Origin of the sequence: Alistipes sp. UBA6068 (assembly GCF_949428155.1) — a bacterium.
Classification (GTDB): Bacteria; Bacteroidota; Bacteroidia; order Bacteroidales; family Rikenellaceae; genus Alistipes; species Alistipes muris.
This window is the reverse complement of sequence record NZ_CASQFS010000005.1, coordinates 57672-114141: the sequence shown is the minus strand read 5'-3', so window position 1 is coordinate 114141 and position 56470 is coordinate 57672. Positions and strand designations below refer to the sequence as shown.

Here is a 56470-nt window from a genome sequence, read left to right as displayed (position 1 = left end):
CAAGGCCGGACGTCCGGCAGCCGTAGGCACGAGGGACGAAATCGTAGGCCGGATGACCCCCTCGATGGGCTTGACGGCGTACATGGAACCGACCATCATGGCCCCGGTGGAACCGGCGCTGGCGAAACCGTGGACGGCCCCTTTGGCGAGGTAACCGAACCCGACGGCAATCGACGAATCGGCCTTGGCCTGGAAAGCCTTGGCGGGGTGGTCGCCCATCTCGATGACCTCGGTCGTGGGAACGATGTCGAACCGCTCGGCGGGGCAACCCTCCGCGGCGAGCACGGCCCGGATCTGCTCCTCGCTGCCGAAGAGGACGATACGGCTCTCGGCACCGACGGCCTCCAACGCCATGACAGCGCCCTTGACCGCGGCCTCGGGAGCGAAATCACCGCCCATGGCGTCTACACCTATCTTTAACATAAGTTGTACGATTAGGTTTTACATAATGGTCTGCCGCCCCGCGACAACGGGAACCGGCTCCGCACGCGACGGACCGCAACGACAGAAACCGAAAAAGAGCCGCCACCCCCGAAAACGGGACGCGCTCTTTCCGGAAATCCGCCCTATTCGGCAGCCTTCTTCTCGATGGCGAGCTTGCCGCGGTAGAAACCGCACTCGGGGCAAACCCGGTGGTAAAGCGTGGCAGCGCCGCAATTGGAACAAGTAACGACCGTGGGAACCGCCGCCTTGTAATTGGTTCTTCTCTTGTCACGCCGCGTCGACGAGACTTTGTGTTTAGGATGTGCCATGGTACAAAAAAATTATTTAGTTCAACATATTCTCTACTTACTGCCGGAGTGCTCCTCGCTCTCCAACTGCTCCCGGAGCGCCGCGAGCTTCTCCCAATCACCGCCCTTAGGCGTCTCCTGCCCGCTGCGGGCCTCTATCCGGGCGAACTCCTCGCCGGAGACGATGCGGAAACGCCGGAGCATCTCGGGGTCGCAGCCGCCCTCGGGATGGACCCGCTGGTAAGGCAACGACAAAACGATACTTTCGTAAATGTATTGTGCCAGATCGACCTCGTCCTCGCCGGGAGCCAACCACAAAACCTCGCCGTCGTACTCCTGCGGCTCGTTGGAAAAACGGACCAACAAACGCCCCTCGAAATCGACGGGGATGCGGCAATCCTCCAAACAACGGTCGCAAGCGACGACCACGCCGCCGTGGATGGAAACGTCGAGGGAAAGCTGTGTCTCGGACTTGACGAGGGCCACGGAAACGCCGCACTCGCCGTCCTTGATGTCCACGCTGCCGAAAGCCCCGAAAAAAGCACCGCCGACCTTGAAAGAAAAGTCGTGGGACCCGTTTTTCAACCCTTTGTAAGCAATGGAATATCCTTTCGCTGCATCCATCTGAACACAAATAGTGCGCAAAGCTACGAAAAAATAAGACATCTGCAAAGAAAACGGCGCGATGTTTTCTATAATTAAAGGACGCGAACGGCGCAGAACCCACTTGCTTTTACTCGCGGCTTGCGCTATCTTTACAGAACATAGGCTACGTATCGGCCCGGCTAAGAGCCGGGTTTTATGAACCGAGACACCAACAAGAAACTTGCTTTTACTCGCGACTTGCGCTATCTTTACAGAACATAGGCTACGTCTCGGCAAAATGCAAACAAGTTTGCTTTTGCCCTCGGCTTGCGCTATCTTTGCAATATGGCAACGACGACGAAAAAAGGATTTACCGTCAAAGTGACGAGCGACTACGCGGGCTGGTGGCGCTACAATGTAGCGCTGATGGCCGGCTGCTTCGACGCGGAAGACCGACAGACGGAATTCGTGACGGCGGGCTCGCATGCAGCCGATGTAGGCGCGGAACTGAAAGAACCGCCTGCGGGAATCGCCCCGGGCCGCAAGATAACGCTTACGACGGCGCCGTGCGACCACCTGCTGCTCTACCTCTACATAATCCCGCACACGCTGCCGCCGACCAACGAAATCGACGAAACGCAACCGTTCGACGTAGAACTGACTATCACCTACGGGGGCCGGAGGGTGAGCAAAACCACCCGCCGAATCAACCAATGGTCGGGCGCGTCGGTCGAAATGCGGGTGGAGAAAGAAGACGCCCGATAGCCGAAGCGGTCACAGAGCCCAATCAAGAATTTTAATTAAACGATCGCTGCCCCCTCAGCAAACAAAAAATCCGGCACTCTTGCGAGCGCCGGACTTTTCCGTATGATCGGCAGACGACTACTTGTTGTTGTAAGCGGCCATCTTCTCGATGAGCATGAGGACCTTGTTGGAGTAACCCCACTCGTTGTCGTACCACGAAACGACCTTGACGAAAGTATCGGTCAGAGCGATACCGGCGGCCTTGTCGAAGATGGACGTACGAGCGTCGCCCAGGAAGTCGGACGAAACGACAGCCTCCTCGGTGTAACCCAGGATACCCTTCAACTCACCCTCCGAAGCAGCCTTCATAGCGGCGCAAATCTCGTCGTACTTGGCGGGCTTGGCGAGGTTGACGGTGAGGTCGACAACCGACACGTCGAGGGTCGGAACGCGCATCGACATACCGGTGAGCTTGCCGTTGAGCTCGGGAATCACCTTGCCCACGGCCTTGGCAGCGCCGGTCGACGAGGGGATGATGTTGCCCGAAGCGGCACGGCCGCCGCGCCAATCCTTCATCGAAGGACCGTCGACGGTCTTCTGCGTAGCGGTGGTCGAGTGAACAGTGGTCATCAGACCGTCGGTGATGCCGAACTTGTCGTGGAGCACCTTGGCGATGGGAGCCAGGCAGTTGGTGGTGCAGGAAGCGTTCGACACGATCTTCTGACCGGCGTAGGTGTCGGTGTTGACGCCGCAAACGAACATCGGCGTATCGTCCTTCGAGGGAGCCGACATAACGACGTACTTGGCACCGGCGGCGATGTGGGCCTCGGCCTTCTCCTTGGTAAGGAACAGACCCGTCGACTCAACGACGTACTCGGCGCCTACCTCGTTCCACTTGAGGTTGGCGGGGTCCTTCTCGGCGGTGACGCGGATAGCCTTGCCGTTGACGATGAGCTGGCTCTTCTCGACGTTGAAATCCACCGTACCGTCGAAACGGCCGTGCATGGTGTCGTACTTGAGCATGTAAGCCATGTAATCCACGGGCACGAGGTCGTTGATACCCACAACCTCGATGTTGCTGTTCGTGCAAGCGGCACGGAACACCAGACGGCCGATACGACCGAAGCCGTTGATACCGATTTTGATAGTTGCCATAAATCTACTTATTATTAGGTTGAAAATTTACCGTTATTTTTTTCACAGCGCAAAAGTATACACTTTATATATTATACGCAAGTAAAAAATTAAGTTTTTTTAATAAAACATCCCTCAACGCTTTCGGGAAGTTTCCGGAGAGGGCGCCGGAAATTCCATACGCGGAACAGCCGCCTGCCGCTAATAACCGGGGAGCACCCGCCCGACAGATTCTTCGCTACCGCTCAGAAAGACACAATCACTTTTCACCTTTCACCTCAACGTGCTGCCGCCTTGGCCCGCTTGGCCATGGCCGACGCGAAGACGAAAGCGTTCAACTCGGGGTTATCGGCATGGAGAATATCGTCCTTGGTACCCTCCCACCACTTATGCCCCTCGTGGATATATACAATCTTCTCGCCGATTTCCATGACGGAATTCATGTCGTGGGTATTGATGATGGTGGTGATGTTGTACTCGCAGGTAATCTCGTGAATGAGGTTGTCGATGACGATGGAAGTCTGCGGGTCGAGCCCCGAATTGGGCTCGTCGCAGAAGAGGTACTTGGGATTGAGCACGATGGCCCGGGCGATGGCGACGCGCTTGATCATACCGCCCGAAAGCTCGGCGGGATAGAGGTGGTTGGCGTTTTCGAGCCGCACGCGCTGGAGACAGAAATTGACCCGTTCGAGCTTCTCGGCCTCGGACTGCTCGGTGAAAAGGTCGAGGGGCAGCTTGACATTCTCCTCGACGGACGAAGAATCGAGCAGGGCCCCGCCCTGGAAAATCATGCCGATGTCCTTGCGGATGGCCTTGCGCTCGCGGAACCCGAGCCCAGTGAAATTGATGTCGTCGTACCACACGTCGCCCGAATCGATCTCGTGGAGCCCGACCAGACTTTTGAGCAGCACGGTTTTGCCCGAACCGCTCTTGCCGATGATAAGGTTGGTCTTGCCGGTATCGAACTCGACGGAGATGTCGTCGAGCACCGTGCGGCCGTCGAACGACTTGACGATATGTTGGGCGCGTATCATATCAGAAGAATCTGCGTGAGCATGAGGTTGAAAATCATGATGACCACCGAACCGACCACCACGGCACGCGTCGAAGCGGCGCCGACCTCCAACGAATTGCCCTTGGCATAGTAACCGAAAAAGGCGGAAATGGAGGTAATCAGGTAGGCGAAGACCGCCATTTTGATGAGCGAATAAGTGATCGAATAAGGCTTGAAATCCATCAGCAGTCCGTCGACGTAATCGGCCGGAAGCATGATGTCCGTCAGATAGGAGATGGCCCAACCGCCCGTGATGCCGATGAGAATCGACAGAACGGTAAGGAACGGAAAGAAGAAGACCGCGGCGACGATTTTGGGCAGGATGAGATACGAAGCGGAATTGACGCCCATGATTTCGAGCGCGTCGATCTGCTCGGTGATGCGCATGGTGCCGATTTCGGAAGCGATGCTCGACCCGACCTTACCGGCCAGAATCAACGCCACGACCGTGGAGGAGAACTCCAGAATCATGGTTTCGCGCGTAGCGTAACCGACCAGCGACCGCGGAATGAAGGGCGATTCGAGGTTGATGCACATCTGAAGCGTGATGACCGCACCGATGAAGACCGAGATGATGGCCGTCAGACCGATGGAATCGACGCCCAAGGCCTCCATTTCGTAGACAATGCGCCTCCGGTAGATGGAAATCTTCTCCGGGCGGGAAAAAACCTTGCCCATCAACATGAAATAACGGCCTATGGTGGCGAAAAGTCGGAACATGGCTATTCTTCTTTGGTCTCCTCGAAATCGACGTAATCGCCCACGTCGCTGGCGACCCGCTTTTCGGGTGCACCGGAGGTCTTGCGGACCTGCACGTCGCCTTCGCGGCCGCGGCGCTGCCGCCGGGCGAACGGGTCGCCGGCCGCATAGGCGGAACCGTCGGCGCGGAACCCGCGGCCGAACTGCTTCTCCATGTCGCGCTGGACGCGCCAGATACGCCAGCGAAGCAACAGCGCCAGCAACCCGACGAGCAACACGAATCCGAAGAAGACATACACAATGAAAGCCGCGACACCCCGCAGCAAAGCCGGAGCGACGAGCGCCAGCACGATGACGCACAACACGAACAACGGATTGCGCTGGACGAACGCGGCGAGGGCGTCGAGTATGGCAGCGATGAATCTCATGACACTTCTGCGATTACAGCCTTGCAAAGGTAAGAAAATTATGCGTAATTCAATTTATTGTCTTAAATTTGACGCCGGAACGAACAAAACCATGCCCGATATGCTGAACGCTCTGACCGCCATTTCGCCCGTCGACGGGCGCTACCGCAACAAAACGGAAAAACTGGCCGATTATTTTTCGGAACAGGCCCTGATCCGCTACCGCATCCGTGTGGAAGTGGAGTACTTCATTGCGCTGTGCGAGCTGCCCCTGCCGCAGCTGGCGGGCGTCGACCGCTCGCAGTTCGCAGCCCTGCGCTCGCTCTACCTCGATTTCACGGCGGCCGACGCCGAACGCGTCAAGGAAATCGAAGCGGTGACCAACCACGATGTCAAGGCCATCGAATACATCATCAAGGAGAAGATGGACACCCTCGGGCTGGCCGACTACAAAGAATTCGTCCACTTCGGGCTGACCTCGCAGGACATCAACAACACGTCGATTCCGCTGTCGCTCAAAGAAGCGCTCAACGCCGTATATTATCCGGCCGTCGAGGAGGTGCGCGACAAGCTCTCCGCCTTTGCCGACGAATGGCGCGCCGTGCCGATGCTGGCCCGCACGCACGGACAGCCCGCCTCGCCGACGACCTTAGGCAAGGAAATGATGGTCTATGTGGAGCGGCTCGAAAAACAGCTGGCCATGCTCCACGGCATAGCCGTTCCGGCCAAGTTCGGCGGAGCGACGGGCAACTTCAACGCCCACCGCGCGGCCTATCCGGCCGTCGACTGGGTGGCTTTCGCCAACCGCTTCGCAGGCGAAACACTGGGGCTCGAACGCTCGCAGTACACCACGCAAATCGAACACTATGACAACCTGGCGGCGATTTTCGACAACCTCAAGCGCATCGACACCATCCTCATAGACCTGGCGCGCGACATGTGGATGTACATTTCGGAGGAATACTTCAAGCAGCAAATCAAGGCGGGCGAAGTGGGTTCGAGCGCCATGCCGCACAAAGTGAATCCCATCGACTTCGAGAACGCCGAGGGCAACCTGGGCATCGCCAGCGCCATCTATGAACACCTGGCGGCCAAACTGCCCGTATCGCGGCTCCAACGCGACCTGACCGACTCGACCGTCCTGCGCAACATAGGGGTGCCGATGGCCCACTCGGTCATAGCGCTGCAATCGCTGCTGAAAGGACTGAACAAACTAATACTGAACCGCGAAGCGCTCGACCACGACCTGGAACAGAACTGGGCCGTGGTGGCCGAGGGCATCCAAACCATCCTGCGCCGGGAGGGCTATCCCAAACCCTACGAAGCACTCAAGGCGCTGACCCGCACCAACAGCCACATCACGGCCGAAGCCATTGCGGCGTTCATCGAAACGCTCGGCGTGGCCGAAAGCGTCAAGGCCGAACTGCGCGCCCTGTCGCCACAGACCTATACGGGAGTTTTTCAATGATTTACCGTCTTGCCACGACGACGTCGACCAACGACGAAGCCCGCGACGCGCGATACCGTCACGGCGACGTGGTATGGGCCGAACGGCAGACGGCGGGCCGGGGCCAGCGCGGCCACGTGTGGCACAGCCCCGAGGGCGAAAACCTGACGTTCTCGCTGCTCCTCGAACCGCAGTTCCTGCCCATAGGCGAACAATTCCTGCTCTCGGAAGCCGTGGCGCTGGCACTGACCGACATGTTCGCGCACTACGGCATCGCGACCCGCATCAAGTGGACGAACGACATCTACGCCGGAGACCGCAAGATAGTGGGGATGCTGCTCGAGCACAACTGCTCGGGCCCGACCCTGGCGCGGAGTATCGTGGGCATAGGAATCAACGTCAACCAGGCCGCATTCGACCCGGCGCTGCCCAACCCGGTGTCGATGGCGCAGCTGACCGGACGCACGTTCGACCGCGAAGAAGTCCTGCGAACGTTCCTCGAACGCTTCGCCCTCCGCTACGAACAACTCCGCCAAGGCGACCGGGAAACCCTGCAAACCGACTACCGCACCCGCATGTACCGGCTGGGCGAACGGCACACCTACCGCCTGCCAGGGCAGGGCGAGACCGAGGGCATCATCGAAGGAGTACGCCCCACCGGGGAACTGCTCGTCCGCCACACCGACGGAACGCTCGGCGAATACCTGTTCGGAGAGATCGAATTCGTGTTAAAAAAATAACAGAAACCCTTGCTGTTATCGAAATAACACCTATATTTGCATAACGAATCCTTAAAAACAGAAAGAAAGATGAACGTACCTGCCAACCTGAAATACTCCAGCGACCACGAATGGTGCCGCATGGAAGGCGACACGGCCGTAGTGGGCATCACGGACTTCGCGCAAAGCCAACTGGGCGACATCGTATTCGTAGACGTACCGACCGCGGGCGAGACCCTGGCGGCGGGCGACGTATTCGGCTCGATAGAAGCGGTGAAGACGGTGAGCGACGCATTCTTGCCTGTGGGCGGCGAAATCGTGGAATTCAACCCTGCGGTGGACGCCGACCCGTCGGTTGTGAACAAAGACCCCTACGGCGAGGGCTGGCTGGTGAAGGTGAAGGTTTCGGACCCGGCCGACTACGAAGCGCTGCTGACGCCGGAGAAATACGCCGAACTGATCGGATAGGACGAAACGAAAGCGGCCGACCGGAACGTCCGGCCTTTCAGCCGCGAATGCGCAAACTTAAATAAACAGATATGTCTAAAGTTACCGTTGTAGGTGCGGGCGCCGTGGGCGCGACCTGCGCGAATGTGATGGCCTGCCGCGAAGTGGCGAGCGAAGTAGTGCTGATCGACATCAAGGAAGGCCTGTCGGAAGGCAAGATGCTGGACATGTACCAGACCTCGACGCTGATGGACTTCGACACGAAACTGGTCGGCGCGACCAACGACTACAAAAAGACCGCCAACTCGGACGTGGTGGTCATCACCTCGGGCATCCCCCGCAAACCGGGCATGACGCGCGAAGAACTCATCGGCACGAACGCCAACATCATGAAAGGCGTCGTCGAACAAATCGTGAAATACTCGCCGCGGGCCATCGTCATCGTGGTGGCCAACCCGATGGACACGCTGACCTACCTGGCGCTGAAGAGCTCGGGACTGCCCAAGAACCGCATCATCGGCATGGGCGGCGCGCTCGACTCGTCGCGCTTCAAATGCTACCTGGCCAAAGCCACGGGAGCCAACATCAACAATGTCGACGGCATGGTCATCGGCGGCCATGGCGACACGACGATGATTCCGCTGCTGTCGAAAGCGACGGTCAACGGAGTGCCTGTGACGCAATTCGCCTCGAAGAAGAAACTGCAGGAAGCCGTGCAGGCCACGATGGTGGGCGGCGCGACGCTGACCAAACTGATCGGCACCTCGGCGTGGTACGCTCCGGGCGCAGCGGCCGCGATGATGGTCGAAGCGATTCTGAACGACCAGAAGAAGATGATTCCCTGCTCGTGCTACTTGGAGGGCGAATACGGCCAGGAAGACATCTGCATCGGCGTACCGGCCATCATCGGCCGCAAGGGCATCGAGAAAATCGTGAAAATAGACTTCACGAAAGAAGAAGCCGCGAAATTCGCCGAATCGGCCGCCGCGGTCCGCAAGACCAACGAGGTACTGCGCGAAATCAAGGCGCTGTAACGGCACGCCGACGCTCCATACGATTCGCCCCGGGGAAGTTCCCCGGGGCGAATGCTTTTTTTAATCGTTGACGCTCGGAATGCCCAAAAGAGAGCCTCAGAAATTCAACTTGACGCCGACGAACCAGCTGCGGGGCAGAGACGGCCCGTAGACATAACCGGAATCGCGGTCGGCCCCCTGGTCGAAATCCTTCTGATAGGCGTTGAACAGGTTCTGCACGCCGCCGTAGAACTGCATGGTGAGCTCCTTGTAAATCCGCAGGTCGTAACTCAGCCGGGCGTTCATGTCGAAGAACCGGGGCGTGATGACCGCCACGTCGTGCTCGGTGCCCGACCCGGCCATGTGCTGAACGAGCATCTCTCCGGTGCAGTTGCCCGTGAGGTCGACGGCGAGCGTCCGCCACGGCTTGAACGACGCGGTGAAATAACCGTAGAGGTCGGGCGTGCGGAACATCCGCCGCACGGGAGCCACCGTCTCGTCCTCGCTCCAGAATTCGGGCTCGGCATAACGGCTCTGCTGCCACGTCATCCCGGCCTGCAACTCGAACCAACGTGTGAAGATGGCGCGCCCCTCGATGTTGATGCCCGCCACCGTGGCGCCCGAACCGTTGTAACGCTCACGGATGACGCTGCCGTCCTCGGTCGGAACCGGAAGATCGCGCAGGGCGAAGACATCGTTGAGGACGGTATAGAACCCCTCGACCAACAGATTGGTCTGCACGCTGCCGAACTGGCGGTAGAGGTCGGCCGAGAGGCTGACGCTGTGCGAACGCTCCTCGCGGAGGTTGTCGGCCAGGCGGATGCGCACCCGCTCGCCGCCCACGACGGCGATGTGCATGTCCTCGTCGAACGCCTGCGGAGCGCGGTAACCGCCTGCGTAGCTTGCCCGCAGGTTGACCGATTCGGTGGGATTGAAGCGCACGTTGACGCGCGGGCTGAAGATGGGGTTGTCGACCAGATTGTGCTTGTCGAGCCGCCCGCCGAGGAGCAGCGACCACTTTTTGGTCTTCCACTCGTTCTGGAAATAAGCCCCGACGATATGCACCGTCTGGTCGGTGGCCATGTCGTAGCCGAGCGAACGGTCGGAAAGGTCGTCGAAGCTGTATTCGGCACCGACGGTCAGCTCGGCGGGCATGAACCACAGCCGCCCGAACGCATGGATATACTGCGCCCCGGCCGCCACGGTGATGTCGTGCGTCTTGCCGTAGGCGTCGGGGTCCTGCTTCGAGCCGTAATAGCTGCGGCGCGCTGTATTCTGGAACGACGCGTAGGCGTTCACGCGGTCGCTGCGGTCGGGGGTCGAGAAGTCGAACGAGAGACTGCCGCCGTCGATGGAATGGTCTGTCTGCTCGGCGACCCAAGCTTCGTGGGGCGGGAGGTCGAGCAGGTCGCCGCCGCGCCGGTACTCGCTCAGATGATGATACTGGGCCGTAATGCGCGAATAAGCCCCGGTGCGGAAGAAAGAACGCATGCCGACCGACTGCGACCGGATGACGGGCAGCTCGGTGAAGCCGTCGCCGTCGTGGTCGTAGCCCGAACGGTGGCGGTTCTGCCCGAAGACGCAAAGCCCGGCGCGACGGTTGTCGGTAACGTAGGAGGCATTGAGCATGGTATTGTTATCGTAGGTGCCGCCGCAGCCGATGGAGGTGAGGGTGTGGGCAAGCGACGCCGAACTGCGCGAGGGCTCGCGCGTGATGACGTTGATGGTACCGCCGATGGCCGACGAACCGTAGAGCGCCGACCCGCCGCCGCGCAGCACCTCGACCCGCTCGATCATGTTGGCGGGAATCTGCTCGAGCCCGTAGACCCCCGTCAAGGCGGAAAACACGGGGTGCGAGTCGATGAGAATCTGCGAATAGTGGCCGTCGAGCCCGTTGATGCGCACCTGCGTGAAGCCGCAGTTCTGGCAATCGTCCTCGACCCGCACGCCGGGCTGGAACGAAAGGCCCCCGGCGAGCGACGCGGCGTTGATTTTGTCGAACAGCTCGGCGCTGAGCACGCCGACCAGCGCCGGAGCCTCGCGCCGCAAAGTGGCGGTCCGGCTGGCCGAGACAACGACCTCGTCCATCGAAATGCCGCTCTGCTCGATGTCGAAATTGACCTCCAGCGTCTCGCCCGAACGCAGCACGACCTGCTTCTGCAAGGGCGCGTAACCCAGCTCCCGCACTTCGAGCGTGCAGGGGCCCTCGGGCAGATTCTTCAGATAATAATGGCCCGACGCGTCGGTAGTGGTACCGTAGGTCGTACCCTGCACGGCGACCGTAGCGTAAGGAACATGTTCGCGGGTCTGCCTGTCGACAACGTGACCCACCAGATTGGCATCGGTATGTTCGGGCGAAGCTCCGGCATCGGACGCCCGGCACGCAAGCACCGTCCCGACGCACAGCAGCGCCAAGAAAAGATTTTTCATGGAAAATAAGTTGGGTGAAACAAAAGTCCGCCTGCACGCGGCCTGATAACAAGGAACACGAAAGGCGCTGTTCTCGCCTTTCGAGCTGACGCGGAACGTCAGCGCACGGCGGGCGGAGCACGGAGCAGCGACGCTCCGAAAGGCAGACAGCAACGGCAGCGCGTCACCCCAGGCCTCAGAACGGCCAGCAGCGCGAAACCGGCCGTGAAGAAATAGGCCGTCTGCTCCACGGCGGGGAAGAAGCAGAAATCGTCGACCGTACAGAGGTCGGCCACACGCGCCGCAGCCCCGTTGTCGGGCACCAGGTCGCCGGCGAATGCGGGGAAATGGGCGTGGTCCTCGGTATAGATATGCACCTTCTGACCTGCATGGGCCGCCACCATAACCGACAGCAGCAGGCAGGCATAGCATTTTTTCAGCAAGGTACGCATCGTCATTCGGAGTGCCAAGGTAACCGCGCCGGGAACAATACCGGACGGGCCGGAGTTTGCCGGGGCGAAACTTATCGGGGGCAAAGGTAATAATAAAAAAAGGCCGCGCAACGGCGGCCCTGCAAAATACCTGTAAAAAGGGAGGGAACTTCCCGGCTCAGTCGAGCTCCAGCCTTTCGACCCAACCTCGGAGCGCCGCGGCGGATTCGCGGCCGCCGAACCGCCGTCCCGGCTTCCACACGGCCGCGGTCGTCAGCGAGAAAGAAGAGAACATGACGATAAAGAACATATTGAAATTCATGGCACACTATTGCAGATTTTCGCGGAAAAACGACTCCATCCTGTCGAACGGGATGACGGCCGAATTGTCGTAAAGGTCGGTATGGCTGGCACCGGGAACAATCATCAGCTCCTTGTTGCTGCCCGTCAGCCTTTTGAACGCATCTTCGCTGAAGTAGCGCGAATGGGCCTTTTCGCCGTGAATCAGCAGCACGGCGCTGCGGATTTCGTCGCTGTAAGCCAGAATCGGCATGTTGACGAACGACAAGGCCGAAGTCTTGTTCCAACCGTCGTTGGAATTGAGCGAACGCTCATGATAACCGCGCGGGGTCTTGTAATAGGCGTGGTAATCCCGGACGAACTGCGGCGCATCCTCGGGCAAAGGGTCGGCGACCCCTCCGGCCCGGGCGCAGGAACCGCTGCGGGCGTCGGCCGTGCGCTGGGCGCTGAGCTCCCTGCGAAGCCGGTAACGAGCCTCGGAATCCATCGTGTCGAAATACCCGTTGGCGGTGACCCGGCTCATATCGTACATCGTTGAAGCAACGGTCGCCCGGATGCGGGTGTCGATGGCGGCGGCATTGAGGGCGAAACCGCCCCAGCCGCAGATGCCGACAATGCCTATCCGCCCGGGATCGGCATCCTCGCGCGTCGAAAGGTAATCGACGGCGGCCGAGAAATCCTCCGTATTGATGTCGGGCGAAGCGACGTAACGAGGCTGCCCGCCGCTCTCTCCGGTGAACGACGGGTCGAACGCCAGGGTCAGGAACCCGCGCTCGGCCAAGGTCTGGGCATAGAGCCCCGAACATTGCTCCTTGACGGCGCCGAAAGGCCCGCAGACGGCGATGGCGGGCAGCCTGCCGGAAGCATCTTTCGGCACATACAAATCGGCGGCGAGCGCGATGCCGTAACGGTTGGTGAAAACGACCTTGCTGTGGCTCACGCGGCCGCTCTGCGGGAAGGTCTTGTCCCACGTTTCGGTCAATTGCAGTTTTTCCATGAGGGTGTCGGTTTTGGTTTCGGACTGCGGGCGGGCCGCTGCGGCAACGACGGCGGCAAGGGCGGCAGTCCACAAAAAATTACGCATGATTCGGCTATTGAAATCCGATGCAAAAATAGGCGCTTCCGACGGACGGGCGGATACCTGTTTTACGGGAAGAAATACCCCGATTCCGGAACTTGGGAACAACACCGGAACAGCGCAAAAAAGCAGGACCGTGCGGGCGGTCCTGCCAGGAAAAATCCGGGCGGCACGCGGCCGCAACGGTCAGATATTGATGTCGAGAATCTCGAACCGGATGGTTCCGGCGGGGACCTCGACCTCGACGCAATCGCCCTTCTTGTGGCCGAGCAGCGCCTTGGCGATGGGGGTGCCGATGGCGAGCTTGCCCTCGCGCAGGTTGGCCTCGTGCTCGGCGACGATGGTATAGACCATCTGCTTCTGGGTGTTGTGGTTCAGCAGGGTGACCTTGCTGAGAATCTGCACCTTGCTTTTGTCGATCTTGGTCTCGTCGATGATACGCGCGTTGGAGAGCGTGTCCTCCATCTTGGCGATCCGCATCTCCAGCAGACCCTGCGCCTCGCGCGCCGCATCGTACTCCGCATTCTCCGAAAGGTCGCCTTTGTCGCGCGCCTCGGCGATGGCCGCCGAAATGGCCGGACGCTCGACGGAACGCATATGGTCGAGTTCCTCCTTCAGCTTTCTGTAACCCTCCGCCGTCAGATAAATAATCTCTTTTGCCATGATATATATAACTTAAAATTAATCGCTTACACCAACAACCGACCCCCAGGGACCGACTGCGAAAAACGCAAAAAACAAGAATCCTGACCCGGAAGGCCAGAACCCCTTTTGCTCAATAAGACAAAGGTAACGAGTAAAATCCGAATTTCCAAATATTTTTCGGATACGCATGGCACGAACTATGCCCGGGCGGCGGAATATGTCTGTCCTGCTGGCGATCCATCTGCTGTGGAGCTGCTGCGCGCTGCCGTTGGTGACGCGCCAGCACCGCATACCCTCGTCGGCAGCCGCGTGGGCGGCCATCATCCTGCTGCTCCCGGTGGCGGGGACGCTGCTCTATCTGCTGGCCGGGTACCAGCGCCGCACACCTGTGCCCCGACGCTCCGACCCGCCCGCCGACCCGGTAGGCAAACTGGTGTTCCACGGCTGCGGCACCCGCCCCACGCTCTGCAACCGGGTCGAACCGCTCCACAACGGCAACAACGCCTTCTCGGCGCTGATAGCCTCGCTGCAACACGCCACCCGCACCATCCACATGGAATACTACATCTTCCGCGACGACCGCATAGGCCGCACGATAGCCGAAATCCTCATCCGCAAATCGCGCGCCGGAGTGGAAGTGCGGGTCATCTACGATGCGGTGGGCTCATGGCGGCTGAGCCGCAGGATGCTGCGCCGGATGCACGAAGCGGGCATCCGCACGGCCGCTTACGCCCCGCTGCGGTTCCCGTGGTTCCGGCCGGGCACCACGCGACGCAACCATCGCAAAATAGTAGTCACGGACGGCAAGGTAGCCTACATAGGCGGCATCAACATAGCCAAATATTACTTGGACGGCGATGACAGCGGCAAATGGCGCGACGAACACTTGCGGGTCGAGGGCGACATCGTAGCCGACCTGCAACGGCTCTTCCTTGCGGACTGGGCCGCGGCGCGGGGCGAACGGCTCGACCCGGCGGACTACATCGCCCCGCACACCGTCCGGGAACGCACCTCCCTCCAACTGGCGTGGTCCGAAGAAGGCCCCTCGCGCCACACGATAGCCGAAGCGTTCGCCCTGCTGATTGCCCGGGCCCGCCGCCGGGTGCGCATCTGCTCGCCCTACTTCCTGCCGCCGACGCTGCTGCTCGACGCCCTGCGGATGGCGGCCCGCAGCGGCGTGAGGGTCGAAATCATGATTCCGACGAGCAGCGATTCGCACCTGACCGACCTGATTTCGGACACCTACGTCGACGACCTGCTCGACGCCGGAGCGGAAGTGTGCCGCTACGAAAACGGATTTCTCCACGCCAAGGTACTGATAGTCGACGACGAGACGGTCTCGGTAGGCACGGCCAACATGGACTACCGCAGTCTGACGGCCAACATGGAAGTGACGGTGCTGATTCGCGACCGCGAAGTGGCCCGGAACATGGCCGCGACCTTCGACGCCGACCGCCGGAACTGCACGAGAATCGACGGCCGCACATGGCGCCTCTCCCCGCTGCGCCGGACTGCGGGCAACCTGCTGCGGCTGCTCTCGCCCCTGCTCTGACCGCCCCGCACTTCCGCCCGTCCGCACGGCAATAATATTTTTTGCTTTTCGTTAGGATAACGATACGGTCGGCCCCGTGCCGCCCGGAAAAATCCGCCCTGCCGGAACGAACGGGAAGACGGCCGGAACAAGCCCCTCCCGAGGGAGGGGTTTGGGGTGGGGTCAGACCTGAATACGCCGCGGAAGCGGCGGGAAAGACCCCGAAAAGCGAGAAACGGCCCGAACAACAGACGCCGATTATTTTTTGCTTTTCGTTAATTTATACGTAACTTTGCGCGATAAAGCGCCGTAAAAGATTCATGCGATGAAGCAAACCCTCCTACATGCCCTCTGCGCCGCGGCCATCGCGGTCTCGCTCAGCGGATGCGGCGGCATGAACGCCGTACTGAAAAGCGGCCAGCCCGACCGGATCTACGCCATGGCGCTGGAATACTACGGCAAAGAGAAATGGCAGCGGGCCTCGACCCTTTTCGAGGGTGCGCAGCACTACTACATCGGCACGCCGCGCGAAGATTCGATTTCGTTCTTCAACGCCCGCTGCAAGTACAAGAACCGCGACTACGAAGCCGCGGCACAGCTGCTGGACGACTTCCGCCGCAAATTCGGCCGCAGCGGCTTCATCGAAGATGCCGAGGGGATGTACGCCATGTGCTTCTACTACCTTTCGCCGGGTCCCACGCGCGACCAGACGATGACCGGGCAGACGCTGATGGCCATCAACGAATTCGTGTCGCGCTATCCGGAGAGCGAACAGGTCGACAACTTTCTGAACATCCACAAGGAACTCACAGGACGGCTCGAAGAAAAAGCCTATCTGAACGCCTACACCTATTATAAGATAGGCCGCTACAAATCGGCCATCACGGCGCTGAAAAACGCGCTGAAGGAGTATCCCGACTCGAAACACCGCGAGGAAATCATGTTTCTGATCGTCGACGCGAGCTACCGTTTCGCCAGCAACTCCATAGCCTCGAAACAGACCGACCGCTACCTGGCCATGATCGACAGTTTCCTGTCGTTCAAGGAAGCCTACCCCGAATCGGACCGCATGAAGGAGGCGGAGCGCATGGCCAAGCACGCCCGCGACTACCTGGACAGCAACAACAAAGACAACAACATATAAGATGGAAATCAAGAAGAACATTCCCAACAACACCGTCACGCGCAAACTGGTCGACCTGGACAAGGAGACGGGCAACATCTACGAAACAGTCAACATCATCGCCCGCCGCGCCAACCAGATTTCGACCGAGCTGAAGACCGAGCTCAACCGCAAGCTGGCCGATTTCTCGTCGCCGACGGACACGATGGAGGAGACCTTCGAGAACCGCGAGCAGATCGAAATCTCGCGCTACTACGAACGGCTGCCCAAACCGGTCATCATCGCCACGGAAGAGTTCCTCGACGACGAACTTTTCTACAAGGAGAACAAACCCGAAGCGGAGGCGTAACCCCCGACCGACCATGCAGTCCGGGCAAGTAGCGTACCGAGCGCTGGAGGGACGGCGCATCCTGCTGGGCGTCACGGGGAGCATCGCGGCCTACAAGGCTGCCGCGCTCTGCCGGCTGCTCAAAACGGCAGGCGCCGAGGTGCGTGTGGTGATGACCCCGCTGGCCAAGCAGTTCATCACGCCGCTGACGATGGCCACGCTGTCGAAGAACCCGATTCTGGTGGAGTTCTTCGACCCCGAAAACGGCGCATGGAACTCGCATGTCTCGCTCGGCGAATGGGCCGACTGCTACGTGATAGCCCCAGCCACGGCCAACACGCTGGCCAAGATGCGCACGGGCGTGGCGGACAACCTGCTGCTGACGACCTACCTTTCGGCCCGCTGTCCGGTGGCGGTCGCCCCGGCCATGGACCTCGACATGTATGCCCACCCGGCCACGCAGGAGAACCTGCGCGAACTGGCCGCACGGGGAGTAAAAATCGTGGAGCCGGGCGAGGGCGAGCTGGCGAGCGGACTGACGGGCAAGGGCCGCATGGCCGAACCGGAAGAAATCGCCGCCTCGCTCAACGCACTTTTCGCCGCACGGACCGACAGCCCGCTGCGGGGCAAACGGTTCGTCGTGACGGCAGGCGCGACCATCGAAGCCATCGACCCGGTGCGCTTCATCTCGAACCACTCGACCGGGAAGATGGGCTACGCCATCGCCGGAGAACTGGCCCGCCGCGGCGCCGAAGTGGTGCTGGTGAGCGGCCGGACCTCGCTGCCGACCCCTGCGGGAGCAGAACGGCGCGACGTGCTGTCGGCCGACGAGATGTTCCGCGCGACGGTCGAAGCGTTCGCCGATGCCGACGGAGCCGTCATGTGCGCCGCGGTGGCGGACTACACGCCTGCCGAAGTCGCGACGACGAAAATCAAGAAAAACGACGGCGAACTGACCCTCGCCCTGCGCCGCACACGCGACATCGCAGCCCACTTGGGTACGCAGAAAGGCCGCCGCGTATTGGTAGGCTTTGCGCTCGAAACCGACCACGAAGCGGACAACGCCGAAGCCAAGCTGACCAAGAAAAATTTCGATTTCGTGGTGCTCAACTCGCTGCGCGACCCCGGTGCGGGATTCGGCGGCGACACCAACAAAGTGACCTTCATCGACCGCCGCGGCCGCGAAGAACTGCCGCTGCTGAGCAAGACGGAAGTCGCCGCACGCATCGCCGGACGAATCGAATCGCTGCTGTCCAAGAACTGACCGGATTTTCCGGCCCCTTGCGGAAACGACCCCGATTTTCAATCAAGATAACAGCCGCCCGCTTTTCACCTTTCACTTTTCACCTTTCACTTTCCGAAAATGCTACGCCGTCTCACGGTCGAAAACTACGCGCTGATCGACACGCTCGTTCTGGAGCCCGACGCCCGGCTGAACATCATCACGGGCGAGACGGGCGCCGGAAAATCCATCCTGCTGGGGGCGTTGGGACTGCTGCTGGGCGCCCGCAGCGACCTTTCGGCCGTCAAGGATACGACGCGCAATTGCGTGGTAGAGGGCACTTTCGACCTCGACGGGCTCGGGCTGGAACCCTTTTTCGAGGAAAACGACCTCGACTACGCGCCGCAGACCATCCTCACGCGCATACTGACCCCGGCGGGCAAAAGCCGTTCGTTCGTCAACGACCTGCCCGTGCAGCTGACGCAGCTGCGCGAACTGGGCACACGGCTCATCGACATCCATTCGCAGCACCAGAATCTGATTCTTTCGTCCGAGGATTTCCGGATTTCGGCCCTCGACACCGTGGCCGGAAACGGCGGACTGCTCGAACAATACCGCGCCGAATACGCGAAGATGACGGAGCTGAAACGGCAGCTCGCCGCCCTGCGCGAAGCCGCCGAAGAAGGGCGCCGCAACGAAGAATGGCTGCGCTTTCAGACCGAAGAACTGACGGCCGCCGACCTCCGCGCAGGCGAACAGGCAGAAACGGAGGAAGAGCTGGCTGTGCTGGAGAACGCCGACCGCATCGGCGAAGCGCTGGCGGGACTGCGCAACGCCTTAGACACCGACGAAACGGGGGTGCTCTCGCAGCTCAAGACGGCAGAGACCGAGCTGGCGCACATCGGCGAACACTATCCCGCGGCGGGCGAATACGCGGCACGCATCCGCTCGGTCATCGAAGAACTCAAGGACATCGGCAGCTCGGCGGCGGCCGACAGCGAACGCATCGACGCCGACCCGGCCCGGCTGGCCAAACTCTCGGCCCGGCTGGACACCCTGCTGGCCCTGCAACAGAAACACCGCGCGGCCGACGAATCGGAACTGATTGCTTTGCGCGACCGCTGCACGGCGCAGCTGGCGGCCCTCGACCACGGCAGCGAAGCCCTCGAAGCGGCGGAAACGACGCTTCAGCAAGCCCAAGCCAAGGTCGGCACGCTGGCCGAACGGCTCCGCAAGGGACGCGCCAAGGCCGCTCCGGCTTTCGCCGAATCGGTCTGCGCGACGCTGGCCCGGCTGGGGATGCCCGAAACGCAGTTCGAGGCGCGTCTGACCCCGACCGAACCCGGCCGCACGGGTGCCGACGCGGTGGAATTCCTCTTTACGGCCAACCGCAACGCGGCGCCGCGGCCCATCGAAAAAATCGCTTCGGGCGGCGAACTCTCGCGCGTCATGCTGGCCATCAAAGCCCTGCTGGCCAGCCGGGTGCAGCTGCCGACCATCATCTTCGACGAAATCGACACGGGCGTCTCGGGCCGCATAGCCGACGCGATGGGCGACATCATCGCGCAGCTCTCGGCGACGATGCAGGTCATCGACATCACCCACCTGCCGCAGGTGGCCTCGAAAGGCGCGGCCCACTTCGTGGTCTCGAAGCACGACGGCCGCACCGCCATCGCCCGGCTGACGGACGACGAACGCGTTGCCGAAATCGCCAAGATGCTGTCGGGCAACACCGTGACCGACGCCGCGCTGGCGCAGGCCCGGATTCTGCTGGGAAAATAACCTTACTTCATATGGACCCTGTCCTCCAACTCGCGGCTGCGAACCGGCAGCGCGCGCAAGCCATCGTCGGCGAACTGCAAATAGAAGAAATCTGGCGCTCCGTAGGCGCCGAACCGCGGCTCGTAGGGTCGCTGCGCATGGGACTGCTGGTGCGCCACCGCGACATCGACTACCACATCTATTCGCCCCAACTGCGCCTTTCGGAGAGCTTCGCCGCCATGGCCCGGCTGGCCGAAAACCCGCGCATCCGCCGCATCGAATTCGCCAACCTGCTCGACGCGCCGGACCGATGCCTGGAATGGCACGCGTGGTACGAAGACGACGAACGGCAGCTGTGGCAAATCGACATGATCCACATGCAGGCAGGCTCGCCGTGGGACGGCTGGTTCGAGCGCATGGCCGACCGGATAACGGCCGCGCTGACCGACGAGACCCGCACAGCCATCCTGCGGCTGAAATACGACACGCCCGACGAACGGAAGATTCCGGGCATCGCCTACTACATGGCCGTCCTGCGCGACGGCGTGCGGACATGGCCGCAGCTGGAAGAATGGCTGGCGGCACACCCGCTCGACGGCATCGTCGAATGGATGCCGGAAGAATCCCGGGAATCGCAGGCCGAATGACCCGATGCGGCCATACCGGCGTCAAGAACCCGCCGCAGCCGATTCCGATCGAAAACGCAGGAAAAAATCCTGCGTTTTTTCGTCTTTTTCCCTTTTTTCGCGTCTTATTTACAAACGCGCGTTAAAAACCGAAAAAAACAATGAAACAATCTTCCACCGAACGCCTCAGGGAACTGGAGGAGCTGGTCGACAGCTGCCGCGAACCGCTGTTCCGCTTTGCTTTCTTCCGCTTGGGGTCGCGCATGGATGCCGAAGATGTCGTGCAGGATGCCTTTCTGAAATGGGCATCCGGACCCGAACGTCCCGTCGGCCACCCGCGTGCCTACCTCTTCCGAATGGTGAGCAACGACTGCTACGACCGAATCCGGCGCCGGACAACCCTGGTGCCGATCGACAATCGCCTGCCCGACCTGACCCCCGAAGAAACGGAGGCTCACGAAGAAGCCCGACGAATCGAAACGCTTCTCGACCGGCTCCCGCCCGAACAGGCCGAAGCAATCCGTCTGCACACCTATGCGTCGCTCCGCTTCACGGAGATCGCCGAGGTGCTCCGATGCCCGGTCTCGACCGTCAAGTCCCGCTTCGGCGGCGGCATCACAAAACTAAGAAAAACGTTGAATCTGTAAAATCCGCAACCATGAACTGTCCCGAATTCCGCAACCGTATAATCGACCTGCTCGACGGCCGCAACTTTACGCACGAAGAACAGCACCACTTGGAACATTGCCCGGACTGCGCTGCCGAATTCCGTGCCGCCGCCGAAGCCCTCGATGCAGTCACGCCCCGCAGCAATCCCCGCGCTTCCGACAACTTGCGCGACCGCATTCTGACGGCCGCCGCATCGGCCGGACATCCCCGCCGGAACCGCATCTACCGCCTGTTCGGCACCATGGCAGCCGCAGCCGCAATCTTTGCCGGCGTGCTCCTGCTCACCGTCCGCACGCCGGCTTATGCTGCCCGCAAACACTTCGGATGTGCCGCAGCCGTGATGAACGACGTGAAAACGCTCCGCATCGCCCTCCGCATCCGAACAACACCCCGCGAGAATTTCACCTACACCGACCCCGCGCTGCCGCCGATACCCTGCACCGTAACGGTCGAATACGGCGACACGCTGCGCTGGCGCATCGAGAAACCGGGCCGCACGGCCCTCTGCGACGGCGAAACGGCACGCATGTGGCTCCGGGATGCCGGGGAAGGGTGGTGCAGCCAAGCCGACGGCTACCATCCCGAAGGCGAACTCGGACTGCTGCTCGACCTGCAACGGCTGCTGCTGGCCGAACAGGCGCAGGCATTCCGCACGAAAGGAGCGCAATATGAAATCACAGAGGATGCCGCCACCGTCCGGCTTACCGTCGCAATGCCGGCCCGGGGCGATTTCAGCCAAAGCGACTATCTGCTCAACAGCTCCATCGCCGAATCGAACACCCTGCGCGAATACCGTTTCGACAAGCAGAGCGGCCGGCTGCTCGACCTGCGCATCACGGCCATTCTGCCGGACGGCAGCCGCTCCGTCCTGCTGGAAAGCACCGGCATAGTCTACGACGAACCCGTCGACCGGGCCATATGGGAAGTACCCGAAGGCATCGAGTGGATCGACCTTGCAGAGCCGGTCTCCGGCGCACAGCTGGTCGACATATCGGCCGAAGAGGCGGCGGCCCGCGTTCTTCGGGCAATAGGCTCGTGGGACGAAACGCTACTCGACGAAGCGCTCCATTACTATGGTACCGACATCCGCAAGGAACTCGAAGCGCACTACAGAGGACTTGCAGTCATCGCCATCGGCCAAGCGGTACGCTCGGGCCAGTATGCCGGCGTCTTCGTACCCTGCAAAGTCCTCCTGGCCAACGGCAAAACCGAAAAACTGATGCTGGCCCTGCGCAACGACAACCCCGAAAAGTGCTGGCTTGTCGACGGCGGTCTCTGATCCGAACCTGCCGGAAAAACAAAACCCCGGTTTGCCAAAGGCAAACCGGGGTTTTACCGTAAAACGGGAATCCGTTACATCATGCCGCCCATACCGCCTGCGGGCATCGGGGGCATGGCGGGCTGCTCGGACTTCTTCTCGGCCAGCACGCACTCGGTGGTGAGGAACATCGACGCGATGGACGCGGCGTTCTCCAAAGCCACGCGCGACACCTTGGTGGGGTCGATGATACCGGCCTTGAGCATGTCCTCGTACTTGTCGTCGCGGGCGTTGTAGCCGAACGCATCCTTGCCCTCGCGGACCTTGTTGACCACGACCGAACCCTCGCCGCCAGCGTTGGCAACGATTTGGCGCAGGGGCTCCTCGATGGCACGCTTGACGATCTGAATACCCGTCGTCTGGTCGTCGTTGGCACCCTTCATACCCTCCAGAGCGGCCGTAGCGCGGATGTAAGCCACGCCGCCGCCCGGAACGATACCTTCTTCGACGGCAGCACGCGTAGCGGCCAGCGCATCGTCGACGCGGTCTTTCTTCTCCTTCATCTCGACCTCGGTAGCGGCACCGACGTAGAGCACAGCCACACCGCCGGCCAACTTGGCCAGACGCTCCTGCAACTTCTCCTTGTCGTAGTCGGAAGTGGACTTCTCGATGGAAGCGCGAATCTGAGCCACACGGGCAGCGATTTCCTCCTTCTTGCCAGCTCCGTCGACAACGGTGGTGTTCTCCTTGTTGAGCGTCACCTTATCGGCCGTGCCGAGCATTTCGAGCGTCGCATCCTCGATTTTCATCCCCTTGTCGGTCGAAATGACGGTGGCACCCGTCAGCACGGCGAGGTCCTCCAACATCTCCTTGCGGCGGTCGCCGAAACCGGGAGCCTTGCACGCGGCGATCTTCAACGTACCACGCAACTTATTGACAACCAAAGCAGAGAGAGCTTCGCCGTCGACGTCCTCAGCGACGATCAACAGCGAACGTCCGCTCTGAGCCACGGGCTCCAACACGCCCATGAGCTCCTTCATGGTCGAAATCTTCTTGTCGGTGATGAGGATATAGGGCTTTTCGAGCTGGGCCTCCATCTTCTCGGGGTCGGTGATGAAGTAAGCCGAAACATACCCGCGGTCGAACTGCATGCCCTCGACCACCTCGACGTGGGTCTCGGTACCCTTGGCCTCCTCGACGGTGATGACACCCTCCTTGTTGACCTTGGACATGGCCTCGGCGATGAGCTTGCCGATGTTCTCGTCGTTGTTGGCCGAAATGGTAGCGACCTGCTCGATTTTGGCGAAGTCGGAACCCACCTCCTGGCTCTGCTTACGCAGCGACTCGACGACAGCGGCCACGGCCTTGTCGATACCGCGTTTGAGGTCCATGGGGTTGGCACCCGCGGTGACGTTCTTCAGCCCGACGCCGATGATGGCCTGGGCGAGAACGGTAGCGGTGGTGGTACCGTCGCCGGCATCGTCGTTGGTCTTCGAGGCGACCTCCTTGACCATCTGGGCGCCCATGTTGGCGAACGGGTCCTCCAACTCGACCTCCTTGGCGACGCTGACACCGTCCTTGGTGACCTGCGGAGCCCCGAACTTCTTGTCGATGATGACGTTGCGGCCCTTGGGACCGAGCGTGACCTTCACGGCGTTCGACAAAGCGTCGACACCCTCCTTGAGGAGCTCGCGCGCCTCGACGTTATATTTGATTTCCTTTGCCATAGCTCTTTAAGATTAGATGATTGCCAAAATATCGTTCTGCTTCATGATGAGGTAATCGGTGCCGTCGATCTGAATTTCCTGCCCGGCATACTTGCCGTAGAGGACCTGATCGCCCGCCTTGACCTCCATTTTGACCTCCGAAGTACCGGGGCCGACGGCGATGACCTTGCCTGCAAGGGGTTTTTCCTTGGCCGTGTCGGGAATGATGAGGCCCCCGGCCGTTTTCTCCTCCGCGGGATTCGGCAGAATCAGCACGCGGTCCGATAAAGGTTTTACGTTCATAATCTTTGCTGTTTATTTGGTTTTTAGATGTCTTGTACGTGCACAGGCAACTCCCTATCCATCAAGAGGTGTGCCAACCCATTTTTGGCAGGCGCGACGTGACAAAGCTACAGCCCGGACTGCCATTTTGTCACCCACGGGCGGCGACCGACGATTTTTCGGCGCTTTTATTTGGCGAAAGCGAAAAAACGTATTACATTTGCATCCCGATACGGCATCGCGCCGTAGAGATGGTGGATGTAGCTCAGTCGGTTAGAGCGTCGGATTGTGGTTCCGAAGGTCGAGGGTTCGAGCCCCTTCTTCCACCCTATTTTCAAGAACAAGGCGTCCAACAAAATTGGACGCCTTTGTTTTGTCGGGATGCGGTCAAGCCAAGTCCGGACTTCCTTGTCGCATCCCGACAAAAACGCTTCCTGCGGAAGCCGTTCTTTTTTCCGAAGCACCTCTCACGGATAGGGGTTGCGGGGCGAAAAGATGTCCATTTCAATGGCCGCCCCGCGACTGCTGCGCAGTTCGAGCCCCTTCTTCCACCCTATTTTTCAAGAACAAGGCGTCCAACAAAATTGGACGCCTTTGTTTTGTCGGGAAAATCGCGGATCAACCGATGACCTGCCTGCGAATCATGGCCGGACCAACCCCATCCGCTGCCGGGCGAAAGACATGACCCACGCCGGAGGCTGGTTCCGGCCGAGCAATCCGCGCATGTAATCCATATAAGGCTCGGCGTGGCGGAAGTATTGCAGCAGCCCCTCGCACAACGAATTCTTGCGGCAGCCGTCCGCTCCGGTCTCGAACCGATGCTTGGGACACTCGCCGCGACATGCGAAATAATAGTTGCAGCGCAGGCACTCGGCGGGCAGCGCGTTGCGCTTGGCCAGCCCGAAGTCGTGACGCTTCCGGGACCGATAGATTTCGGAAAGCGGCGTGTCGCGGATATTGCCCAACCGATATTCGGGGTAGACGAAGTGGTCGCAGGAATAGACGTCGCCGTTGTGTTCGACCACCAGCGCGTCGCCGCAGGTCTCGCCCATCGAACAGACGCCCGGCGGAACGCCGCACCACTGCGCCAGCGTGGCCTCGAACAGCTGCACGTAACATTGCCCCACGTCGCTCACCACCCACCGGTCGAAAACGTCGCACAGAAAATCGCCGTAGCCTTTCGCCGTGACGGACCATTCGGCCAGCCGCGCCCCCTCGTGCTCCGGCGAAACAATTGCCGGACGGCGCATCCCGGGACGGTCGACGACATGCTCCACAGCAGGCAGGAACTGCATGTAACGGCTGCCGACCGTATCGCGAAAAAAACGGTATATTTCGGCGCCGCGCCCCTCGCACATCCGGTTCACGACGCTCAACGTGTTATATTCCACCCCGAAGTCGCGCAGCAGCCCGACGGCCCGCATCACCTGCCCGAACGTCGGCGCACCGCCCTTGGTCGTGCGGAACGCATCGTGAATCTCTTCGGGTCCGTCGAGCGAAACGCCCACCAGAAAAGCGTTGGCCGCAAAAAATTCGGCCCATGTCTCGTCGATCAGCACCCCGTTGGTCTGCAACGTGTTTTCGATATGCTTGCCGTCGGCATACCGCCGCTGCAAAGCGACCGCCTTGCGATAGAAATCGAGCCCCAGCAACAGCGGCTCCCCGCCATGCCAGCAAAACTGCACGGTCGGCACTTCGTTGGCCTGGATGTACTGGCGGACATAGAGTTCCAGCAGTTCGTCGCTCATGACGGCCTGGCGGCCGCCGTACTGCGCCGCCTTGTCGAGATAATAACAATAGCGGCAATCGAGGTTGCAGGCCGAACCCGCAGGCTTGAGCATCGTGGTGAACGCAACGGGCCCCGCCTGCTTCTCCGCATCGCGAAAGGTGAAAATATCCTTCATCGTCGTAAAAATACGACATCGGTTCGGGATTTCAAAACGCCGCCCCGGCAAAACCGACTGCGGCCAAGGTTGCGGCAAAAAAAATCCGCACTTATACTCTGTCCGTCTCCTGCGGCTCTTGGAGCCGCGCGGGCCGCAGCCTCCCCCGGCGGAGGCCCGCAAGCGTGCCCCGCAGGCTGCGTCCGAAAACCCTGCCTGCCCAGCGGCCATGTTACAGACAAAAAAATTCCGGCAGCCTATTGCAGACTGCCGGAACCGGTTATTGAAGTGCGAAACTTACTTGCGGTATACCTTGGTATAGCCGTAAATCGCTTCGTCGCCCAGCTCCTCTTCGATGCGGAGCAGCTGGTTGTACTTGGCCATACGGTCCGAACGCGACATCGAACCGGTCTTGATCTGACCCGAGTTGGTAGCCACGGCGATGTCGGCGATGGTCGAATCCTCGGTCTCGCCCGAGCGGTGCGACGTTACCGACGTGTAGCCTGCGCGGTGTGCCATTTCGATGGCGTCGAGCGTCTCGGTCAGCGAACCGATCTGGTTCACCTTGATGAGAATCGAGTTGCCGCAGCCCATTTCGATGCCCTTCTTCAGAAAGTCGACGTTCGTCACGAACAAGTCGTCGCCGACCAGCTGGCACTTGTCGCCGATGGTGGCGGTCAGCAGCTGCCAGCCCTCCCAGTCGTTCTCCGACATACCGTCCTCGATCGAGTCGATGGGGTACTTCTCGACCAGGCCCTTGAGGTACTCGACCTGCTCCTTCGACGAACGCTTGGCACCCTTTTCACCCTCGAAGATGGTGTAGTCGTAGATGCCGTCCTTGTAGAACTCCGACGAAGCGCAGTCCATGCCGATCATCACGTCCTTGCCGGGAACATAGCCGGCTTTCTCGATGGCCTTGATGATGGAATCGAGAGCGTCCTCCGTGCCGTTCAGCGCGGGAGCGAAACCGCCCTCGTCGCCCACGGCCGTCGACAGACCGCGCTCGTGCAGCACCTTCTTGAGGTTGTGGAACACCTCGGCGCCCATGCGCAGACCCTCCTTGAGCGACGGAGCGCCCACGGGACGAATCATGAACTCCTGGAACGCGATGGGAGCGTCGGAGTGCGAACCGCCGTTGATGATGTTCATCATCGGCACGGGCAGCGTCTTGGCGTTGGCTCCGCCGATATAGCGGTAGAGGGGCATCCCGAAGTAGTCGGCGGCAGCGCGTGCCACGGCCAGCGATACGCCCAGAATGGCGTTGGCGCCCAGGTTCGATTTGGTTTTCGTGCCGTCGAGGGCAATCATCGTCTTGTCGATGCCCACCTGGTCGGCTACGTTCATGCCGATGATGGCCGGAGCGATTTTCTCGTTCACGTTCTTCACAGCGTTCAGCACGCCCTTGCCCAGGTAGCGGCCCTTGTCGCCGTCGCGCAGCTCCAGCGCCTCGTTTTCGCCCGTCGACGCACCGCTCGGCACGGCGGCACGACCGAAAGCACCCGATACGGTGCGCACTTCGACCTCGACGGTCGGATTTCCTCGCGAATCGAGGATCTCTCTTGCATGAATCTCTACAATCTGCATAGTCTTATGAATTTGATTGGTTACTGAATCTTTCGCACAAATCTGCCGCTCCGGGCCTCAGTCCCCGGCTTCCGGCCGCGGAGACCCGCCATGGGTGCGTGCCGTCCGCAACGTTCCGCCCGAAAAACCGGCAGTGCCGCAAAGGTATAAAATTATTGTGAATCGGCGCTGTCCGTTGTTATTTTTTTCACGCTTCGCCTGCCGCAGCCCGGCAAAAGCGCCCTACCGCATCAGCAGCGAAGAATCGCCGTAGCTCAGGAAACGGAAATCGTGCGCGAGAGCGTAGTCGTAGATGCGCCGCCAGTCGTCGCCGACATAAGCCGCGACCAGCAGCAGCAACGTGGACGAGGGCTGGTGGAAATTGGTGACGATGCGGCTGACGATGCGGAACTCGTAACCCAGCGGCGTAATCATGATTTGCGTGGCGGCTTTCAGCCGGTCGAGCCCCTGCTCATCCATATAGGCCAGCAGTTCCGCCAACGCATCGCGGCCCGAAAATTCGTGGGGAACGTCGTACAGCTCCCATTGTCCGATGACCCGCCCGGCGTCGGGAGTCCCGGCCGTGCGGATTCGCCACGCAAGAGCCGTCAGCGATTCGAGCGTACGCACCGAAGTGGTTCCCACGGCCGTGATGTGGCCCCATTTTTCGAGCAGCCGCGCCACCGTCGAACGCCTCACCTCGAAATGCTCGGTGTGCATCGGGTGCCGCGCGGCGTCCTCCTCCTTGACGGGCAGGAACGTTCCCGCACCCACATGGAGCGTCACCTCCTCGAACCCGAAACCGCGCTGCTCCATTTCGCCGATCAGTTCGGGCGTGAAGTGCAGCCCGGCCGTCGGCGCCGCGACCGAACCCTCGAACTTCGAGTAGACGGTCTGATAGCGCGTATTGTCGATTTCCTCGCTCTCGCGGTTCAGGTAGGGCGGAATCGGAATCCGGCCCAGGCATTCGAGCAGCTGGCCGAACGTCAGCGGCGCCGACCACTCGAAGCGCACGAGCCGCTCGCGCCCCTCCTCTCCGACCAGCCAGGCCCGCAGATGCTCGGGACGCCCCTCGTGCTCGAAGTTGATTTCGACATAGCCCTCTTTCCATTTCTTGACGTTGCCCACGATGCACGACCACTCGCAGCTGCCCGTCACGGCGAACGCCCGTTCGTAGTCGGCCGGGGCGTGGGGTTCGAGACAGAACACCTCGATGCGGGCGCCCGAGGGCTTGTGCATGATGACCCGGGCCCGGATGACCTTCGTGTTGTTGAACACCAGCAGCTCCCCGGCAGGCAGCGCGTCGCCTATCTGCGCGAAACGCCGTTCGCCGATTTCGCCGCCCTGCCACACCAGCAGCTTGGAATCGCTGCGCCGCGCCAGCGGAAATTTGGCGATCCGCTCCTCGGGCAGGTCGTAGCAGTAGTCGCCGATAGCTATGTGTCGTTCCATCTTCGTCTTGTTTGGGTGCGCAAAGTTAAGAAAAAACAGCGATTCTCCGCTCCGGGCCCGCCCCGATACGATACCGCCGGGCCCGGTTCCGAACGGCCTTTCGCTTTCGGGTTTTCAACTTTCGCCTTATTTTCGTATCTTCGCGACGCATTATTAAAAGGTATCAACCCGATGAAAACCGACTTTCTGGTGATCGGCTCCGGCGCCGCGGGTCTCACGTTCGCGCTCAAGGCCGCCGCCCACGGCCATGTCACCATCGTGACGAAAGGCGAGATGAAGGAGTGCAACACCAACTATGCCCAGGGCGGCATCTGTTCGGTGACCTACGCCCCCGACACGTTCGAGAAACACATCGAGGACACGCTGGTCTGCGGCGCGGGCAAGTGCCGGCAGGAGGCGGTCGAGCTGGTGGTGCGCCATGCGCCCGATTCCATCCGCGACCTCATCGGCTGGGGCACGCGCTTCGACAAGACGCCCGACGGCCGCTTCGAGCTCAACCGCGAGGGGGGCCACACCGAGCACCGCATCCTCCACCATGAAGACCTCACGGGCGCCGAAATCGAACGGGCCCTTATCCAGTCGGTCCGCAGCCACCCCGACATCACCGTGCTGGAACACCATTTCGCCGTCGACCTGCTGACGCAGCACCACCTGGGCGAATTCGTCACGCGCCACACCCGCGGGCTCGCCTGCTTCGGGGCCTACGTCCTCAACGAGCGGACCAACGAAATCGAGACCATGCTGGCCAAAGTCACCGTCGTCGCGACGGGCGGCTGCGGCAACATCTACTCCACGACCTCCAATCCCGTCGTAGCCACGGGCGACGGCATCGCCATGTGCCACCGCGCCAAGGCGCTGACCGAGAACATGGAGTTCATCCAGTTCCACCCCACGACGCTCTACAACCCGGGCGAGAAGCCCAATTTCCTCATTACGGAGGCGATGCGCGGCTTCGGCGCCATCCTGCGCCTGCAGTCGGGCGAGGAGTTCATGGACAAGTACCACCCCATGAAGTCGCTGGCCCCCCGCGACGTGGTGGCCCGCGCCATCTACCGCGAAATGACCCGCCGGGGCGAAGATTTCGTCTATCTGGACGTCACCCACAAGGCCCCCGAAGCGGTCCGCAGCCACTTCCCCAACATCTACGAGAAGTGCCGTTCGATAGGCATCGACATCACGCGCGACCTGATTCCGGTGACCCCGGCGGCCCACTACTGCTGCGGCGGCGTCAAGGTCGACACCGACGGGCAGACCTCCGTCAAACGGCTCTACGCCTTGGGCGAAACCTCCTGCACGGGGCTCCACGGCGCCAACCGGCTGGCCTCCAATTCGCTCATCGAAGCGGTGGTCTACGCCGACCGGGCTGCGGCCCACGCTGCGGCAGAGCTCGGCAAGACGGATTTCCAGGAAGGCATTCCCGACTGGGATTTCGAGGGTACGCAGCACACCGAGGAGATGCTGATGATCATCCAGTCCAAGCGCGAGATGCAGACCATCATGTCCAACTACGTGGGCATCGTCCGCTCGAACCTCTCGCTCAAGCGCGCCATGCGCCGCCTGTCGACCCTCTACGAGGAGACCGAGGAACTCTACGGCAAGACCAAGCCCAACCGCGAGCTGTGCGAACTGCGCAACATGATTGCCGTGGCCTACCTCGTCATCAAGCAGGGCCGCGAAATCAAGGAATCGGTGGGCTGCCACTATAATATAGACTATCCCAAAGAGAATTAAAAATGAAAAATTAAGAATTAAAAATCATTTTTCCGGAAGTTGGCCTTGCAGCAGAACAGGACACCGCTCGGTTCCCGACCTCCGCAATTTTTAATTTTTCATTCTTAATTTTTAATTACCGACTATGGCTTTACACGACGAAATAGCGCGCCGCCGCACCTTTGCGGTCATCGCGCACCCCGACGCGGGCAAGACGACCCTGACCGAAAAACTGCTCCTGTTCGGCGGCGCCATCCATGTGGCCGGAGCCGTCAAGAGCAACAAAATCAAGAAAGGCGCCACCTCCGACTTCATGGAAATCGAGCGCCAGCGCGGTATTTCGGTCGCCACGGCCGTCATGGGATTCGAGTACGCCGGCTGCAAGATCAACATCCTCGACACCCCCGGCCACGAGGATTTCGCCGAGGACACCTACCGCACCCTCACGGCCGTCGATTCGGTCATCATCGTCATCGACGGCGCCAAGGGCGTCGAGGCCCAGACGCGCAAGCTGATGGAGGTATGCCGCATGCGCAAAACCCCCGTCATCGTCTTCATCAACAAGCTCGACCGCCCCTCCAAGGAACCGTTCGACCTGCTGGACGAGGTGGAAAAGGAGCTGCACATCCGCGTGCGGCCGCTGGCATTCCCCATCTCCAACGGCCCGACGTTCAAGGGGGTCTACAACCTCTACGAAAAGAGCCTTTCGCTCTTCACCTCCGACGAGAAGCAGACGGCCGACGCTTCGACGGTCGAAATCCGCGACCTGCAAGCTCCCGCGCTGGCAGAGCACATCGGCGCCAAGTTCGCCGAGCAACTGCGGCAGGACGTCGAACTGGTCGAGGGCGTCTACGACGAATTCGACCGCGATGCCTACCTGCGGGGCGAGCTGGCGCCCGTCTTCTTCGGCTCGGCGGTCAACAACTTCGGCGTGCGCGAGCTGCTCGAATGCTTCGTGCGCATCGCCCCCGCACCGCGTCCGGCACCTACCGAAACACGCACCGTAGAGCCGCAGGAAGGCAAAATGACGGGCTTCGTCTTCAAGATACACGCCAACATGGACCCCAACCACCGCGACCGCATCGCCTTTCTGAAAATCTGTTCGGGGACTTTCGAGCGCAACAAAAACTACCTCCACGTGCGCAGTGGCAAGCAGATGAAATTCTCGTCGCCCACGGCGTTCATGGCCGAAAAGAAATCAGTCATCGACACCGCCTACCCCGGCGACATCGTGGGTCTGCACGACACGGGCAACTTCAAGATAGGCGACACCTTCACCGAGGGCGAGCCTCTCAAGTTCACGGGCATCCCGTCGTTCGCGCCCGAGCAGTTCCGCTACATCGAGAACGCCGACCCGATGAAGTTCAAGCAGCTGGCCAAGGGCATCGACCAGCTCATGGACGAGGGTGTGGCACAGCTTTTCACCAGCTCCCTCAACGGCCGCAAAATCATCGGCACGGTGGGCGCGCTCCAGTTCGAGGTCATCCAATACCGCCTGGAGCACGAATACAACGCTTCGTGCCGCTGGGAGCCGATTTCGATTTACAAGGCCTGCTGGATCGAGAGCGACAACGCCTCGCAGCTCGCCGACTTCAAGAAGCGCAAGCACACCAACATGGCCGTCGACAAGCACGGCCGCGATGTCTTCCTCGCCGACACAAGCTATGCGCTCGCGCTGGCACAGGAAAATTTCAAGGACATCCGGTTCTCGTTCGCGTCGGAATTTTAGGAAAGTAAAAAGTGAAAGGTGAAAGGTGAAAAGCAGGCTGCTAAAACGTTTTAATCGGCAGTACACTTTTCACCTTTAACCTTTCAACTTTCACATCGGATTACTGCCAGAGTTTTTCGGGATACTCTCCGGCGTCGACCAGCGCCCGGATTTTGTCGACCACGCCCTGCCGGTCCTCGGCATAGGTCACGCCGAACCACCGGGCCGTGGTGTCGAGCACTTCGACCGCCGCCTTACCGCTCACGATCAATTCGTTGACCACGAACGGAATATAGAATTCAGCCTTGGGCCGGTCGATATTTTCGGCCAAAAAAGTCTTGAACAGCTCCTCCGAATAACGGAAATAGTCGGGCGTGAAGCCCCACATGTTCATCGACACCGGCGTCGTCTCGAGCGTCGTCTCGGGCCGCCCGTCATCGCCCGTAAAGGTAATCTCGCCATCCACGCGCGCAATGTCGGTCCGTTCGGTCACGCCGGTCAGATAGCCCTCGGCATCGGTCCGGCAGACGCCCCGCGACACGGTGCCGCTCTCCGACAGGGTGTTGCCCACGCGGTAGCCCACCATGCAATAGCGATTCTCGCCCTCGGCCTGCGAAAGCCATTCGGCCAGCACGCGGAAACCGTCGCGGCCGTAGAAATCGTCGGCATTGATGACGGCGAACGGCTCACGGATGGCGTCCTTGCCCATCAGCACGGCGTGGTTGGTTCCCCACGGTTTGGTCCGCTCCGCCGGGCAGGCGAAGCCCTCGGGCAGCGCGTCGACCGACTGGAAAACCACCTCCACAGGAACGTGGTTCGCGTATTTCGCAAGCACCTTTTCGCGGAAATCCTGCTCGAAATCCCTGCGGATGACGAAGACCACCTTGCCGAAGCCGCTGCGCACGGCGTCGAAAATCGAGTAATCCATGATCGTTTCGCCGTGGGGTCCCACCCCGTCCAGCTGTTTCAGACCGCCGTAGCGCGACCCCATGCCGGCCGCCAGCACAAAAAGCGTAGGTTTCATCGTTTGTTTTTCGTTTTTCGGAATGTAAATATAGCCCTTTTTTCGTAAAAACCCGCACCGGAGGTTTGAAATATGCCGCCGTTTGACTACTTTTGCACGCATAAAATCACCCCTACATGTCTCGTAAAATCGCGGCGGCAATCGGTTCGGTCCTCCTGCTCTCGGGAGGCTGGCTCTCGCTTTCGGGGCTCACGCTGCCTGTGGCGCTCGTGCCGCTGCTGTGGATAAGTTCGACCTACGACGCATCGCGCCGCTCGTGGTGGCGCATGCTGGGGTGGGCGGCGCTCGCTTTCGCGCTGTGGAACATCGCCACCATCTGGTGGATATGGAACGCCACGCCCGTGGGGCCCGTTGCAGCCACGCTCGCGTCCACGACGCTGAACCTCGTGGCTTTCATGCTCTACCACAGCGTCTCCAAAAAAGGTCCCAAGGCGCTGGCCTACACGGTGCTGGTCGCCGCATGGCTCGCCACCGAATACTGGTACACCGTGGGCGAATTCTCGTGGCCGTGGCTCATCCTCGGCAACGGTTTCTCGCACGACGTATGGGCTGTGCAGTGGTACGAATATACGGGTGTCTTCGGCGGTTCGCTGTGGGTGCTGCTCTGCAACATTCTCTTTTTCGAGGCTTGGCAGGCGCGGCGCAGCGTACGGCGCTGGGTGGCGGCAGGTTGCATGCTGCTTCTGCCCATGCTTCTCTCGCTCGGCATCTGGCTGAGCTGGGAGCAGCCCGACGAGAGCACGGCCCGCGTGACCATCGTTCAGCCCAACGTCGACTGCTACGACAAGTTCCACACCGACGCCGCGCGGCAGGAACGCAACCTCATCGACCTGCTGGCCCGCGTTCCGGCCGATGCGCAGTTCATCCTCCTGCCCGAAACGGCCCTGCCGGGCTACTACCGCGAACCCGCCGTCGCAGGCCGATTTCCCGACGAACTTCTCGACACGCTCCGCCGCCACGCTCCCGGCGCCCTGCTCGTCACCGGAGCCAATACCCTGCGCCGCTACCCCGCGGGAGCACGGACCCGCACGGCCCGCCGCTATGCCGACGGCACCTACTACGACATTTTCAACTCCGCCCTCGGGCTCGACACCGCAGGCCGCCGCCAAATCCACCACAAGGGCCGGCTGGTCATCGGCGTGGAGAAAACCCCCATGCCGTGGCTTTTCGAGTGGCTGGAATTCCTGGTCATCGACCTCGGCGGCACGCTCGGGCAAATCGGCGTGGGCCCGCACGGCACAGCGTTCACGCACAACGGCATCTCCGTCGGCCCGGCCATCTGCTACGAGGGGCTCTACGGCGACTTCTACGGCGGTTTCGTCCGCCGCGGCGCGCAGTTCATGGCCATCGTCTCCAACGACGGCTGGTGGGGCGACACGCCGGGCTACCGCCATCTGTTCACCATTTCGCGCCTGCGGGCCATCGAACACCGCCGCGCCGTCGCCCGCTCGGCCAACACGGGACGCTCGGGCTTCATTTCGGCCCGCGGCGACACGGGCGCGACCCTCGGCTGGGAAGAACGCGGCATCCTCACGGCCGACGTGCCGCTCAACTCCCGACAGACCTTCTACACCCGCTACGGCGACTACCTGGGCCGCATCGCCGAATACGTCCTGCTGCTCTCGCTGCTCTACTACCTCGCCTACCGGGTCCGCAAACGCAATCACCTCGTACAATAGCACAACTTCGGTATGAACTACACCCAGACCCTCGAATTCCTCTTTCAGGCCCTGCCCGCCTACGAAACCAAAGGCGCCACGGCCTACAAACCGGGATTGGAGCGTATCGCCGCATTCTGCCGCCACATGGGCAACCCGCAGCGCAACTTCTTCACCGTCCACGTGGCCGGCACCAACGGCAAAGGCAGCGTCTCGCACATCATCGCCTCGGTGCTCCAGCAGGCGGGCTACCGCACGGGGCTCTTCACGTCGCCCCATCTGGCGGATTTCCGCGAGCGCATCCGGGTCGACGGCGAGATGATTCCCAAGCAGAAGGTGGTGAACTTCGTCGACAAGCACCACGACAAGATGGTCGAACTGGGGCTTTCGTTCTTCGAGATGACCACGGCCATGGCGTTCGACTTCTTCGCGCAGAGCGACGTCGAAGTGGCCGTCATCGAGACCGGACTGGGCGGACGGCTCGACGCCACGAACATCATCGTGCCCATCGTCAGCGTCATTACCAACGTGGGGCTGGAACATACCGACCTGCTGGGCGACACCTTGCCGAAGATTGCCGCCGAAAAGGCAGGAATCATCAAGAAAAGCATTCCGGTGGTCGTCGGCGAAAGCGATGTCCGCTACAACCCCGCCATCGAGCAGGCGGCCACGGCCAACAAGTCGAAGGTCGTCTATGCCGAAGAAGTCTTCGCCTGCGAAGAACAGCACCCCAAGGAGAACGGTCAGCAGTTCCGGCTGCGCCGCACGCGCGACAACCGCCCTTACGAGATAGAACTCGACCTGGCGGGCGACTATCAGCGCCGCAATATCATCACGGCGGCGGCGACCATCGACTTCCTGCACGAAGAAACCCCGCTCACCATTTCGCGCCGCGCCTTTGTGGAGGGGACCCGCCATGCGGCGGCCAACACTTCGCTGCTCGGCCGCTGGCAGCGCATCGCCGACGCGCCGCTGACCGTCTGCGACACGGGCCACAACGCCCACGGCATCGCCTACGTAGCCGAACAGCTCAAGGCCACGCCGCACGAAAAACTCTATTGTGTGGTAGGATTCGTCCGCGACAAGGATTTGGCGCACATCCTGCCGCTGCTGCCCCGCGATGCGCACTACATTTTCACGGCCGCCCAAAGCCACCGCGCCCTGCCGGCCGCCGAACTCGCCGCCAAGGCCGCCATCTACGGATTGCAGGGCGAAACGGCGGACACCGTACCCGAAGCGCTGGCCCGCGCCCGCGAACTCGCCGCGCCCGAAGACATGATTTTCATCGGCGGAAGCACCTATGTCGTGGCGGAAGCGATGGAGTAATTAAAAATGAAAAATTAAGAATTAAAAATCATTTTTCCGGGAACGGACAGCCATGAGGGGGGGGGCATTCAGCAAAGGCCGCAAAGGCCGCAAACTCCGAGCGCTTCGACCCGGCCGGAAGTCCGTACAGAATATGAATCCGGTCCGCATCTGTTCGGCTCCGACAATTTTTAATTTTTCATTCTTAATTTTTAATTACCGAAACGGGAGCCTTTCGAGGCTCCCGTTTCGCTTTTACGCTTCTCCCATCTTGGGTCCGGCGTCGGACGGCTGCTGGGGCGAGGGGATTTCGATTTTGCCGACGCTGCTTTCGTAGCGCACGATATTCTCCTGCAACGACCGCAGCAGGCGCTTGGCATGCTCGGGCGTCAGAATGATGCGGCTCTTGACCCGGGCCTTCTGCACGCCCGGCAGCACGGTCGCGAAGTCGACGATGAACTCCGACGTAGAGTGGGATATGATTGCCAGATTGGAATAGTGGCCCTGGGCCACCTGCTCGTCCAGCTCCACATCGAGCCCGAACTGTTTCATCTCTGCCATAGCGTTCCAAGATTGTTGACGGGTACAAAAATACCCTTTTCCGAGGCCCGTTATGCAGGAACCGGGCCGAAGTTTTCGATATTTTATCAACATATCCGACCTTTCGGAGAGCCTGCGGCCCCTTTTTTGAACGTTGCTTGTGCGAATATCGCAGCTTTTTCGTATCTTCGCATGTTAAACCCGGACTATGTCACTCGAAATTCCCGAACTCCTCTTCCGCGGCATCTGCGTGGGCATCGCGGCGTCGATTACCGTCGGCCCCGTGGCGGTGCTCTGCATCCAGCGCACGCTCTCCAAGAACCGGCGTTCGGGCATCGTCTCGGGCATCGGGGTCGCCTGCGCCGACACCTTCATGGCCATGGCGGCGTTCTTCTTCTACTCGATGCTTCAGAGCCAGATCGAGCAGTACAACACCGTCCTGCGCATCGTCGGCGGGCTGCTGGTCATCGGGGTCGGCATCTACATCTTCTCGCAGAACCCCGTGCCGCAAATCCGGCGCAACCGCGCGGGCAGGAGCTCCCTGTGGCAAGATTTCGTTTCGATTTTCGGGCTGACGATCGCCAATTTCATCATGGTCATCCCCTATATCCTCGCGTTCTTCGCCGTCTTCAACATTTCCAGCGGCGACGTGCAGGGGCAGGGGTTCAGCGGATTCCTGCGGGCCGTGCTGGTCATCGCCGGATTCTTCGGCGGAGCCGCCGCGTGGTGGACCTTCCTGGCGTTCTTCATCAACCTTTTCCGGCGACGGTTCCGGCCGCGCCACATGCTGACTATCAACCACGTAGCAGGAGCCGTCATCGGCATCCTGGGCTTGTACACCATATTATCCACCTTTTTTGACATCTTCCCCAATGTCGGCCACTGATAAGAAAATCATCATCGCCGTCGACGGTTTTTCGTCGTGCGGCAAAAGCACCTTCGCCAAGGCCATCGCGGCCCGCTTAGGCTACATCTTCATCGACACAGGCGCTATGTACCGCGCCGTGACGCTCTACGCTCTGGAGCACGGCGCCATCCGCTCGGGCATCGTCGACGAAGAAGCCGTCTGCCGCCTCCTGGACCAGATCGCCATCACGTTCCGGTTCAATCCCGCGCGCGGCGCCAGCGACATCTATGTCAACGGCGACTTGGTCGAGGGCAAGATACGCACCATCGAGGTGAGCAACTGCGTCAGCCAGGTGAGCGCCATCCCCGCCGTGCGCAAAAAGCTGGTCGCCATGCAGCAGGAAATGGGCCGGCGCCGCGGGGTGGTGATGGACGGCCGCGACATCGGCACGGTGGTATTCCCCGACGCCGAACTGAAGCTCTTCATGACGGCCGACCCGGCCGTGCGGGCCCGGCGCCGCTACGACGAACTGACGGCCAAAGGCCAGCAGGTGACCCTCGAAGAAATCGAGCGCAACGTCCGCGAACGCGACAAGGCCGACATGAGCCGCGCCATATCGCCGCTCCGGCAGGCCGACGACGCCATCGTGCTGGACAACAGCCGCATGACCGTCGACGAACAGATGGAGTGGTTCGTCCGGCTGTTCGACGAAACAACGAAGGGTTGACACCATTCATCGGCCATGCAGATCGAAATCGACGACAAATCGGGGTTCTGCTTCGGCGTGGTCCGGGCTATCGACGAGGCCGAAGCGGCGCTCGCCCAAGGGGGTGCGGTCTTTTCGCTGGGCGACATCGTCCACAACCGCATCGAGGTGCAGCGGCTCGAACAGCTGGGGCTGCACACGCTCACGCGCGACGGAATGGCCCAGGCGGCAGGCGGGCGGATGCTGATTCGCGCCCACGGCGAACCGCCGACGACCTACGCCGAAGCCCGGCGGCTGGGCATCGGCATCATCGACGCCACGTGTCCCGTCGTGGCGCGTCTGCAAGCCCGGGTCGTGCAGGCGCACGCCGAAATGCAGCCCGTCGGCGGGCAGGTGGTCATCCTCGGCAAACGGGGCCACGCCGAAGTGGTGGGGCTCACGGGGCAGGTCGGCGAACCGACCATCGTCGTGGAGAGCGAAGAAGACCTGGCGCAAATCGACTTCGCCCGGCCGATTCACTTTCTGTCGCAGACCACCCAAAGTATCGCGCTCTTCGAGCGGCTGGGCACCGAAATGCGCCGCCGGGCCGCAGACCCTGCCGCCGTGCGCATCGACGACACGATTTGCCGGCAGGTATCGGGCCGCGAACAACATCTGACCCGGTTCGCCGGGCGGTTCGACGTGGTGATTTTCGTATGCGGCCGCAAGTCGTCCAACGGCAAGGTGCTGTTCGAGGTGTGCCGCCGGGCCAATCCCCTCACCTACAACATCGAGGAAGCCGCCGAATTGCAGGCCGGATGGTTCGAGGACGCCGCATCGGTCGGCATCTGCGGCGCCACGTCGACCCCCAAATGGCTGATGCAGCAGGTCGCAGAAGCAATCCGGAACGAAGAGCTGCCGCCGTCCGCTTTCGGGAAAACCTGCATGAAATAGACAACCTTACACTTTTTACCTGATATGAACTATTTTCTTCGCTCGCTGAAATACTTCGCCGCCTTGTGCATCCTGTGCTTCGCTCTGATGGCCTTGATGCTCGTGACGGGCACTTCGGCCCTTTCGGCCCGGGAGACGTTCTACGTCATGTTCCACACGACCCGCTACCTGACCCTGCTGGGCGCCATCGTCGTGCTGGCGGCGTTCTACCCGCGTTTCGGCTTCGTGGTCCGCAGGGTCGAGGGCGACACGGCGCGCCACCGCCAGCAAATCGTCAACGCGTTCAAGTCGGCAGGGTTTTCGCTGGTGAGCGAGGCCGACGGTACGATGACTTTCCGCGCCGACGGGTTCTTCCATCGGCTGATGCTGCTTTTCGAGGACCGGATCGAAGTTTCGCAGGAGGGAACGCACATCCGGCTCGACGGCATCCGCCGCGGAGTGGCACGGGTCGAATACCGGCTGGATTCCTACATACGAATGACCGGATACCATGAATAGAAAATACCGTTATCTGCTCACGGCCGCCGCAGCGCTCGCCGCCGCAGGTCTGCTGACCTACGGCAGCCGCAACGACTTCGGACTGGGCCGCAACATGGAAATCGCCGTCAACATGATGCGCGAGCTGTCGGTGGGCTATGTCGACCCCGTCGACCCCGACAAGCTCATGCTCGGCGCGGCGCAGGGGATGGTCCGCGACCTGGACCCCTACACCGAGTTCATCCCCGCGGACGAAATGCCGGACTTCGAGCTGATGACCACCGGCAAGTACGGCGGCGTCGGTTCGCTCATCCGCAAAAAGGGCGAGTGGGTCATCATCGCCCAGCCCTACAAGGATTCGCCGGCCGACCGCGCCGGGCTGCGGATCGGCGACCGGATTCTGGCCATCGACGGCAAGGAGGCCAAAGGATTCACCACCGAGCAGGTCTCGGCGGCGCTCAAGGGCGACCCCGGCACCAAGGTCAAGGTGACGGTCGAGCACCTCGACGGTTCGCACCGCACCGTCACCCTCACGCGCGAACGCATCGCCATCCCCAGCATACCCTACGCCGGACGGGTCGCCGACAGCATCGGCTACCTGCGCCACAGCGATTTCACCGAGGGTTCCTACGAGGAGATGCGCGCCGCCATCGAGCGGCTGCGGCAGGAGGGGCCCCTGAAAGGGTTGATTCTCGACTACCGGTCCAACGGCGGCGGCATCTTGCAGGAGGCGGTCAAGATTCTTTCGATGTTCGTGCCCAAGGGCACGGAGGTCGTGAGCACCAAAGGACGCACCGACCAGTCGAAGCAGACCTACCGCACCGCTTCCGAGCCCGCGTTCCCCGACCTGCCCTTGGTCGTGCTGATCAACGGCAGCACCGCTTCGGCCGCCGAAATCGTCGCCGGAGCGTTGCAGGACCTCGACCGCGCCGTGCTTATCGGACAGCGCAGCTTCGGCAAGGGGCTGGTCCAGAGCACCCGTCCCTTGGGTTATAACGCCATGCTCAAGCTCACCACCGCCAAATATTACATTCCCTCGGGCCGCTGCATCCAGGCCATCGACTACTCGCACTCGCAGGACGGAGCCGTCAGCGCCGTGCCCGATTCGCTCATCGGCGAATTCGCCACCCGCGGGGGCCGCAAGGTCTACGACGGCGGCGGCATCATGCCCGACCTCCCCACCGAGCCCGAATACATCAGCCGTTTCGCTGCCACGCTCTATGCGCTGGGATTCATCGACGACTTCGGCGACGAATACATGCGCCGCCACCCCGAGAAGCCCGCCGACCTCACGGCGTTCGCCATCAGCGATGCCGACTACGCCGACTTCCGCGCATTCATGGAGGACAAGCACGTGCCTTACGAATCCGATTCGCGCCGCACGCTCCGGCAGCTCCGCGAGGCGGCCAGGGCCGACCGTTTCGACGAAATCGAGCGGCAGATAGCGACCATCGAGGAGAACCTGCACGACGACACGCAGGCCAACATCGAGACCTACCGCAAGGAGATCGAGCGGTCCATCAACAACGACATCGTCCTGCGCCACGGCTACGCCCAAGGGGTCGTCGCCCGTTCGCTTCCCGATGACAAGGAAGTGCAGCAGGCCGCCGCTCTGCTGCAAGACCCGCAGGAGTACCGGCGCATCCTCACCGAGCAGGATACGCGCCGCAAATAACCCCCGGAAGCCATGAATTTCCGTCGCATGCTCTCGTTCCGCAACCGCGTGGTGGTCATCGTCGTCGGGGTGCTCTTAGGCGCGCTGTCGCTCCTCTACACCAACAACATGGCCACGCGCCTGCGCGAAAAGGAGCAGCACGACGTGGCCTTGTGGGCCCACGCCATGGAGCGGGTGAACCGCGATGCGATGGGCGGTGCCATGGCCGACCCGCTCGTGGCCGACATCATGTCGACCAACAACAACATCCCGTTCATCATCACCAACGAGAATCTGGAGGTCATCACCTCGCACCTGATTCCCGACCGCATCATCGACCACCCCGACCTGCTGCGCCGCCGCATCGACGACTTCACCGAGGAGAATCCGCCGCGGCCCGTGCGGTTCTGGTGGCCCGACGAACACTACCACATCATTTTCTACGGCAAGTCCCGACTGCTCAAGTCGCTCTATTGGTTCCCCTACGTGCAAATTCTCGTCGTCACGGTCTTCATCCTGCTGGGCTTCATCGCTTTCCGGTCGACCAAGCACGACGAGCAGAACCGCGTGTGGATCGGGCTGGCCAAGGAGACCGCCCACCAGCTGGGCACCCCCACCTCGTCGCTCTTAGGCTGGATCGAGTACCTCCGCTCGCAGCCCGTCGACCAGTCGGCCGTCGACGAGATGAACAAGGACCTCACCCACCTGATGAAGATCGTCGACCGCTTCTCGAAAATCGGCTCCGAAACGCCCCTCACCCCGGCCAACATCAACGAAACGGTCGGCGAATCGGTCATGTACTTCCGCAAGCGCATCCCCCGCAACGTCACGCTCGGCTACAACGGCCTGGCCATCGCTCCCGTGCAGGCCAACATCAACACGGCGCTTTTCGAGTGGGTGGTCGAGAACCTGATGAAGAATTCGCTCGACGCCTTGCAAGGCCACGGTTCCATCGACGTGCACATTTCGGCCGACGAGCACCACGTCATGATCGACGTCCGCGACACGGGCAAGGGCATCCCCAAAGGCAACTGGAAGCGGATTTTCGAGCCCGGGTTCACCACCAAGACCCGAGGCTGGGGGTTGGGGCTTTCGCTCTCGCGCCGCATCGTCGAGGAGTACCACCAGGGGCGCATCGCCGTCGTCGACTCGGAGATCGGCCGCGGCACCACCATCCGCATCACCCTCAAACGCACCTTCGTCTGATGCCCGACACGGTGACATACCTCCGCCCGGCGGCTGCCGCCGACAGCGTGGCCGCCACTGCGGGTTCTGCTGCTGCGGGATCTGCCGCCACTCCCACTGCGGGTCGGTCGGCCGTGCGCGGGGGCGCCGACAGCACGCACGGCGCGGCACGTCCCGGCGCCGCGCATTACTCCTCCTCCTCCTCCGCCGCCGTGCACCCCGCTGTCTCCGCCGCGCATCAAACCGCGCACCCCGCCGCCGACAGCACGTCGTCTGCGTCGTCCGCGTCGCACGCACAGGCCGACAGCGCGGCCGCCGGGGCGTCGGCGCTCGCCCGCGATACGCTCGCGCCCCTGGGCCGGGCCTTCAGCTTCGATCCCGCAGCCGATCCCGCGGCCGATCCCGCGGCGGATGCCCGGGCCGCCTGGCGCACGGTCGACGCCGCGGAGCTCTACGGCGCGCAGTCGGCCGCCGTCGCCGCGCCCGGACCCCGCGTCGGGGAGCGCGCGTCGCTGGTGCGCAATGCCGCCTTCGAGGGGGCCGTGCTGCTGCTCGCGGGGCTCTATGTCATGCTGCTCTACCGCCATCTGGGCGACGTGCGCAGCCTCCTGAGCCGCATTTCGCGCGACACGGCATCGGTCGAGCGCCTGGCCGAGGACCCGGGCCGCAGCGGCTTCGGGCGCTTCCTGCGCGTGGCCGCCGCCATCGGGCTGCTCTTCGCCGGCATCGCCGTGGTGAAGGGCGCCGACGAGCTCGTGCCGCCTCACCGCGCGGCCGCCCTCGCGCCGATGGCCGTCGCGGCGCTGCCGGGGCTCGCCACGCTCCTCTGCGCCCTGGTGGCGGGGTTCCGCATCGCGGCGCTGCGCATCGCCGGGGCCGTCACGCGCACGCAGCCCTTCGTGGGGCAGCTGCTGCTCGTCGGGCGCATCTACTTCGCCCTGGCGGTGCTCTTCGCCGTGCCCCTCGTGACGCTCTACGCCCTCTGCCCGCGGGGCGGGGGGAGCCTCTGGCTCTGCCTCGCGGCGGGGGCCCTCGCCGTCACCTCGATGCTCTACCTGCGCGAGTCGCTGCATCTGTTTATTGGTAAAAAAATTTCGATTTTGCATTGGTTTTTGTACCTTTGCGCCGTGGAAATCTTCCCCGTCAGCTTCGTGTGGCTGCTTTTGGCGGGGAGTTCGCAATGAATCGTAAATCTTAAAGTCTGCTAATTTGGAAGTGAGGAACATCCTGGTGTCGCAGCCGCGGCCCGCCATCGTCGAGAAGTCGCCCTTTTACGAGCTCTCACGCAGTCGTCGTATCGAGATCGCCTACAAGCCCTTCATCCGCGTCGAGGGCGTATCGCTCAAGGAGTTCCGTTCGCAGCGGGTGGAGATTCTGACCCACACGGCCGTGATTTTCACCTCGCGCACCACCGTCGACAGCTTCTTCCACATCTGCGAGGAGGCCCGCATCACGGTGCCCGAGACCATGAAATACATCTGTCAGACCGAGGCCGTGGCGCTCTATCTGCAGAAATACATCGTCTACCGCAAGCGCAAGATTTCGTTTGCCGACGGTTCGTTCACTTCGCTCATCGAGTTGATTATCAAGCATAAGGAGGAGAAATTCCTGCTGGCTCTGAGCGAGCCCCACAAGCCCGAGCTGCCCGACGCGCTGTCGAAGCTCAAGCTGGCCGTCGACCCGGTGATTCTGGCCCGGACCGTCGCCGCCGACCTCGATGCCCTCCGGCCGGAAGAGTACGGGCTGCTGGCGCTCTATTCCCCTTCGGACGTCACGACGCTCGTCGAGAAGTTCGGTACCGAGGAGGTGCCCCCTGTGGCGGTCTTCGGCGAGGGAACGCTGCGGGCGGCCGTCGACGCCGGACTGCGAGTCGTAGCCAGCGCGCCGACCCCCGAAGCCCCGTCGATGGTCAAGGCCGTCGACCTGCTGCTCTCCAAGCTCGGACGCGGCGAGGAGGCCGAACCCGTCGACCTGCCCACCGACACCCACAAGGAGGAGTTCCTGCGCACCCAGCAGCACAAGCTCGCCAAGAGCCGCACCCGCCGCACCCCGGCCGAAAGCCGCAAATAACCCCGCACCCCATGCCCGACCGTTCGCTACCCCGCACTGAGCGGCTCCGTTCGCTCGGAGCCGTGCGGCGTCTGTTCGAGAGCGGCCACGGCGGATTCGTCTTTCCGTTCCGCTATGTGTGGTATGCCGAAGCCGATGCGGCCGACACCACGGAAGTGCTCTTTTCCGTGCCCAAGAAGTTCCACAAGCGGGCCAACAAACGCAACCTCCTGCGCCGCCGGACCAAGGAAGCCTATCGCCTGCAAAAGGGGATTCTCGCCCGGACCGGCCGCGGCACGAATCTCGACATCGCGCTTATCTACTCGTCCAAGGAGGTCCTGCCCTACAAACACATCGAACATGCCGTCCGGCGGATTCTGGAAGCGGTTGCCGGGCGCCTGTAAGCGGCTGCTTGCGTGGCCGCTCATCGGGCTGGTGAGGTTCTACCAACTCTGCATTTCGCCGCTCACCCCTCCGTCGTGCCGCTTTGTCCCCACCTGCTCGCAATACGCGCTGGAAGCCCTGCGCAAGTACGGACCTCTCAAAGGGAGCTGGCTCACCCTGCGGCGGCTCGCCCGCTGCCACCCGTGGGGCGGAAGCGGCTACGACCCGGTACCGTAAGCATATTTATCGGAAGCGCGTTCGCCCGCAGACTTTTCGGGACGGTCATTCGCAGCGGCCGCTGCAATGTTCGGAGACGGTCTCGCATTCGAGCGTGGCGTGGACGACCCCCGCTTCGGCAAGCAGTTCCTTGAGCTTGGGTTTCACGCACACCATCATGCAGGGGTCCGACAGCACGACATGGGCCGTCAGCGCCGCTTCAGTCGTGCTGATGGCCCAAACATGGATATGATGGACCGCCAGCACCCCTTCGACGCCCTTCATGCACCGCTCCAGCCCCGCCACGTCGATGCCCGCAGGCACGCCGTCGAGCGCAAGGCGCAGGCTGTCGCGCAGCAGCGACCAGACCGAACCGATGATGGCAGCCGCCACGACCAAACCCACAATAGGGTCGACGATGGTCCACCCGGTATGCAGAATCACCACGCCGGAAACCACAACCCCCACCGACACCAGCGCGTCGGCAATCATGTGCAGATAGGCCCCCTTGACGTTCAGGTCGCGCTTGCGGTCTTTCATGAAAAGCCACGCCGTGAAGCCGTTCACCAGCACGCCGATACCCGCCGTCCAGGCGATGACCCCGCCGGGGATAGGCGTGGGGTGAATCATCCGGTTGATGCTCTCGGCGATGATGACCCCCACGGCGATCAGCAGAATCAGCGAATTGAACAGCGAAATCAGCACCGTGCTCTTCTTGTATCCGTAAGTATAGCGCGGCTTGGGCCCGACCTGCGCCAGCCGGAACGCCAACATGGCCAGCAGCAGGCTCGCCACGTCCGAAAGATTGTGTCCCGCATCGGACAACAGCCCCATCGACCCGTACCACAGCCCCGCGCAGAACTCCACGGCCACGAACAGCACGTTCAGTCCGATGCCTATCAGAAAGGCGCGGTTGAGCGACGAGACGGGATGGTGCCGATGCTTCATGCGGAGGTATCGCTAATGGAATCCTTGATTTCGGAGAGTTCGACCAGTTTGTTGACAATGGCGTAGATCGTGAGACCCGCCGCCGAATGGATCTGCAATTTCGATGCAATATTGCGCCGGTGGGTGATGACCGTGTGGGTCGAAATGCAGAGGCAGTCGGCTATCTCCTTGTTGGTAAGCCCCTTGACCACGCAGACGATGATTTCGCGTTCGCGGGCGCTCAGCGGTTCCTGCCGCGCTTCGCCGGGGCCGTCAGCCGCAAGCCGTTCGACGGCCGGGATGAAAAGTTCGTTTTCGACGGCGTTGTGCGACGCCAGTTCCTCCTCGCAGGTGAAAATGTCGTAGAGCACGCCGTTCAGTTCGTTCGTACCGCCCGAGGGGTAGTATTTGATGATGATGTTCTTGAGTTCGTGCAGCCGCGCTTCGACCTGGTCGTGCTGACGGCGGAATACGTCTATCGAGTAATCGGCCTTTTTCTCCCCCGCGAGCAGCGCTTCGACATAGGGAAACACCGACTTCTCCTCGTAGGCCATGTGGCGGTCGACCTCGGCGGCATATTCGTCGAAATAGCGCATGATGGCGAACGACACGTCGCTCAGACTGCAATCGACCGCGCCTATCAACTTGCGCCGGATGGCGGGCAACCGGAAGCCGAGGAAATAGCTGTGTGAATTGTGGAGATAGCTGAGCAGCGACCGCACCGCCACGGCGCCCGAGAGCTCCACGCCGCCGCTGCGGTTGACCGACATGCCCACCACCGCCAGAAAGGTCTCGGTGTCGACTTTGTTTTCGGCGCACACCTCGGCGATGGTCTTGTCGCCGAAGCCCAGCGCAATGCCGAAACGGCTCATCACCTGCAACACCGGATAGCGGTCGCACACCAGGTCGCACATCCGCATGTCCGAAGAATAGCCCGAACTATACATAAGCATCTATTTTTCTGCGGGTTCAAAGTTAGCGATTCCCCCGCGGCCCGGCAATACCTAAAAAAGGGGATGCGGCTTCACAAGGGCGGCCCTCCGGGCGTCAGCGGCGGCCGATGTCGACGTAGGTGGTTTGGAGCAGGGTCCGCCCCGTCTCCTCCAGCCGTGGGTCCGACCCCGGAGCCGCCTGCCCCGTCGCAGCGTCGTAGAGCGCCCGGCCCGAAGCGTCGACCACGCCGAAACCGTCGTTGAACGTGTAGTAGGCGAACTTCGGAAGCGCCGGGTCGAAAATATCCTTGCTGTAATCGAAATCGTCGTGCGGCACCCCCAACTGCCCCAGCAGCGTGGCGCAGAGGTCTATCTGCGACGCGTATTCCTCCACCGTGCGGGGAGGGGTCGCAAGCGCCCCGCCGGTCCATATCATCGGTATCCGGTGACGCAAGGGTTCGTTGTAGGCCAGCGACGGCGGATAGGCTACGCTGTGGTCGGCCACCAGCACCACCAGCAGGTCGTCCCACGCGGGCGATGCTTTCCAGCGTTCGATCATCCGCCCCACGCACTCGTCCGCAAAAGCCGTCGCATTGAACATCCGGTCGCCGAACTTCGCATAGGGCACGTCGAACGGCGGGTGACTGCTCAGCGTCAGCAGCCCGGCCAGGAAAGGTTCCCCCTCGGCGCTCCAGCGGACGACCTGCTCGCCGAACCATTCGCACATGACCCGGTCGTCGTAGCCCCAGTCGGCCGGGGGCGTGTCGAAGTCGAAATCTTTCTGCCAGAAAAGCTGCTGCCAGCCCGTCGCATACATGTACGACGCCTGGTCGGTGAAATTGAGGTCGCCGCCATAGACGAAGCGCGTGCGGTAGCCCTCGCGTCCGAGCGAGCGGGCCATCGAGGGCAGGCTGCGGCTTTTGCCGGGCAGTTTCATGACAGAAATGCGCGTCTGCGCCGGAAATCCGCTCAATATTGCCACTTCGCCGCGGTCGGTCCGGAACGAGTTGGCGAAAAAGTTCTCGAACCAAACACCCTGCTCCTTGAGCCGCTGCATGCAGGGCATGACCGGTTCGCCCTCAGTCTCGGCATCCATGACGGTCCGGCCGAAACTTTCGAGGATAATCACCGCCACATTGGGCCGCGCGGTCCGCAGCAGCCGCTCCGCAGGCTGCGTGCCGGGGCGGTTTCCGCGGACGGCATCGAATTTCTGCGCCCGGGTGCGTTCGTCGAAAAAGGGATATTCCGCGGCATAGTCGGTCTGTTCGCCCAGCGTCGAGAGGAACGAGAAAACCGGATTGATAGCCGCATGGTTAAGCAGCATTTCGGAGCTGAAACAGACTTTCGAGACGTTGGCCACCGAAGCGCCCAGTCCGCCGCGAATCGCCAGGAAATCCAGCCCTGCCAGCAGCAGCACGCCCGCACTCCACGGCAAAGCCGCCCGCCACCGGAGCGGTTCCCCGTCGAAAAGCCGGACTACCCGCGAGTAGGCCCACCCCATCGCCGCCGCATAGAGCGCAAACAGCAGGGTCTGCCGCACGCCGAGCCAGAAATCGACGCTGGCCATCGCTTCGCGGGGGTCGGCAAGGTAGATAAGAATCGTGCCGTCGACCCGGAATCCCCAATGTTCATAGAGCGCCAGGTCCACGGCGAAGATAGCCGCCACAACGACCGAAACCGCAATGAAATAGCCCGTCAGCAGCCAGCGCATCGGCCGTTCCGGCAGCCGGACCCACAGCGACAGCAGCACGGCAAGCACGGGCAGCGCCGTCACATAGCCTGCCACGGTCATATCGAGCGCAAGGCCATGCCGCACCACCTGCCACCAGTCGGCGGCCGTGAATCCCCGCCCCACGGCATACCACGCCAGGAACACGGGCTTCTGCACGGCCAGCAGCAGCACCGTCGCCGCGAAAACGGCCAGAAGAAAGGCCAGCTTATGTTTCATTTAGATTTTCTCCCCGTAGGCCAGGTCGCCCGCGTCGCCGATGCCGGGCACGATGTACGAACGCGAGGTCAGCTCCTCGTCGACCGCCGCCACCCACACGGTGGTCGTCTGCCGGGGCATGTTCTTCATCACGTAGTCCACGCCCTGCTCGCTGGCTATGACCGACGCCACATGCGTATGGGCCGGAGTGCCGCCCCGCTCGCACAGCGCGTTGTAGGCCAGCACGAGCGACGAACCCGTAGCCAGCATGGGGTCGACCAGCAGCAGCGTTTTGCCCTCCAGGTCGCCGCACGAAATGTATTCGACCTTCACCGTGAACTTCCCGTCCTTGGTGCTCTTGCGGTAGGCCGAGACGAACGCGTTCTGCGCGTCGTCGAAATAATTGAGGAAACCCTGGTGGAACGGCAGCCCGGCACGCAGGATGGTGGCGATGACAATCCGGTCGTCGATCTGCTGCACGACGGCTTCGCCCAGCGGCGTTTCGACCGTCCGGGGCGTGTAGTTCAGTTCCTTCGAGAGTTCGTAGGCCGTGATTTCGCCGATGCGCTCCATGTTGCGGCGGAAACGCATCGAATCGGTCTGCACCTCTCTGTCGCGAATCTGGGCGATGAACTTGTTGAGCACGGTGTTCTGCTGGCTGAGGATATGCAACTCCATGATAGCTTGAGGTTTGGTTGTCAATAGAGGAAATTGTTGAACGGATAGCGTCCGGCGTGGATTTCGCGCACCATGCCGTAGAGGTCGGTGCGGAACTTCTCGAGGTTGGTCTTCGCGAGCGCCGACAGGAAGATGCAGGGCGATTCGGTCTGCGCCATCCAGCTGCGGCGCAGGTCGTCGAGCGAGAGGTTTTCGCGCGTCGCGGGGGTCAGGTCGTCCTCCTCTTTCTTAATATAGGTGTAGGCGTCGATTTTGTTGAAGACCATGTAGACCGGCTTGTCGCCCGCGCCTATCTCCTGCAAGGTCTGCTTCACTACGGCTATCTGCTCCTCGAACTGCGGATGCGAAATGTCGACCACATGGACCAGCAGGTCGGCCTCGCGCACCTCGTCGAGGGTCGACTTGAACGATTCGATCAGCTCGGTCGGCAGCTTGCGGATGAATCCCACCGTATCCGAAAGCAGGAACGGCAGGTTGTCGAACACCACCTTGCGCACCGTCGTGTCGAGGGTGGCGAACAACTTGTTTTCGGCGAAGACCTCGCTTTTGGCGATGAGGTTCATCAGCGTCGATTTGCCCACGTTCGTATAGCCCACCAGCGCCACCCGCACCAGCTGCCCGCGGTTCGAGCGCTGCACGGCCATCTGACGGTCTATTTTCTTCAGGTCTTCCTTCAGCTTGGCGATGCGGCTGCGGATGATTCGGCGGTCGGTCTCGATTTCGCGTTCGCCCGCACCGCCGCGCGTACCCGTGCCGCCGCGCTGGCGTTCGAGGTGGGTCCACAGGCCTGACAGCCGGGGCAGCATGTATTCGTAGTTGGCCAGCTGCACCTGCGTCTTGGCATAGGCCGTCTGGGCCCGCGACATGAAAATGTCCAGAATCAGACGCGTGCGGTCGAGGATGCGGCAGGGCATCGCCTTTTCGATGTTGCGGGTCTGCGACGGCGTGAGTTCGTCGTCGAAAATCGCCACGTCGATTTCGTTCTCCCGGCAATAGTCGGCTATCTCCTCCAGCTTGCCCGGCCCCACATAGATGCGCGACGAGGGCTGCGGCAGCCGCTGCGTGAAGCGGCGCACCGAACGGATGTCGGCCGTTTCGGCCAGGAATTCCAGCTCGTCGAGGAATTCCTCGGCCTGGCGGGGTTCCTGGTTGTCGCGGACCACAGCCACCAGCACGGCGCGTTCGCACTCGTGCGGCGCGGGAGCGGATAGGGTATTTCTGTTCTCTTCCAAGTTTTTTTTCGTCAAATAGTTTTTCCGGCCATGCCGACAGATTTTTCTCCGGCCGGGCCGATGCGCGGTTCAGCAGGCAAACTCCGTGCTATCTCCGGACGCGGCAGGGCTCCTCTTTCAATCGGCCGAAGCAGCCCGGGCCTCCTCCGCCCCGTCCCGGCAACCTATCATAAACAAGGGTATCCGCCCGGAAGCAAGATACCCTCGATATATCGGATGCCGCGTCTTAGTTCTGCATGCGGAAGTCGACCGGCAGGGTGTACTTGATGCGCACCACCTGGTTGCGCTGTTTGCCGGGGCTCCACTTGGGCGACTTGTTCAGCACGCGGATGGCCTCCTCCGAAAGCGAACGGTCGGGGGTCATCAGCACCTGGATGTTGGTCAGACGGCCGTCCTTCTCGATGACGAACGACAGCACCACGCGGCCCGAAATGCCGTTCTCCAACGCAATCTGCGGGAAGCGCACATTGTCCTGCACCCACTTGCGGAACGTATTGAGGTCGCCGCCCTGGAACGAAGGCATCGTCTCGGCCGTGAGGAACGGCTGGTCGTCTTCGATGATCTCCTCCTTGACTTCCACCTGCTGCAGCACCTCGGTGTCCTCGTCGAACTCCGCGAAGTTGATGTCCGTGGCAATCTTGGTCTCGTTGGTCACCACCTGCAGCAAGTCGGCGATCACCTTCACCTCCACCTTCTTGGGAGGTTCGGGCGGCTTCTGATCCTGGCGCGTGATTTCGACGATCTGCTCGTCGACGGGACCGTAGTTCAGATCGACTTGCTCGATACGGTGTTCTTTCGGCGTATAGGCGAAAGCCGCGATGACCAGCGCCAGCGCGACGATCAGACCGATTTCGAGCAGAAGACCCCGCTTGTTCTGGAGGTCTGCCTTGGGCGATTTCTTGATTTCCATCTATTGATTCTTTTTAATCGTTTCAGGTCGGCGGCACGCGCGGGGCGTACACTTGCACCACAAATATATACATAAAATTCCGAAATCGTGCGGCCCGGGGCAAAAAATCTTCAACTTTTGCCTATTTTTGTCTGCGGAAAACCCTCTTACGAGCCGCACCATGGCAGACACCGAACCCCTCTACGGGCGCACGCCCGACGAACTGGCCGCGCTGTGCCGCGAGCTGGGCATGCCGCGATTCGCCGCCGGGCAGCTGGCGCGGTGGCTCTACGTGCGGCATACCGAAGACCCGCTGTCCATGAGCGACATAGCCGCCGCACACCGGGCCGCGCTGGCCGAACGGTTCCGGCCCGTGCTCAGCGCTCCGGTCCGGGTCAGCGAATCGGCCGACGGAACCAAGAAATACCTGTTCCGGACCCTCCGGAACAACTTCGTCGAATCGGCCTATATCCCCGACGGCGACCGGGCCACGCTGTGCGTCTCCTCGCAGGCAGGCTGCCGCATGGGCTGCCGCTTCTGCGCCACCGGGCGACAGGGGCTGCAACATTCGCTCTCCGCACCCGAAATCCTCAACCAAATCGTCTCGCTGCCCGAACGCGAACGGCTGACCAACCTGGTCTTCATGGGGATGGGCGAACCGCTCGACAATACCGACAATGTCCTGCGGGCACTCGAAATCATCACGGCGCCGTGGGGTTTCGGCTGGTCGCCGACCCGCGTCACGGTCTCCACGGCGGGCGTCGTACCCGAGCTGCGCCGGTTCCTCGACAGCACCAAGGTCCACCTTGCCGTGAGCCTGCACAACCCTTTCGCCGAAGAACGTGCAGCTATCATGCCGGTCGAGCGGGCGTGGCCCATCGCCGAGGTGGCGGCCATCCTGCGCGGCTACGACTTCACCCACCAGCGGCGGGTCTCGTTCGAGTATATCGTCATGGAGGGGCTCAACGATTCGCCGCGCCACATCCGTGAGTTGTGCCGCCTGCTGGACGGCATCAAGTGCCGCATCAACCTTATCCGCTTCCACAAGATACCCGGCTCGCCCTACTTCTCGCCCGACGACGCCGGAATGGTCCGCTTCCGCGACGCCCTGACCGCCCGCGGTATCCAGACCACTATCCGTGCTTCGCGCGGCGAAGACATCCAGGCCGCCTGCGGACTGCTGAGCACTTCGGAGAAAGTGAAAAGTGAGAAGTGAAAGGTGAAAAGTCAAGCCCTCAAAAGAGAGATTAAGCATATAGGTAAAACGTTTTAGCAGCTACTTTTCACCTTGCAACTTTAACCTTTCACTTTATAAATTGGGTTCGGAATTTGCAGCCGAAGCCGCCAAACAACCGACAAGATGAAAAAATGGATTCTACTTTTGGCCGTGACGCTCGCAGCGGGCGCCGCGCAGGCACAGGTCCGGTTCGAGACCGCATCGACCGACGCCGTTCGTGAAATGGCCGTCAAGCAGGGCAAATTGGTCTTCATCGACCTTTACGCCTCGTGGTGTCCGCCCTGCCGGATGATGGAACGGCACGTATTTTCGCGCAAGGACGTGGGCGACTTCATGAGCCAGCGCTTCGTCGCGGCGAAATACGACACCGACAAACCGACGGGCAAGGAGCTGCTGAAACGCTACGGCAACGATGCGATTCCGCTTTATCTGATTTTCGACACGAAAGGCGAACTGCTGGGCCGCATCCAGGGCGCGTCGTCGCCCGAAGAATTCATGGACAGCGTCCGGAAAATTTTATCAAGGTGAACTTTGCGAGTATGCGAGGGCAGAGACTGCTTGCAGGCTATGCCGAGCAAAAGCAAAGTCAAGACCCCGCAGGGGAATTAAAAGTGCTTGCTAAAACGTTTTAATCAGCAACACACCTTGCACTTTTAACTTATCACTTTTCACCTATCTTGAAGTGTAGACCACCTTTTTGGTCTCGAAGAACTCTTCGTCGAAGAACTGCGGGATGTCGTAGAGGGTCCACCGCCTGCCGGTGAGAGCCAGCTCCTCGGCCAACTCCCCGCCTTTGAGGTAGAGAATTCCGTTGGGCAGCGTACCGCGCTGCCCTTTTTCGATTTTGTTCCACACCCACCCGACGAACTCGGGCATGGCGGTGACGGCCCGCGAAACGACGTAATCGAACCGCTCGGCCAGCGTCTCGACCCGCGCGCAACGGGGCGTCAGGTTCTTCAGCCCCAACCCGGCGACGACACCCTCGACGACCGTAATCTTCTTGCGGATGGAATCGGCCGCCGTGAAGTGCACGTCGGGAAAAAGAATCGCCAGCGGCACCGACGGAAAACCGCCGCCGCATCCGACGTCGAGCACCCGGGCGCCCGGCGCGAATGCGCACACCTTGGCGATGGCCAGCGAATGGAGCACGTGGCGCAGATAAAGCTGGTCGAAGTCCTTGCGCGAGACGACGTTGATTTTCGCGTTCCAGTCGGCGTAGAGGTCCCACAGCGCAGCGAACTGCTGTCGCTGCCCGTCGGTAAGGTCGGGGAAATATTTAAGGATAAGGTCCATAGTCGGAGAGGTGAGAGGTGAGAGGTGAGAGGTGAGAGGTGAGAGGTGAGAGGTGAGAGGTGAGAGGTGAAAGGTGAAAGGTGAAAGGTGAAAGGTGAAAGGTGAAAAGTCAAGCCCTCGAAGAGGGATTAAAAGTGAGAGGTGAAAAACACGCAGTTAAAACGTTTTAACAAACACTTTCGCCTCGCACTTTTCAATTTTCACTTTGTTTGTAACTATCCCACTTGGCGAGCAGGGCGCGGAAATCGGTGGGCAAATCGCTCTCGAACTTCAGCTCGCGGTGCGTGGCGGGGTGCTCGAACCCGAGCGACTGGGCATGGAGCGCGTGACGCGGCATCAAGGCGAAACAATTCTCGACGAACTGCCTGTACTTGGCGAACGTGGTGCCCTTGAGGATGCGGTCGCCGCCGTAACGCTCGTCGTTGAACAACGGATGACCCTGCCACGCCATGTGGACGCGAATCTGGTGGGTACGGCCCGTTTCGAGACGGCATTCGACGAGCGTGACGTAGTTATAACGTTTCAGCACGCGCCAATGGGTCACGGCATGCTTGCCGTCGGAACCGTCCTCGAAGACGTACATTTTCTGCCGCTCGCGCGGACTGCGGCCGATGTTGCCCGTGATAGTCCCCTCGTCCTCGGCGAAATCGCCCCACACGAGGGCGACATAGCGGCGATAAATCGTGTGGTCGAAAAACTGCTTGGCCAACCGTGCGTGGGCCTGCTCATTCTTGGCGATGACCAACAACCCCGAAGTGTTCTTGTCGATGCGGTGGACCAACCCGGCGCGCATCTCGCCGCTGTCGGCGATGGCGGTGCCGCGCAGATGCCACGCCAAAGCGTTGACGAGCGTACCCGACCAATTGCCCACACCGGGATGGACGACCATGCCGGCCGGCTTGTCGACCAACAGCAAGTCGTCGTCCTCGTAGGGAATTTCGAGCGGAATCTCCTCGGGGTGGATTTCGTTGTCGCGCCGCGGATAAGGCAGCACGATCTGCACGCGGTCCGAAGGCTTGACCTTGTAGCTCGACTTGGCCGGCTTGCCGTTGACCAGGATGTTGCCGCTGTCGGCCGCCGCCTGGATGCGGTTGCGCGAACAATGCTCCATACGCGCCACGAGGAACTTGTCGAGCCGCAGGAGGGTCTGCCCCTTGTCGGCCACGACCGCGAAATGCTCGTAGAGCCCCTGCTGCTCGCTGTCGTCCTCGCAGAGCGAGGGGTCGTCGAGCAACTCGTCGTCGATGTAGGAAGCGTCGGCCATCAGTCGAAAAATCCGTTGCTGTCGCGGGCGGCGGAGGGCTGCCCGGCATTCTCGCGCTCGGCCGCCGCCTTCTCCTCGGCGATGCGCTGGCGCTCCATGAACGCCTCGGCGGCCTGCTCCTCGGCATCGCGGAGCCGCGCGGTGACTTTCTGCCCGTCGAGCGTCAGCTGCAAGTCGACCTTGGCCCCGAGCACCACGTGGCGCTCGGCCTTGGGACTCTGCATGTAGACGTGGGCGTCCTTCTGGTTGAGCAGATTGATGCCGTCGTCGAAAGCGACCTTGCCGACGTTGAGCCCCAACTCCCACAAACGGCTTTTGGCATCGCGGAGCGAAAGGCCGATGATCTGCGGCACGACGGTGACGTTATGCCCCGGCTGGACGCCGACGTAGAGCGTCACGCCCGAACCCATTTCGGCCTCGACACGCGTGGTCTCGGTGATGCGCTGGC

The 56470-nt window shown here is 61.5% G+C and carries 57 protein-coding genes and 1 tRNA gene (2 of these 58 only partly in view); 30 read left to right on the top strand and 28 right to left on the bottom strand.

The annotated features are described in order from the left end of the window. The 3 genes from plsX to QVG21_RS04305 all read right to left on the bottom strand — a co-directional run. Positions 1-423, bottom strand: the 5' portion of a protein-coding gene (plsX, locus tag QVG21_RS04315; protein ID WP_275556993.1) for a phosphate acyltransferase PlsX. It extends 525 nt beyond the left edge of the window; 423 of the gene's 948 nt are visible here — the first part of the coding sequence; it begins with the start codon at positions 421-423; its stop codon lies beyond the left edge, outside the window. Between the two features lie 143 nt (positions 424-566). After that, a complete protein-coding gene (rpmF, locus tag QVG21_RS04310; protein ID WP_251213874.1) occupies positions 567-752 on the bottom strand; it encodes a 50S ribosomal protein L32 in 186 nt (61 codons plus the stop codon). Positions 753-785: 33 nt separating this feature from the next. Then, the gene (locus tag QVG21_RS04305) at positions 786-1355 is read right to left on the bottom strand and encodes a YceD family protein (RefSeq protein ID WP_287922559.1); all 570 of its coding nucleotides are present in this window, start codon (positions 1353-1355) and stop codon (positions 786-788) included. A gap of 306 nt (positions 1356-1661) precedes the next feature. On the opposite strand from QVG21_RS04305, the gene QVG21_RS04300 reads away from it, so the two are divergent. Beyond that, the gene (locus tag QVG21_RS04300) at positions 1662-2081 is read left to right on the top strand and encodes a hypothetical protein (protein ID WP_287922557.1); all 420 of its coding nucleotides are present in this window, start codon (positions 1662-1664) and stop codon (positions 2079-2081) included. Between the two features lie 117 nt (positions 2082-2198). On the opposite strand, the gene gap is transcribed toward QVG21_RS04300, so the two are convergent. From gap to QVG21_RS04280, 4 genes are all read right to left on the bottom strand, one after another. Continuing rightward, on the bottom strand, positions 2199-3215 hold the full coding sequence (gap, locus tag QVG21_RS04295) for a type I glyceraldehyde-3-phosphate dehydrogenase (RefSeq protein WP_251213877.1): 1017 nt from the start codon (positions 3213-3215) through the stop codon (positions 2199-2201). A 257-nt stretch (positions 3216-3472) separates the two neighbouring features. Continuing rightward, complete coding sequence (locus QVG21_RS04290) at positions 3473-4228, bottom strand: ABC transporter ATP-binding protein (RefSeq protein ID WP_251213878.1); 756 nt, start codon at positions 4226-4228, stop codon at positions 3473-3475. Next, on the bottom strand, positions 4225-4968 hold the full coding sequence (locus tag QVG21_RS04285; RefSeq protein ID WP_251213879.1) for an MlaE family ABC transporter permease: 744 nt from the start codon (positions 4966-4968) through the stop codon (positions 4225-4227). The genes QVG21_RS04290 and QVG21_RS04285 overlap by 4 nt, the downstream gene beginning before the upstream one ends. A 2-nt stretch (positions 4969-4970) precedes the next feature. Beyond that, positions 4971-5375, bottom strand: a complete 405-nt coding sequence (locus QVG21_RS04280; RefSeq protein ID WP_251213880.1) for a DUF4834 family protein — start codon at positions 5373-5375, stop codon at positions 4971-4973. A gap of 100 nt (positions 5376-5475) precedes the next feature. On the opposite strand from QVG21_RS04280, the gene purB reads away from it, so the two are divergent. The 4 genes from purB to mdh all read left to right on the top strand — a co-directional run bounded on the left by purB (position 5476) and on the right by mdh (position 9001). Next, positions 5476-6822 (top strand): adenylosuccinate lyase, encoded by a 1347-nt coding sequence (gene purB / locus QVG21_RS04275; protein WP_287922554.1) that lies wholly within the window; start codon positions 5476-5478, stop codon positions 6820-6822. Then, positions 6819-7541 carry a biotin--[acetyl-CoA-carboxylase] ligase gene (locus tag QVG21_RS04270; RefSeq protein ID WP_287922553.1) on the top strand — a complete coding sequence of 241 codons (723 nt, stop codon included), beginning with the start codon at positions 6819-6821 and terminating at the stop codon, positions 7539-7541. The genes purB and QVG21_RS04270 overlap by 4 nt, the downstream gene beginning before the upstream one ends. A gap of 69 nt (positions 7542-7610) precedes the next feature. Then, positions 7611-7988 (top strand): glycine cleavage system protein GcvH, encoded by a 378-nt coding sequence (gcvH, locus tag QVG21_RS04265; protein ID WP_251213883.1) that lies wholly within the window; start codon positions 7611-7613, stop codon positions 7986-7988. A gap of 71 nt (positions 7989-8059) precedes the next feature. Next, a complete protein-coding gene (mdh, locus tag QVG21_RS04260; protein ID WP_287922551.1) occupies positions 8060-9001 on the top strand; it encodes a malate dehydrogenase in 942 nt (313 codons plus the stop codon). Positions 9002-9097: 96 nt separating this feature from the next. Here the strand turns inward: mdh and QVG21_RS04255 are convergent, their stop codons facing one another. From QVG21_RS04255 to greA, 5 genes are all read right to left on the bottom strand, one after another. After that, a complete protein-coding gene (locus QVG21_RS04255; RefSeq protein WP_287922549.1) occupies positions 9098-11410 on the bottom strand; it encodes a TonB-dependent receptor in 2313 nt (770 codons plus the stop codon). 98 nt (positions 11411-11508) lie between these two features. Next, the gene (locus QVG21_RS04250; RefSeq protein WP_251213886.1) at positions 11509-11847 is read right to left on the bottom strand and encodes a hypothetical protein; all 339 of its coding nucleotides are present in this window, start codon (positions 11845-11847) and stop codon (positions 11509-11511) included. Between the two features lie 151 nt (positions 11848-11998). Continuing rightward, positions 11999-12142 (bottom strand): hypothetical protein, encoded by a 144-nt coding sequence (locus QVG21_RS04245; protein ID WP_287922547.1) that lies wholly within the window; start codon positions 12140-12142, stop codon positions 11999-12001. Positions 12143-12148: 6 nt separating this feature from the next. Then, on the bottom strand, positions 12149-13117 hold the full coding sequence (locus QVG21_RS04240; RefSeq protein ID WP_287922626.1) for an alpha/beta hydrolase: 969 nt from the start codon (positions 13115-13117) through the stop codon (positions 12149-12151). 267 nt (positions 13118-13384) lie between these two features. Then, positions 13385-13861: a transcription elongation factor GreA gene (gene greA, locus QVG21_RS04235; protein ID WP_251213888.1), complete on the bottom strand. Its 477-nt coding sequence runs from the start codon at positions 13859-13861 to the stop codon at positions 13385-13387. A gap of 169 nt (positions 13862-14030) precedes the next feature. Between greA and cls the strand changes: the two genes are divergently transcribed. From cls to QVG21_RS04195, 8 genes are all read left to right on the top strand, one after another. Beyond that, positions 14031-15395, top strand: coding sequence for a cardiolipin synthase (gene cls / locus QVG21_RS04230; protein ID WP_287922545.1), 1365 nt, complete (start codon positions 14031-14033; stop codon positions 15393-15395). A 304-nt stretch (positions 15396-15699) separates the two neighbouring features. Further along, the gene (locus QVG21_RS04225; protein WP_251213890.1) at positions 15700-16518 is read left to right on the top strand and encodes an outer membrane protein assembly factor BamD; all 819 of its coding nucleotides are present in this window, start codon (positions 15700-15702) and stop codon (positions 16516-16518) included. 1 nt (position 16519) lies between these two features. After that, positions 16520-16846 carry a DNA-directed RNA polymerase subunit omega gene (locus QVG21_RS04220; RefSeq protein ID WP_287922542.1) on the top strand — a complete coding sequence of 109 codons (327 nt, stop codon included), beginning with the start codon at positions 16520-16522 and terminating at the stop codon, positions 16844-16846. A 13-nt stretch (positions 16847-16859) separates the two neighbouring features. Further along, positions 16860-18089, top strand: coding sequence for a bifunctional phosphopantothenoylcysteine decarboxylase/phosphopantothenate--cysteine ligase CoaBC (gene coaBC, locus QVG21_RS04215; RefSeq protein ID WP_287922540.1), 1230 nt, complete (start codon positions 16860-16862; stop codon positions 18087-18089). Positions 18090-18188: 99 nt separating this feature from the next. Further along, positions 18189-19829 (top strand): DNA repair protein RecN, encoded by a 1641-nt coding sequence (gene recN / locus QVG21_RS04210; protein ID WP_287922539.1) that lies wholly within the window; start codon positions 18189-18191, stop codon positions 19827-19829. Between the two features lie 11 nt (positions 19830-19840). Further along, on the top strand, positions 19841-20455 hold the full coding sequence (locus QVG21_RS04205; protein ID WP_287922537.1) for a phosphoglycerate mutase family protein: 615 nt from the start codon (positions 19841-19843) through the stop codon (positions 20453-20455). A gap of 140 nt (positions 20456-20595) precedes the next feature. After that, positions 20596-21081, top strand: a complete 486-nt coding sequence (locus QVG21_RS04200; RefSeq protein WP_287922535.1) for an RNA polymerase sigma factor — start codon at positions 20596-20598, stop codon at positions 21079-21081. Between the two features lie 11 nt (positions 21082-21092). Continuing rightward, entirely contained in the window at positions 21093-22382 is a 1290-nt protein-coding gene (locus QVG21_RS04195; protein WP_287922533.1) for an anti-sigma factor, read from the top strand. 74 nt (positions 22383-22456) lie between these two features. Here the strand turns inward: QVG21_RS04195 and groL are convergent, their stop codons facing one another. Both groL and QVG21_RS04185 read right to left on the bottom strand, forming a co-directional pair. Then, complete coding sequence (groL, locus tag QVG21_RS04190; protein ID WP_251213896.1) at positions 22457-24088, bottom strand: chaperonin GroEL; 1632 nt, start codon at positions 24086-24088, stop codon at positions 22457-22459. A 12-nt stretch (positions 24089-24100) separates the two neighbouring features. After that, positions 24101-24370 carry a co-chaperone GroES gene (locus tag QVG21_RS04185; RefSeq protein WP_251213897.1) on the bottom strand — a complete coding sequence of 90 codons (270 nt, stop codon included), beginning with the start codon at positions 24368-24370 and terminating at the stop codon, positions 24101-24103. Between the two features lie 232 nt (positions 24371-24602). Here QVG21_RS04185 and QVG21_RS04180 point away from each other — a divergent pair. After that, positions 24603-24678, top strand: a tRNA-His gene (locus QVG21_RS04180). Between the two features lie 312 nt (positions 24679-24990). On the opposite strand, the gene QVG21_RS04175 is transcribed toward QVG21_RS04180, so the two are convergent. From QVG21_RS04175 to QVG21_RS04165, 3 genes are all read right to left on the bottom strand, one after another. Further along, positions 24991-26253, bottom strand: a complete 1263-nt coding sequence (locus tag QVG21_RS04175; protein ID WP_287922530.1) for an anaerobic sulfatase-maturation protein — start codon at positions 26251-26253, stop codon at positions 24991-24993. 276 nt (positions 26254-26529) lie between these two features. Next, a complete protein-coding gene (gene eno / locus QVG21_RS04170; protein WP_287922528.1) occupies positions 26530-27816 on the bottom strand; it encodes a phosphopyruvate hydratase in 1287 nt (428 codons plus the stop codon). Positions 27817-28038: 222 nt separating this feature from the next. Further along, a complete protein-coding gene (locus QVG21_RS04165; protein ID WP_287922526.1) occupies positions 28039-29247 on the bottom strand; it encodes an S-adenosylmethionine:tRNA ribosyltransferase-isomerase in 1209 nt (402 codons plus the stop codon). Positions 29248-29418: 171 nt separating this feature from the next. Between QVG21_RS04165 and nadB the strand changes: the two genes are divergently transcribed. Next, complete coding sequence (gene nadB / locus QVG21_RS04160; RefSeq protein WP_287922524.1) at positions 29419-30978, top strand: L-aspartate oxidase; 1560 nt, start codon at positions 29419-29421, stop codon at positions 30976-30978. A 124-nt stretch (positions 30979-31102) separates the two neighbouring features. After that, complete coding sequence (locus QVG21_RS04155; protein ID WP_287922522.1) at positions 31103-32686, top strand: peptide chain release factor 3; 1584 nt, start codon at positions 31103-31105, stop codon at positions 32684-32686. A 100-nt stretch (positions 32687-32786) separates the two neighbouring features. Here QVG21_RS04155 and QVG21_RS04150 read toward each other — a convergent pair whose 3' ends face one another. After that, positions 32787-33689, bottom strand: coding sequence for a nucleotidyltransferase family protein (locus tag QVG21_RS04150; protein WP_287922520.1), 903 nt, complete (start codon positions 33687-33689; stop codon positions 32787-32789). A gap of 116 nt (positions 33690-33805) precedes the next feature. Here QVG21_RS04150 and lnt point away from each other — a divergent pair, with 116 nt between their 5' ends. Both lnt and QVG21_RS04140 read left to right on the top strand, forming a co-directional pair. Continuing rightward, positions 33806-35368 (top strand): apolipoprotein N-acyltransferase, encoded by a 1563-nt coding sequence (lnt, locus tag QVG21_RS04145; RefSeq protein ID WP_287922518.1) that lies wholly within the window; start codon positions 33806-33808, stop codon positions 35366-35368. A gap of 12 nt (positions 35369-35380) precedes the next feature. After that, positions 35381-36673 carry a bifunctional folylpolyglutamate synthase/dihydrofolate synthase gene (locus QVG21_RS04140; RefSeq protein ID WP_287922516.1) on the top strand — a complete coding sequence of 431 codons (1293 nt, stop codon included), beginning with the start codon at positions 35381-35383 and terminating at the stop codon, positions 36671-36673. A gap of 234 nt (positions 36674-36907) precedes the next feature. On the opposite strand, the gene QVG21_RS04135 is transcribed toward QVG21_RS04140, so the two are convergent. Further along, positions 36908-37213: a DUF3467 domain-containing protein gene (locus QVG21_RS04135; RefSeq protein ID WP_251213908.1), complete on the bottom strand. Its 306-nt coding sequence runs from the start codon at positions 37211-37213 to the stop codon at positions 36908-36910. Positions 37214-37400: 187 nt separating this feature from the next. On the opposite strand from QVG21_RS04135, the gene QVG21_RS04130 reads away from it, so the two are divergent. The 10 genes from QVG21_RS04130 (at position 37401) to yidD (ending at position 45664) form a co-directional block, all read left to right on the top strand. Continuing rightward, complete coding sequence (locus tag QVG21_RS04130) at positions 37401-38078, top strand: LysE family translocator (protein WP_251213909.1); 678 nt, start codon at positions 37401-37403, stop codon at positions 38076-38078. Beyond that, a complete protein-coding gene (gene cmk, locus QVG21_RS04125) occupies positions 38065-38766 on the top strand; it encodes a (d)CMP kinase (RefSeq protein ID WP_251213910.1) in 702 nt (233 codons plus the stop codon). The genes QVG21_RS04130 and cmk overlap by 14 nt, the downstream gene beginning before the upstream one ends. A gap of 15 nt (positions 38767-38781) precedes the next feature. Then, the gene (locus QVG21_RS04120) at positions 38782-39678 is read left to right on the top strand and encodes a 4-hydroxy-3-methylbut-2-enyl diphosphate reductase (RefSeq protein ID WP_287922513.1); all 897 of its coding nucleotides are present in this window, start codon (positions 38782-38784) and stop codon (positions 39676-39678) included. 24 nt (positions 39679-39702) lie between these two features. Further along, the gene (locus tag QVG21_RS04115) at positions 39703-40176 is read left to right on the top strand and encodes a hypothetical protein (RefSeq protein ID WP_251213912.1); all 474 of its coding nucleotides are present in this window, start codon (positions 39703-39705) and stop codon (positions 40174-40176) included. Beyond that, the gene (locus QVG21_RS04110) at positions 40169-41830 is read left to right on the top strand and encodes a S41 family peptidase (protein ID WP_287922511.1); all 1662 of its coding nucleotides are present in this window, start codon (positions 40169-40171) and stop codon (positions 41828-41830) included. The genes QVG21_RS04115 and QVG21_RS04110 overlap by 8 nt, the downstream gene beginning before the upstream one ends. 12 nt (positions 41831-41842) lie before the next feature. After that, entirely contained in the window at positions 41843-43015 is a 1173-nt protein-coding gene (locus QVG21_RS04105; RefSeq protein WP_287922509.1) for a sensor histidine kinase, read from the top strand. A 494-nt stretch (positions 43016-43509) separates the two neighbouring features. Next, complete coding sequence (locus QVG21_RS04100; RefSeq protein WP_287922507.1) at positions 43510-44178, top strand: DUF4271 domain-containing protein; 669 nt, start codon at positions 43510-43512, stop codon at positions 44176-44178. Positions 44179-44245: 67 nt separating this feature from the next. Continuing rightward, entirely contained in the window at positions 44246-45064 is an 819-nt protein-coding gene (locus tag QVG21_RS04095) for a uroporphyrinogen-III synthase (protein WP_502871757.1), read from the top strand. 11 nt (positions 45065-45075) lie between these two features. Next, positions 45076-45447 (top strand): ribonuclease P protein component, encoded by a 372-nt coding sequence (locus tag QVG21_RS04090; protein WP_287922503.1) that lies wholly within the window; start codon positions 45076-45078, stop codon positions 45445-45447. Beyond that, complete coding sequence (yidD, locus tag QVG21_RS04085; RefSeq protein WP_288816612.1) at positions 45404-45664, top strand: membrane protein insertion efficiency factor YidD; 261 nt, start codon at positions 45404-45406, stop codon at positions 45662-45664. The genes QVG21_RS04090 and yidD overlap by 44 nt, the downstream gene beginning before the upstream one ends. A gap of 45 nt (positions 45665-45709) precedes the next feature. On the opposite strand, the gene QVG21_RS04080 is transcribed toward yidD, so the two are convergent. From QVG21_RS04080 to QVG21_RS04055, 6 genes are all read right to left on the bottom strand, one after another. Then, positions 45710-46591 carry a cation diffusion facilitator family transporter gene (locus QVG21_RS04080; protein ID WP_251213919.1) on the bottom strand — a complete coding sequence of 294 codons (882 nt, stop codon included), beginning with the start codon at positions 46589-46591 and terminating at the stop codon, positions 45710-45712. Next, complete coding sequence (locus tag QVG21_RS04075; RefSeq protein ID WP_251213920.1) at positions 46588-47517, bottom strand: helix-turn-helix transcriptional regulator; 930 nt, start codon at positions 47515-47517, stop codon at positions 46588-46590. The genes QVG21_RS04080 and QVG21_RS04075 overlap by 4 nt, the downstream gene beginning before the upstream one ends. 100 nt (positions 47518-47617) lie before the next feature. Then, positions 47618-49450 carry an LTA synthase family protein gene (locus QVG21_RS04070; RefSeq protein ID WP_287922497.1) on the bottom strand — a complete coding sequence of 611 codons (1833 nt, stop codon included), beginning with the start codon at positions 49448-49450 and terminating at the stop codon, positions 47618-47620. After that, positions 49451-50107, bottom strand: a complete 657-nt coding sequence (gene upp, locus QVG21_RS04065; protein ID WP_251213922.1) for a uracil phosphoribosyltransferase — start codon at positions 50105-50107, stop codon at positions 49451-49453. Positions 50108-50127: 20 nt separating this feature from the next. Next, complete coding sequence (gene hflX, locus QVG21_RS04060; RefSeq protein ID WP_251213923.1) at positions 50128-51339, bottom strand: GTPase HflX; 1212 nt, start codon at positions 51337-51339, stop codon at positions 50128-50130. A 226-nt stretch (positions 51340-51565) separates the two neighbouring features. Next, entirely contained in the window at positions 51566-52249 is a 684-nt protein-coding gene (locus tag QVG21_RS04055) for an energy transducer TonB (protein WP_287922495.1), read from the bottom strand. A gap of 160 nt (positions 52250-52409) precedes the next feature. Between QVG21_RS04055 and rlmN the strand changes: the two genes are divergently transcribed. Next, positions 52410-53444: a dual-specificity RNA methyltransferase RlmN gene (gene rlmN / locus QVG21_RS04050; protein WP_287922493.1), complete on the top strand. Its 1035-nt coding sequence runs from the start codon at positions 52410-52412 to the stop codon at positions 53442-53444. Between the two features lie 144 nt (positions 53445-53588). Next, entirely contained in the window at positions 53589-53993 is a 405-nt protein-coding gene (locus QVG21_RS04045; RefSeq protein WP_287922491.1) for a thioredoxin fold domain-containing protein, read from the top strand. 144 nt (positions 53994-54137) lie between these two features. Here QVG21_RS04045 and rsmG read toward each other — a convergent pair whose 3' ends face one another. The 3 genes from rsmG to QVG21_RS04030 form a co-directional block, all read right to left on the bottom strand. Then, a complete protein-coding gene (rsmG, locus tag QVG21_RS04040; RefSeq protein ID WP_287922489.1) occupies positions 54138-54758 on the bottom strand; it encodes a 16S rRNA (guanine(527)-N(7))-methyltransferase RsmG in 621 nt (206 codons plus the stop codon). A gap of 193 nt (positions 54759-54951) precedes the next feature. Further along, complete coding sequence (locus tag QVG21_RS04035) at positions 54952-56022, bottom strand: RluA family pseudouridine synthase (protein WP_287922488.1); 1071 nt, start codon at positions 56020-56022, stop codon at positions 54952-54954. Continuing rightward, on the bottom strand, positions 56022-56470 hold the 3' end of the coding sequence (locus QVG21_RS04030; protein ID WP_287922486.1) for a PASTA domain-containing protein. It continues 487 nt past the right edge of the window; only the last 449 of its 936 coding nucleotides appear in the window; the start codon falls outside the window, past its right edge — the gene reads right to left on this strand; it ends in the stop codon at positions 56022-56024. The genes QVG21_RS04035 and QVG21_RS04030 overlap by 1 nt, the downstream gene beginning before the upstream one ends.

Excerpts from the sequence above, each read along its gene's own strand:
- QVG21_RS04270 (WP_287922553.1), top strand. The coding sequence starts at position 6,819 with ATGATTTACCGTCTTGCCACGACGACGTCGACCAACGACGAAGCCCGC.
- mdh (WP_287922551.1), top strand. The coding sequence starts at position 8,060 with ATGTCTAAAGTTACCGTTGTAGGTGCGGGCGCCGTGGGCGCGACCTGC.
- QVG21_RS04130 (WP_251213909.1), top strand. The coding sequence starts at position 37,401 with ATGTCACTCGAAATTCCCGAACTCCTCTTCCGCGGCATCTGCGTGGGC.
- QVG21_RS04280 (WP_251213880.1), bottom strand. The coding sequence starts at position 5,375 with ATGAGATTCATCGCTGCCATACTCGACGCCCTCGCCGCGTTCGTCCAG.
- upp (WP_251213922.1), bottom strand. The coding sequence starts at position 50,107 with ATGGAGTTGCATATCCTCAGCCAGCAGAACACCGTGCTCAACAAGTTC.
- QVG21_RS04075 (WP_251213920.1), bottom strand. The coding sequence starts at position 47,517 with ATGTATAGTTCGGGCTATTCTTCGGACATGCGGATGTGCGACCTGGTG.
- QVG21_RS04285 (WP_251213879.1), bottom strand. The coding sequence starts at position 4,968 with ATGTTCCGACTTTTCGCCACCATAGGCCGTTATTTCATGTTGATGGGC.
- recN (WP_287922539.1), top strand. The coding sequence starts at position 18,189 with ATGCTACGCCGTCTCACGGTCGAAAACTACGCGCTGATCGACACGCTC.
- QVG21_RS04135 (WP_251213908.1), bottom strand. The coding sequence starts at position 37,213 with ATGGCAGAGATGAAACAGTTCGGGCTCGATGTGGAGCTGGACGAGCAG.
- QVG21_RS04220 (WP_287922542.1), top strand. The coding sequence starts at position 16,520 with ATGGAAATCAAGAAGAACATTCCCAACAACACCGTCACGCGCAAACTG.
- cmk (WP_251213910.1), top strand. The coding sequence starts at position 38,065 with ATGTCGGCCACTGATAAGAAAATCATCATCGCCGTCGACGGTTTTTCG.
- QVG21_RS04080 (WP_251213919.1), bottom strand. The coding sequence starts at position 46,591 with ATGAAGCATCGGCACCATCCCGTCTCGTCGCTCAACCGCGCCTTTCTG.
- QVG21_RS04165 (WP_287922526.1), bottom strand. The coding sequence starts at position 29,247 with ATGGAACGACACATAGCTATCGGCGACTACTGCTACGACCTGCCCGAG.
- QVG21_RS04110 (WP_287922511.1), top strand. The coding sequence starts at position 40,169 with ATGAATAGAAAATACCGTTATCTGCTCACGGCCGCCGCAGCGCTCGCC.
- nadB (WP_287922524.1), top strand. The coding sequence starts at position 29,419 with ATGAAAACCGACTTTCTGGTGATCGGCTCCGGCGCCGCGGGTCTCACG.
- rlmN (WP_287922493.1), top strand. The coding sequence starts at position 52,410 with ATGGCAGACACCGAACCCCTCTACGGGCGCACGCCCGACGAACTGGCC.
- gap (WP_251213877.1), bottom strand. The coding sequence starts at position 3,215 with ATGGCAACTATCAAAATCGGTATCAACGGCTTCGGTCGTATCGGCCGT.
- coaBC (WP_287922540.1), top strand. The coding sequence starts at position 16,860 with ATGCAGTCCGGGCAAGTAGCGTACCGAGCGCTGGAGGGACGGCGCATC.
- greA (WP_251213888.1), bottom strand. The coding sequence starts at position 13,861 with ATGGCAAAAGAGATTATTTATCTGACGGCGGAGGGTTACAGAAAGCTG.
- QVG21_RS04120 (WP_287922513.1), top strand. The coding sequence starts at position 38,782 with ATGCAGATCGAAATCGACGACAAATCGGGGTTCTGCTTCGGCGTGGTC.
- QVG21_RS04150 (WP_287922520.1), bottom strand. The coding sequence starts at position 33,689 with ATGAAACCTACGCTTTTTGTGCTGGCGGCCGGCATGGGGTCGCGCTAC.
- gcvH (WP_251213883.1), top strand. The coding sequence starts at position 7,611 with ATGAACGTACCTGCCAACCTGAAATACTCCAGCGACCACGAATGGTGC.
- QVG21_RS04035 (WP_287922488.1), bottom strand. The coding sequence starts at position 56,022 with ATGGCCGACGCTTCCTACATCGACGACGAGTTGCTCGACGACCCCTCG.
- QVG21_RS04195 (WP_287922533.1), top strand. The coding sequence starts at position 21,093 with ATGAACTGTCCCGAATTCCGCAACCGTATAATCGACCTGCTCGACGGC.
- QVG21_RS04250 (WP_251213886.1), bottom strand. The coding sequence starts at position 11,847 with ATGACGATGCGTACCTTGCTGAAAAAATGCTATGCCTGCCTGCTGCTG.
- groL (WP_251213896.1), bottom strand. The coding sequence starts at position 24,088 with ATGGCAAAGGAAATCAAATATAACGTCGAGGCGCGCGAGCTCCTCAAG.
- QVG21_RS04290 (WP_251213878.1), bottom strand. The coding sequence starts at position 4,228 with ATGATACGCGCCCAACATATCGTCAAGTCGTTCGACGGCCGCACGGTG.
- QVG21_RS04140 (WP_287922516.1), top strand. The coding sequence starts at position 35,381 with ATGAACTACACCCAGACCCTCGAATTCCTCTTTCAGGCCCTGCCCGCC.
- QVG21_RS04175 (WP_287922530.1), bottom strand. The coding sequence starts at position 26,253 with ATGAAGGATATTTTCACCTTTCGCGATGCGGAGAAGCAGGCGGGGCCC.
- QVG21_RS04240 (WP_287922626.1), bottom strand. The coding sequence starts at position 13,117 with ATGGAAAAACTGCAATTGACCGAAACGTGGGACAAGACCTTCCCGCAG.
- lnt (WP_287922518.1), top strand. The coding sequence starts at position 33,806 with ATGTCTCGTAAAATCGCGGCGGCAATCGGTTCGGTCCTCCTGCTCTCG.
- QVG21_RS04070 (WP_287922497.1), bottom strand. The coding sequence starts at position 49,450 with ATGAAACATAAGCTGGCCTTTCTTCTGGCCGTTTTCGCGGCGACGGTG.
- QVG21_RS04115 (WP_251213912.1), top strand. The coding sequence starts at position 39,703 with ATGAACTATTTTCTTCGCTCGCTGAAATACTTCGCCGCCTTGTGCATC.
- QVG21_RS04185 (WP_251213897.1), bottom strand. The coding sequence starts at position 24,370 with ATGAACGTAAAACCTTTATCGGACCGCGTGCTGATTCTGCCGAATCCC.
- QVG21_RS04225 (WP_251213890.1), top strand. The coding sequence starts at position 15,700 with ATGAAGCAAACCCTCCTACATGCCCTCTGCGCCGCGGCCATCGCGGTC.
- rpmF (WP_251213874.1), bottom strand. The coding sequence starts at position 752 with ATGGCACATCCTAAACACAAAGTCTCGTCGACGCGGCGTGACAAGAGA.
- QVG21_RS04255 (WP_287922549.1), bottom strand. The coding sequence starts at position 11,410 with ATGAAAAATCTTTTCTTGGCGCTGCTGTGCGTCGGGACGGTGCTTGCG.
- eno (WP_287922528.1), bottom strand. The coding sequence starts at position 27,816 with ATGCAGATTGTAGAGATTCATGCAAGAGAGATCCTCGATTCGCGAGGA.
- QVG21_RS04305 (WP_287922559.1), bottom strand. The coding sequence starts at position 1,355 with ATGGATGCAGCGAAAGGATATTCCATTGCTTACAAAGGGTTGAAAAAC.
- QVG21_RS04245 (WP_287922547.1), bottom strand. The coding sequence starts at position 12,142 with ATGAATTTCAATATGTTCTTTATCGTCATGTTCTCTTCTTTCTCGCTG.
- purB (WP_287922554.1), top strand. The coding sequence starts at position 5,476 with ATGCTGAACGCTCTGACCGCCATTTCGCCCGTCGACGGGCGCTACCGC.
- QVG21_RS04105 (WP_287922509.1), top strand. The coding sequence starts at position 41,843 with ATGAATTTCCGTCGCATGCTCTCGTTCCGCAACCGCGTGGTGGTCATC.
- QVG21_RS04090 (WP_287922503.1), top strand. The coding sequence starts at position 45,076 with ATGCCCGACCGTTCGCTACCCCGCACTGAGCGGCTCCGTTCGCTCGGA.
- QVG21_RS04200 (WP_287922535.1), top strand. The coding sequence starts at position 20,596 with ATGAAACAATCTTCCACCGAACGCCTCAGGGAACTGGAGGAGCTGGTC.
- rsmG (WP_287922489.1), bottom strand. The coding sequence starts at position 54,758 with ATGGACCTTATCCTTAAATATTTCCCCGACCTTACCGACGGGCAGCGA.
- QVG21_RS04045 (WP_287922491.1), top strand. The coding sequence starts at position 53,589 with ATGAAAAAATGGATTCTACTTTTGGCCGTGACGCTCGCAGCGGGCGCC.
- QVG21_RS04205 (WP_287922537.1), top strand. The coding sequence starts at position 19,841 with ATGGACCCTGTCCTCCAACTCGCGGCTGCGAACCGGCAGCGCGCGCAA.
- cls (WP_287922545.1), top strand. The coding sequence starts at position 14,031 with ATGGCACGAACTATGCCCGGGCGGCGGAATATGTCTGTCCTGCTGGCG.
- yidD (WP_288816612.1), top strand. The coding sequence starts at position 45,404 with ATGCCGTCCGGCGGATTCTGGAAGCGGTTGCCGGGCGCCTGTAAGCGG.
- QVG21_RS04055 (WP_287922495.1), bottom strand. The coding sequence starts at position 52,249 with ATGGAAATCAAGAAATCGCCCAAGGCAGACCTCCAGAACAAGCGGGGT.
- QVG21_RS04300 (WP_287922557.1), top strand. The coding sequence starts at position 1,662 with ATGGCAACGACGACGAAAAAAGGATTTACCGTCAAAGTGACGAGCGAC.
- QVG21_RS04155 (WP_287922522.1), top strand. The coding sequence starts at position 31,103 with ATGGCTTTACACGACGAAATAGCGCGCCGCCGCACCTTTGCGGTCATC.